Raw genomic sequence first — 56,176 nt, 5'->3', positions numbered from 1 at the left:
ACACGTGCAATTAATACCGACGGTTTGCTAGGGATTACTTTATCAAATGGAATGAGATATACCCCGTCAACGAATAGCTCATCAAATTTTCCAATAGTGCTACCGATAGTAGGGCAAAGTTTTGCAGATATCAGTATGTTTGTGCCAACTAATACCAATTCAGTTGCGCTCAGTACCGTTATCGGTTGGCCGTATAATTATTGGGGCGATGATGATGGTGATGGTGATATTTCTGCGACAGGCAGTTTAAATTTATCTATTTTTGATAAAAACGACCAACCTGTTTCACGTTATACTGTACTGGATATTTGTAATGCACCCTACCGAATTGTATTAAGTAATACATTCAGTACATTGAGTTCACGTTATGGTGTTCCTAATAGCCGTTTCTATGGTGCTGGAAGTGTAACATATTATGTTAAACCTAATTTACCGCCAGCGATTTGTTTTGTTAAGCCAAATGTGGTTCATGAGAGAAGAGAGTACAATGGTCCAGATTGGTTGTGGGACAGTAATAAAGGTTTTCGGATTCAGTCAACATCCCCATCATCTTATAACTTAAATTTTCCTACAACGGGTGCTCATGGTTTTTACTTTGATTTGGATATTGGTGGTGTGGGTCCGCTGTCATGGGCGCCTGTTTCACGAGAGGGTATAACCGCGAATATGTACTATTTAAACAATACCACTCTACGCGTTACATTAACCGGTCCAGTAATCCCGCCATCTCAATGGCATTCTAAGAATCCTAATCGTATAGCTAAGCCGACTCTACCCCAGACCTTCGAGTTAATTGGTCGTGACAGTCGAGGTAACGAAGTTGTTAAGTATGGTTTTGTGTTAAATAAGTGGTTTGTTAATAACGGTGATGGGGTTAATAAACTGGATGAATTAAGTGCGTTGTGTAAAAAAATAGGAGGTTATAAAGTTGTGACGGTAAGGGATTTAACTAATGCAAATTTTGATGGCTTAGGTGCTACCCCATCATCATCAGGTAATCATTTTCAGCGACGAATTGGTGCAGGGCTCTTGTCAGAGTGGGGCACTGTGTACCTATACTCTGGAGCCAATTTCTACAACGATTGGTATGTGACTCGTAATAAGTCAGGTAGCAATTCGATTGTAGTGCATTTAGGCACAGGTCTTGCAAAAGTGGCGCGATTATATGATACAAAAGCTGGTATGCTTTGTGTTGTACCTTAACTATTTTTTACATCCTAATTTTTAAGGGAATTGGAATAGAAAAAAGGTTATTAATCGATAGCAGACTTGAAGTCACAACCAATGCGATAAAAAGGATTTTGTGGCTTATCGACGCTTGAATCACCCGCTTAGGCGGGTTTATTTTTGAGGTGTTTTATCGCAAAAAAGTTGAGGAGCGGTTTTTTTGAATTATCATTTTTATTAAAAATCCCCCTCAATCTGAAATATCTAATTTATCTATTAGAGTGAAAGCTGAAATCTATATAACCTAGTTAACTTTCTACGTTAAAATAACTAACTTTATTTTTTATCGCAAATTAAAGGACAAACCTAATGACAACCGAATTGACAACGCTTGATAAGATTAAACGCCAAATTGCCGAAAATCCGATTATTCTTTATATGAAAGGTTCGCCAAAATTGCCAAGTTGTGGTTTTTCAGCTCAAGCTGTGCAGGTGTTATCGCAATGTGGTGTGCCGTTTGCGTATGTTGATATTTTACAAAATCCAGATATTCGTGCTGAATTGCCAAAATTTGCTAACTGGCCGACCTTTCCACAACTTTGGGTTGAAGGTGAGTTGATTGGTGGTTGTGATATTATGTTAGAGATGTTTCAAACAGGTGAATTACAAACCTTGATCAAAGAGACGGCAGAAAATCATAAAAACGATTAATAATGTTGAGAAAGAGAGCGCTAAGCTCTCTTTTTTTATATTTTGACTATTCTTCTGTTTTCGGCTCGACTAAAGGCCAGCCACCTAATCGTTTAAAACGGTTAACGATTTCACAAAATAAAATAGCAGTCTTTTCGGTATCATAAAGAGCTGAATGTGCTTGTTTATGATCGAACGGGATATTTGCCGTTTCGCAGGCTTTAGCCAGAACTGTTTGCCCAAAGACTAAACCACAAAGTGATGCCGTATCAAAAGTCGCAAAAGGGTGGAAAGGGTTGCGTTTAATACCCACTCTTTCAGCGGCAGTCATCAAAAAACTGTGATCAAAATGCGCATTATGTGCCACTATTACAGCACGGGTACAGTCATTGGCTTTGATTCCGGTGCGAACTAATTTAAAGATTGCCTCAATTGCCTCTTTCTCATCAACCGCGCCTCGTAACGGATTATTGGGATCAATGCCGTTAAAAGCTAGCGCTGTTGGCTCTAAAATAGCATCGGCAAAGGGATTGACATTAAATTGCAATGTTTTATCAGGCTCGAGCCAGCCGTCATCTGTCATTTTAAGCGTAATGGCTGCGATTTCTAAAATAGCATTGAGTTTTGGATCAAATCCGGAGGTTTCTATATCGATAACCACGGGATAAAATCCTCGAAAGCGTTCACAAAGTTTTGGCACAATAGTTAGTCTTATCTATCTAAAATGAGAGGTATTATGCCAGTTTTTACTTTTTTCGCCTAGTTTTACCTACTTAAATCAATTAAGTTTTTAACTTAGTATGACCAGTTAATCCTCTTGAGTTTTATTCTTTATAGGCGTTATTAGCATCTTACTTATCCTATTTTGCTTTGCTATCAAATTTTACTACTGTGCGTTAAATCTATATTAAGCATGTTGTCCCGAAATCTAAACTAGTCAAGTGAGTGATTAAATTTGAGACTTAATCTTGAATAAGCAGGATGGTAAAAAACTTAAAATAATTGTTTAATTAATCATAATATCGGGTGAGATATTACGAGAAAGCGACTATAATTAGCGCCAAACAAAAGGGCGAAAAGTTTATTTGGTCATCTTAAGCATTTTGTTAAGACTGTTTTAGTTTAATTCTAAGGTTTGCGAGGGCATTGTGCATAATTTCGAACTTCAACACATCATTGATACACATCTGCAAGTGACACGATATCGTGACTATGCGCCAAATGGTTTGCAAGTTCAAGGTCGTCCGGAGATTAACAAAATTGTGACAGGGGTAACGGCTTGTCAGTTATTGTTAGATAAAGCGGTTGAGCTAAATGCTGATGCGATTCTTGTTCATCATGGCTATTTTTGGAAAAATGAGCCAGAGACAATTACTGGCATAAAGTATCATCGAATGAAGACGTTACTTAGCCATGATATCAATTTATATAGTTATCATCTTCCCTTAGATGGTCATCCAGTATTGGGTAATAATGTGTTGCTTGGGCAAATGTTTGATATTACGGTTGATGCGCGTGATGATATTACCGATTTGCTTTTTAAAGGCACGTTAGCGAATCCATTAACCGCAATTGAATTTAAACAGCTACTTGAACAGAAGCTACATAATGGTCGCCATTCAGTTTTATTTTGTGGTGATAATGCCCCAGCAGTGATTAAGCGAGTTGCATGGTGTAGTGGTGGTGGTCAGGATTATATTGAAACGGCTGCTCAGCAAGGCTTTGATGCTTTTTTTACTGGAGAAGTATCAGAACGAACCATTCACATTGCCCGTGAATACGGTATCAATTTTTATGCTTGCGGACATCATGCCACAGAGCGATATGGTATAAAAACATTAGGAGAATGGTTATCGACTAACCATGGCTTAGAAACTATTTTTATCGATATTGATAATCCTGCATAACAAAAGTTGAATTTAAATAAGAAATATCGCATACTTATTCGCAGTTTTTTTAATCTTTAAGTTGTTTTATAAACACAGAATATGAGAGGTCGCTTTATGTTTACAGGAAGTCTGGTCGCACTTGTTACTCCAATGGATACGAAAGGAAATGTGGACCATGTAAGCCTAAAAAAAATGGTCGAATATCATATTGAAAATGGCACATCTGCTATTGTATCAGTAGGAACTACTGGCGAATCAGCAACGCTTGATCATCATGAGCACATTGATGTTATTAAACGCACTATTGATTATGCAGATGGTCGAATTGATATTATTGCTGGCACAGGTTCAAATGCCACCAAAGAAGCGATCGAATTAACTCGTCAAGTTGAAAATATCGGTGTAGTAGGTTGCTTAACGGTAGCGCCTTACTACAATAAACCAACGCAAGAAGGTTTATACCAACACTTCAAAGCTATTGCAGAAAGTTCTCCATTACCTCAAATTATTTATAATGTTCCTGGTCGTACTTGTAGTGACATTAAACCAGAAACTGTCGGTCGATTAGCTAAAATTAAAAACATTGTTGCGTTAAAAGATGCAACGGGTGATCTGTCTCGCGTTTACAAAACTCGTAAATTAGTTGGCGAAGATTTTAAGCTATTAAGTGGTGATGATGCGACTTTCTTAGACTTTATCATTTTAGGTGGTGATGGTGTTATCTCGGTAACCGCTAACGTAGCAGCGAAACAAGTTGCAACCGTTTGTGAATTGGCATTTAATAACCAAATCCAACAAGCACGCACGTTAAACGATACTTTAATGGGGCTTCATACTCATCTATTTATTGAACCAAACCCAACGCCAGCAAAATGGGCGTGTACTCGTTTAGGTTTAATGGCAAACGGTACTATACGTTTACCATTAGTGCCATTGAGTGATGCTTCTATTCCTGTAGTTGAACAAGCATTAAAAGATGCTAAATTAATTTAAAATTGACTATAACCTTACTTAAAAGCAGAAATCTATGTTGAATAAAACTGAATTGAAAAGCAATGCCTTTAAAAAACTAGCTGTTTTATCGGTTATTACATCGATGTTTATGGTTGGATGTAGTAGCGATCAAAGTTATAAACGAGAGGTTGATGGCAATGAAGATTACCTCAATTCGCCCGCTTTAAAAGCGTTAATTATTCCTGAAGGTGTTTCTGTACCAGTTGAATCTGGTGATTTTTATGTGGACAACAACAAAATTGATGGTGCCGTTGGTAAACAACTTGATATTCGTCCACCAACATTAGCTATTGCAACTATCCCAGAATCTTTTGTACATCATGAACAAAACACTGTTACCTTTAACGTGCCAGTTAGTTATGGTGTATGGAATAATATTCCAAATACATTAAATAAACAAAATATACTGGTTAGTTCAAGCGATAGTAAAACCATTAAAACAAATAATGCAATTATTTCTCGCCAAGATGAACAACAACCGGTTGAGGCTTCTTTTGTCTTTACCCGCCATAATTTAGGCGCAACAGAAACTATCACTATCGTATTAAGTTCATTAACACGTAGTGGTGAAAATCTTATGTCACAGCCGATCGAAGTTCAGCGTTATGTAGTTGGATTATTTAATCAAATAATGGATGATGTCGCACCTGAATCGCTACGAACTGTGCCGGTTAAAACAGATGAAAAAGAGTCAGATACAAATAAAGAGCTGAAAGAAGATCTTAAAGACAGTGTCAGAGATAGCATCAGAAATGATCGCTAATTTAACGATTAGATAATCTTTCATCTAAATGAGTTAAAACCGCGTAAAGCCGATTTTAACCCAATAGCGGAGTAACTTACCTTTGCTATATAAATGAATGTTTATAAATACAGTTTATAACTACAATTTATAACTACGGTTTATAGCGAACACTTATAACAGCAAGGTACTTGATTTGAAATTAAGGGGCGAATAGCTCCTTAATTATTTATTGGCAATTTGATATAAGGTTATAAACATGAAAAAGTTGGCTGAGCTTTATCGTGGTAAAGCAAAAACGGTTTACACCACTGACAACCCAGATCTATTAATCCTTGAATTTCGTAATGATACCTCGGCATTTGATGGACTGCGCATTGAGCAGTTAGATCGAAAGGGGATGGTCAATAATAAATTTAACTATTTTATTATGACCAAGTTACGTGAAGCAGGTATTCCAACTCAAGTTGAAGCCCTATTATCAGATAATGAAGTTTTAGTTAAAAAACTTGATATGGTGCCAGTTGAATGTGTCGTTCGTAATCGAGCTGCTGGTTCATTAGTAAAACGTTTAGGCGTTGAAGAAGGCAAAATCCTTAATCCTCCAACATTTGAACTTTTCTTAAAAAATGATGCCCTGCATGACCCTATGGTCAATGAGTCACACTGTAAAGCATTTGGCTGGGCAACGGATGAGCAGTTAGCAACGATGAAAGAACTTAGCTTTAAAATTAATAACGTGCTAACAGAGCTTTTTGATAAAGCCGGATTGATTTTAGTTGATTATAAATTAGAGTTTGGTCTATTTCATGGCGAAATCACATTAGGCGATGAGTTTTCACCAGATGGTTGCCGTTTATGGGAAAAACAGACCTTGAAAAAAATGGATAAAGATCGCTTTCGCCAAGGTTTAGGTGGTGTGATTGAGGCCTACGAAGAGGTGGCCAAACGTATTGGTGTTCCACTTTAATGTTTGCCCAATTTGATATCTCCTTTTTTTTATTATTAGGTTTAGCTGCACTGTGTTATATCACGCATAATAACACAGTGACCTTTGCAGTATTGCTACTGTTGTTATTCAAATTAACACCGCTAGCAACCTATTTTCCGTTCTTAAATCAATATGGATTAACCATTGGCATTGTCATTTTAACGGCGGCTATGATGGTTCCTTTAGCGGATGGCTCGTTAAAAATTACCGATATTGTAAAATCATTCACCACCTGGCAATCGTTACTGGCTATTTTAGTTGGCATATTAGTCTCATGGTTAGGCACGCGTGGCATATCCTTAATTGGTGCTCATCCAACTATAATTAATGGCTTAATTATTGGTACACTTATTGGTGTTGCCTTTTTCAAAGGGATACCGGTTGGTCCATTGATTGCAGCAGGAATTTTATCCTTATTGATTGGAAAAAGTTAATCAATGATTAATAGCACCAGAAAGCTATGGGTGTTAAACGGTTCGCATCCCCAATTATTTAATCAAGTCAGCGCTATTATTCAACAGCACCCGGGCGATTGGCTTACAGTTACCACAAAAACAGATTTGCCCGTAGCGATTAACCATCATATTCATCCCAATCAAACCAAATCATTACTTGGCAAAGAGTTTAAACATGCTATTTTCGATGCCACCGAAGGTTTTAATTTAGATGCTTTTGCGATGCTAGCCGGCACTTTAATCAAAGGTAGTGTGCTAATTTTATTACTGCCAGATGATTTGACCAATTGGGTGGACCAAGATAGTTTGCGTTGGAATGAATCTACAAAGCCGATTCGTGTGCCCAATTTTGTTCAACATTTACAACAAACCTTATCAAAATTTGCTACAAAAAAGCCACCAGAGTTTACGCAGCAAGATGATGGGCAAAAGGATTTAACCGAGCAACAGTTAGTGCTAAACCAACTCCTAAAAAGCAATAGTCGTTTAAATATCTTAATGGCTAAACGAGGGCGCGGTAAATCAGCATTAGCTGGGCAATTTACTCATTATCATGAATGCTGGGTAACAGCACCGAATAAAAGTGCGCTAACGACTTTTTTTCAGTTTGCTAAACCAGGAACACCGTTTTATGCACCAGATCAACTAATTGAAATGGTCGATCATCCATTTCCTGAGTGGTTGATCATTGATGAAGCGGCGATGATCCCATTGCCAATGTTGGAGCAACTGCTAAAGCTGTCACCATCGACTAAAATCCTATTGATCACAACGGTAGAAGGTTACGAAGGAACAGGGCAGGGGTTTTTATTAAAATTACTGGACAGGCAAATTTGCCAGCGATTTTATCTTAATTCGCCTATTCGTTGGCAAGATAACGATCAACTCGAACAACTTTGCGATAACTTATTGCTTAATGGCGTGATAAAATCGCAAACCAATGAGCAGGCTACGGTCTATTCGCTTAACGAAAGAACAGATATCGACCTACTTAAGTCTATCTACAATTTATTAAAAACGGCTCATTATCAAACAACCTTAGTTGATTTAAGACGACTATTTGATGCAAAAAACTTAGCTGTTTGGCAGGCCAAAAAAGGTGATCAACTTATTGCTGGCGCAATTACGATTGATGAAGGTAATTTGACTGATGACTTAATCGATGCCGTTTGGAAAGGCACACGCCGACCAAAAGGCAATCTTGTCGCGCAATCATTGGTTGCACATGCTGGTGATAAACTAGCGGCAAAACTAAAATCGGTCAGAATTAACCGTATTGCGGTTATAGAGCCTTATCGACGTCAACATATCGCCCTGAAGTTGGTTGAACATATCTATCAACAAGCAATGAAAAATCACAACGATTTTGTCTCTGTCAGTTTTGCTTACAGCGCCGTTAATTATCAATTTTGGCATAATTGTGGCTTTACCTTAGTCCATATTGCCAGCCATAAACAAGCCAATTCTGGTAGTTATTCAATGATGGCAATCAAACCCATCACTCAGCAAGGTTATGAACTAAGCCAACGTTTAGCGGAAAATTTAAGGCGTAATAGCTATTGGCTTAATGCCATTATCGATTTACCTTTCAGTCAACTTATCACCATTGATGATCAGCAGGCGTTAACTCATCAAGATCTTCAGGACCTGCAAGGATTTTGTAATTATCATCGACCGTTTGAAGCAACTTATCCGGCACTGTGTCGTCTAAAACAGGCAACAAATGGTAAAATACCTTCACTATTATTACAAAATAGTGAATCGATAAATAAACTACCAAGTCGAAATGAGATGATCCAAGCTATCAAACAAGAAGTAAAAACATGGCTTGAAAAATTATCAAACTGACCAAATAAAGATCAGCTAATTTACGATCAAAAAATGAAAAGTCAGTTGCCGTCAGATGAAAACTACGTTTAAAATGACGCCGATTTTAAATAAAAGGATCCTATTGTGTTAGAAAATAAATCACAACATTCCAATTCTAAATCAGGTATAGAATACTTTTTCCAAGGCTGGTCTTTAGCATTTAGCCCTGGTTTAAAACGCTTTGTATTTTTACCGTTGCTGGCTAATATCGTTATTATGTCAGCGCTATTTTATTGGTTTTTTGTTTCAATCACTGGCATGGTGGATTGGGGCTTATCGTTTATGCCAAGTTGGTTGCACTGGTTGGGCTACATCATTAGTGCTATTGTCATTTTAACTTTAACAATTTTATTTTGTTATTTTTTCAGTACGATAACCAACGTTATAGCTGCGCCTTTCAATGGTCTGCTGGCCGAACAGGTAGAAGCACAGCTCACTGGTGTACCTGCGCCTGATACCTCTTGGTTGAGTTTAATAAAAGACTTACCTCGCATCTTAAAGCGCGAGCTACAAAAATTTGGCTATTATTTATTATGGGCGATTCCGATATTGCTAACCTACTTGATTCCCATCATCGGGCAATCGGTTACTCCGATAGTGTGGTTTTTATTTACCGCTTGGCAGATTAACATCCAATATGCAGATTACGCCTTTGATAACCACAAAATCTCTTTTGAGCGTATGCGCCAATTATTAAGACAAGATCGCGCTGACAATCTGCTATTTGGTATGTTAATCAGCTTTTTTACCATGGTGCCATTATTGAATTTAATTATTATGCCAATTGCGGTTTGTGGCGCGACAGCGATGTGGGTTGATCGCTATCGTCACCAAGCTATTTTTGCAAGTAAAAGTCAGGACTTTCGATAATTTATTTTTGCTTAGGACGACTTGGCCAATCGTCGTCCTCATCATCAGAATAAGGGATAGGTTTTATCCCTTTCTTTTTTTCTAAATAGTGCTTATAGCTTAGTTTATTCAGTGCTTTAATTGTATTAATAAAGATCCCCACCAAAATAATAAGAATCACCCACCAATAATCTTTAAGCCACTCCATTTAAATCCCCTTGAGTTTTTAGCACAAAGCATGATCTCATATTAAAATCTATAGTAACTTTTCTAAAATATCGATATAGATAGCTTGTAATGTAATGACATCTTGGCAATTTACATTTTCATTCACTTTATGAATAGTTTTATTTAACACACCAAGCTCAATCACCTGACAACCTAACTTAGCAATAAAACGCCCGTCGGATGTCCCGCCACTGGTTGATAATTTGGTATCAATTTGTGTAAAGGCCTTAATTGCACTTGCTGCTGCATCAGTTAGCTCGCCTTGTGGTGTTAAAAATGGATGGCCGGACAAACGCCAATTTAACGTATAGTTTAAATGATGTTTTTGCAAAATCGCCTCGACTTTTGCTTTAATCATCTCATCGGTTAACTCACTACTATAACGAAAATTAAATTGCACTGACAAATCACCAGGAACCACATTTTCAGCGCCGGTACCACCATTAATATTGGCTATTTGCATTGTCGTTTGTGGGAAATATTCATTACCATTATCCCAAACTGTCGTTACCAATTCATTCAAAGCGGGCGCAAATTTATGCACCGGATTATCAGCAAGATGAGGATAAGCAACATGTCCCTGAATACCATGTACCACTAAATTGGCTGTCAAAGAGCCACGACGCCCATTCTTAATCTGATCACCAAGAACACTATCACTTGAAGGCTCACCAACAATACAGTAATCGATCTGTTCTTGACGTTTAATCAGCCAATCAACCACTTTTACCGTGCCATCGGTTGCATCTGCTTCTTCATCGGAAGTCAGCAAAAACGCAACCCGACCAGTATGGTCAGGATATTTTTTAACAAACGTCTCAGCGGCACAAACCATAGCCGCTACGCCACTTTTCATATCGGCAGCGCCACGACCGTACAAAATACCGTTTTCATCAATAGTTGGCTCAAAAGGCGGGTAACACCACTTACTCTCATCACCGGCTGGCACCACATCAGTATGACCGGCAAACATCAAAGTTTTACCACTACCATGGTAGGCCCAAAGGTTTTTCGTCTTACCAATATTTACCTCTTCAATCACAAAGCCTAACGGCTTTAGACGATCGATAATCATCTGCTGGCAGTTCTTATCATCGGGGCTTATTGATCTTTCAGCAATCAATGCTTTGGTTAGTGCAATAACAGGTTCAGTCATGGTGATCTCGATCTTATGATTTAGGTTTAACAAATTGCGAATAGCTCTCGTCAGAAAATCCCAACAAAGCCCGCTTACCATCAACAAGTAGTGGACGCTTTAAAATAGAAGGATTAGCTAACATAATCTTGATAGCGGCATCTTGATTATCAACTTGATTACGTACTGTTTCGTCAAGCTTACGCCAAGTCGTACCACGAGTATTTAACAAACTCTGCCAATCAACAAGTTTTAATAACTGACTTAACAACTCAGCCGACAAGCCATCGGTTTTATAATTATGAAATTGGTAATTGACTTGATGATCATTGAGCCACGTAAATGCTTTTTTCATGGTATCACAATTCTTAATTCCATAAATAATATACATAACTATTTGCCCTAAAATGAAAAGATAAATCGATTATAACAGCTAAAAAACAGCAAACAAAGGGAAAGTGGGTTTTATAAAAATGATGATTTTTTGATAAAAAAGTTGAGGAGCGGGGTTTTTGAGGTTCCAAATTTCGATTAAAAATTATCAAATTATCAAAATTACGCATCACTCAGGTAAATTTTTTCAGAATCTTAATTATAGTTTTTTTAAGGTTTGTAAATGAGATGATTTTAATTAAAACAAGAGTTGGTCGATCCTTTCAAGATCTTTACTTGCGATCTTCTTTACGAATATTAACGATCCAAAACAAAAAAAGAATTGCATCGTATTTTTCCAGTAACTATACTCTTTTACCGTTTTAGCGGGATGGCTAAAATTCAAACAAAACCGTAAATAAATCAAAAATATACTTGACAGGATTGTCGCAGATGTTCTATAATTTTCAACAGGCAACAGGCAACAGGCAACTTGGTCAACCTCTAATTTAAATTCGCCAAAGTTAAGTTTCCAGCGTTTATTTTTCACCAAAGTTTATTTTTTCACGCAATTATGCGGAATTTTGCAAATTTTCTCGCGATCTTTTTTTCGATCCTACTATAGATCCTTATTGCGATCTTCTTTTCGATCTAATTTATTCTGGCAGATCTTTTTAGGTATGGCTGTTTTAATTCCTTTTTCCAGCCATGCATTAACCTCTAAAACCTCGAATGTGATTCAAGGTAATGCGCCGTATTTGACTTTCGATGGTGGTCGTACTCGTGCGATTAATACTAACGATCTGCTCGGGATAACGTTATCTGATGGTACGCAATATACGCCATCAACCAATCCTTCATCGGCAACCCCAATCGTCTTGCCGGTTGTGGATCAAAGTTTTGCTGATATAGACATGTTTGTTCCAACTGATACCGATTCAGTCGCTTTAAGTTCTCTTATCGGTCCTCCTAATAATTATTGGGGGGATGATGATGGTGATAGTGACGTTACTGTTACAGGTTCTTTAAGTTTATCTATCGTCGATAATAACAATCAAGCTGTATCACGTAATTCCGTATTAAAGATTTGTAATACTCCTTATAGGGTGACGTTATCCAGTACTAACGGCACATTATCTACTCGTTACGGTTTTCCTAATCGTAGTGATTTCAGTGAAAGTAGTGTGACTTATTATGTTAATCCTAAGGCTAAACCTGTGGTTTGTTTTGCCAGACCTAATTTAAAAAATGCTAAGCTTGGTGATGATATTTTTTTCCCATATCATGATTATGCTGGCCCGTCTTCGATGTGGGACCCTGCTAATGGTTTTATCCCTCAGTCAATTGACCCTTCACGTTATGGTTCAAACTTTCCTACTACTGGCGCTAATGGACTGTACTTTGACTTAGATATTAGAGGTGTTAGTCAACCTTTGTCTTGGTCTTCATTATCTCAGGGGGGAATCACAGTTACAATGTCTAATTCAACTGCTGCAAGCGTACGTGTTACTTTAACGGGTCCTTTTGCTACCGAATCCCAGCATAATTCAGCCAATCCTGGTCGTCTTCCAACACTTACTTTGCCTCAGACCTTCGAGTTGGTCGGTCGTGATGGTCAAGGTAATCCTGTTATTAAATATGGTTTTACATTGAAACAGTGGTTCGTCAACCGTGGTACTAAGTGGGACTATTATTCTCCTGCCTTATCTTGGTGTAATAGTATTGGTTATCGAATGCCTCTCATAAAGGATTTAACCAATGCAACTTGTCGTGGTAAACATTCAGGCGATTGGTGTGAAGGTTTCGTCGGCGCCACACCTTCCTCACCTGGTAATTATTTCCAACGTAGAATTGGCTCTGGCTTTTTCAATGAGTGGGGTCCTCTTAGCGACTTTGGCGTTGGCTTCACCCTTGACTCTTGGTACTGGACTAGTGACGTGAATGGTAGTTGGCAGCTTGTCGTGTCAACCTTCCACGGTGGTGTGGATAGGCGCGACGACATCCCCCATGCCTCGCTCTGCTCATATCCTTAGTATTTATTTCTTCCTCCTTAAGCCTTAAAGCTTGGGGGATAAAGGAGTAGTTAAATTATTAAGAAATATTTGACTTGAAGAGTCAAGGTGGTTGTCAAATAAAAAGCGATTTTGTGGTTTAGCCCCTCCGGACATCATCATCCCTCAACCGGGGGGGATTTTTAAAGTGTTTAACTGTAAAAAAGTTGAGGAACGGGGTTTTTGAAATTCAAGATTCCACTTAAAAATTATTAAATTATCAAAATCACTAATTTTGAATACTTAAATATAATTTTTTATGGATTATTAATAATAATTTTTAAATGTTTATAAAGATGATGTTCATTAATGAAAAAAGTAAATAAATTAGAAATATACTTAACAGGATTGTTGTGCATGTTCGATAATTTTCAGAAGACAACTTGGTCAACCTCTAATTTAAATTCGTCGAAGTTGTGCTCTCAGTGTTTATTTTTTACAAAAGTTTATTTTTTCACGCAATTATGGGGAATTTTGCAAATTTTCGTGCGATCTTTTTCTCGATCCTTTTTGCGATCTAATTTACTCCGTCAGATTGTTTTTTGCGTGGCGATTTTTTTTCCTCTTTTCAGCCATGCATTAACCTCTAAAACCTCGAATTATATTCAGGGTAGTGCACCTTATTTGACTTTCGATGGTGGTCGCACGCGAGCGGTTGATACTGATAGTCTGCTTAGTATTACTTTATCAAATGGTGTGCAATACACGCCTTCAACTAATACTTCATCTCCTGAAAATCCAATCGTGTTGCCTGTTGCTGGTCAAAGTTTTTCTGATATAGGCATGTTCGTTCCTACTGATACTAATTCAGTCGATTTAAGTGCTCTTATCGGTCCTCCTTATAATTACTGGAGGGATTATGATGGCGATTCAGACGTTACAGCTACAGGTTCTTTACGTGTATCTATCTCCTCTATAAGGTTAAGGACAGGTTCTAGATATTATTCACGTAGTACTGTGCTAGAGATTTGTACAGCACCTTATAAGGTTAGCTTATATAGTACTGGTGGTACTTTATCGACACGTTATGGGGTTCCTAGTAGTAGTACTTTCAATGCAAGTTATGTGACTTATTATGTTACTCCTAATCCTAATAATGAGCCAAAGGTTTGTTTTGCTGATCCAGCGGAGGATGTGTTTACACATGATGGTATTCGTACTTCGATGTGGGACCCTGCGTATGGTTTTCTTCCTCAGTCAACTGACTCATATGATAAGAACTTTCCGACTACAGGTGCCAACAACATGTCCTTTAATTTACGCCTTGCTGGTAATAATCAAGCATTGTCTTGGTCTCCTGTCTCGCGAGGTGGTATCACGGCGACTATGACCAATTCTACAGCGAAAGGCGTACGGGTTACCTTAACTGGCCCTGTTGCAACTGAATCCCAATGGAATTCCAGCAATCCTGGTCCTATTACTAAGCCTACTTTGCCTCAGACATTCGAGTTAGTTGGTCGAGATAGTAGTGGTAAAGCTATCGTTAAATATGGTTTTACATTAAAACAATGGTTTGTCAACCGAGGTAAAGGCTATTACTCCTATCCTAGTATGGAGTCCTGGTGTAATAGTATTGGTTATCGTATGCCTACGATTAAAGATTTAACTAATGCAAAACGTTATGAAGCGACTGGTGCTGAACCTTCATCATCTTATGGTGTTTATTATCAGCATAGCATTGGTGCTGGCTTTATTGCGGAGTGGGGTAATCTAGGCCTATATAAAGATGCTAACTTTAGTACTAACAACTCTTATCCTAACAGGCTCTGGACCAATGTTATAGCTCCTGGCAACGATAATCGGTTTGTTGTTTATCTTGATGATGGCCATATACATTGGGCTTATATTGGCTCTGATATCACTTTGAAAGGGCTTTGTACTTTACCTTAGTATCATCTATCGTGCGATAAAAAGCGATTTTGTGGTTTAGCCTCCCCCGTACATCATCATCCCTCAACAGGGGGGGGATTTTTTGAGCAATAGTAGTTTCAGCGTTTAAAATTCCACCTTGCAATGTTGCCATATGAATAATTTGGCTCTAAATGATGATGTGTTTTAATTATTTTTATATCAGAAAAGTTGAGGAGCGGGGTTTTTGAGGTTCTAAATTTCGATTAAAAATTATTAAATTATCGAAATTACTCATCATTCAGGTAAATTTTTTTAGGATCTTAATTATAGTTTTTTAAAGGTTTGTAAGGAAGATGATTTTAATTAAAACAATAGATAGTCGATCCTTTCAAGATCTTTCTTGCGATCTTCTTTACGAAAATTAACGATCCAAAATAAAAAAAGTATTGCATCGTGTTTTTCCAGTAACTATACTCTTTTAGCGTTTTAGCTGGATGGCTAAAATTCAAACAAAACAGTAAATAAATCAAAAATATACTTGACAGGATTGTCGCAGATGTTCTATAATTCTCAACAGGCAACAGGCAACAGGCAACTTGGCCAACCTCTAATTTAAATTCGTCAAAGTTAAGCTCCCAGCGTTTATTTTTCACCAAAGTTTATTTTTTCACGCAATTATGCGAAATTTTGCAAATTTTCGCGCGATCTTTTTTTCGATCCTACTATAGATCCTTCTTGCGATCCTCTTTTCGATCTAATTTATTCCGGCAGATTTTTTTAGGCGTAGCTGTTTTACTTTCTTTTACCAGCCATGCATTAACCTCTAAAACCTCGAATGTGATTCACGGTAATGCGCCGTATTTAACTTTTGATGGTGGTCGTACTCGCGTTGTTGATACAAATGGGCTGCTTGGTATTACTCTATCTGATGGTACACAATACACGCCTTTAAATAATACCTCATCTACAACGCCAATCGTCTTGCCTGATGAAGAGCAAAGTTTTGCTGATATAGACATGTTTGTTCCAACTGATACTGATTCAGTCGCTTTAAGTTCTCTTATCGGTCCTCCTAATAATTATTGGGGGGATGATGATGGTGATAATGACGTTACTGTTACTGGTTCTTTAAGTTTATCTATCGTCGATAATAACAATCAAGCTGTATCACGTAATTCCGTATTAACGATTTGTAATTCTCCTTATAGGGTTACGTTATCAAGTACTAACGGCACATTATCCACACGTTATGGCGTTCCTAATAGTAGTGATTTCAGTGCCAATGTTGTGACGTATTTCGTTAATCCTAAGGCTACGTCGATGGTTTGTTTCACCAGACCTAATTTAAAAAATGCTAAGCTTGGTGATGATATTTTGTTCCCATATCATGATTATGCTGGTCCGTCTTTTATGTGGGACCCTGCTAATGGTTTTATCCCTCAGTCAACTGACCCTTCACGTTATGGTTCAAACTTTCCTACTACTGGCGCTAATGGACTGTACTTTGACTTAGATATTAGAGGTGTTAGTCAACCTTTGTCTTGGTCTTCATTATCTCAGGGGGGAATCACAGTTACAATGTCTAATTCAACTGCTGCAAGCGTACGTGTTACTTTAACGGGTCCTTTCGCTACCGAATTCCAGCATAATTCAGACAATCCTGGTCTTATTTCCAAACCTATTTTGCCTCAGACCTTTGAGTTGGTCGGTCGTGATGGTCAAGGTAATCCTGTTATTAAATATGGTTTTACATTGAAGCAGTGGTTCGTCAACCGTGGTACTAAGTGGGACGATTATTCTCCTGCCTTATCTTGGTGTAATAGTATTGGTTATCGAATGCCTCTCATAAAGGATTTAACCAATGCAACTTGTCGTGGTAAACATTCAGGCGATTGGTGTGAAGGTTTCGTCGGCGCCACACCTTCCTCACCTGGTAATTATTTCCAACGTAGAATTGGCTCTGGCTTTTTCAATGAGTGGGGTCCTCTTAGCGACTTTGGCGTTGGCTTCACCCATGACTCTTGGTACTGGACTAGTGACGTGAATGGTAGTAGTTTGCGGCATGTCGTGCAAACCTTCCACGGTGGTGTGGATAGGCGCACCGACAGCCCCCATGCCTCGCTCTGCTCATATCCTTAGTATTTATTTCTTCTTCCTTAAGCCTTAAAACTTGGGGGTATAAAGGAGTAGTTAAATTATTAAGAAATATTTGAATTGAAGAGTCAAGGTAGTTTTCAGATAAAAATTGATTTTGTGGTTTAGCCCCTCCGGATATCATCATCCCTCAACCGGGGGGGATTTTTAAAGTGTTTAACTATAAAAAAGTTGAGGAACGGGGTTTTTGAAATTCAAGATTCCACTTAAAAATTATTAAATTATCAAAATCACTAATTTTGAATACTTAAATATAATTTTTTATGGATTATTAATACTAATTTTTAAATGTTTGTAAAGATGATGTTATTTAATGAAAAAAGTAAATAAATTAAAAATATCCTTAATAGGATTGTTGTGCATGTTCGATAATTTTCAGAAGACAACTTGGTCAACCTCTAATTTAAATTCGTCGAAGTTAAGTTCCCAGCGTTTATTCTTCACCAAAGTTTATTTTTTCACGCAATTATGCGGAATTTTGCAAATTTTCTCGCGATCTTTTTTTCGATCCTACTTTAGATCCTTCTTGCGATCCTCTTTTCGATCTAATTTATTCCGGCAGATTTTTTTAGGTATGGCTGTTTTACTTTCTTTTACCAGCCATGCATTAACCTCTAAAACCTCAAATGTGATTCACGGTAATGCGCCGTATTTGACTTTCGATGGTGGTCGCACGCGAGCGGTTGATACTGATAGTCTGCTTAGTATTACTTTATCAAATGGTGTGCAATACACGCCTTCAACTAATACTTCATCTCCTGAAAATCCAATCGTGTTGCCTGTTGCTGGTCAAAGTTTTTCTGATATAGGCATGTTCTTTCCTACTGATACTAAATCCCCCAATTTAGTCGATTTAAGTGCTCTTATCGGTCCTCCTTATAATTATTTGGGGGATGATGATGGAGATACTGAAGCTACTGCTACAGGTTATTTAATTTTATATATCAGAGATTCAGGGCGCCGTTATAGTAGAAGATATTCACGTAGTACTGTGCCAGAGATTTGTAGAGCACCTTATGAGATTGAATTATACAACACTAATAATACATTATCGACACGTTATGGGGTTCCTCGTAGTAGTACTTTCAATGCAAAGCGTGTGTTTTATTATGTTACTCCTAACCCTAATAATACTAAGCCAAAGGTTTGTTTTGCTGAACCAGAAAATATGAAGGGTTTTTTATATTATCCTCCTTATACTTCGACGTGGGACGCTAACTATGGTTTTCTTGCTCATTCAACTGAATCATATGATAAGAACTTTCCGACTACAGGTGCTAACAACATGTCCTTTAATTTACGCCTTGCTGGTAATAAACAAGCATTGTCTTGGTCTCCTGTCTCGCGAGGTGGTATCACGGCGACTATGAGCAATTCTACAGCGACAGGCGTACGGGTTACCTTAACTGGCCCTGTTGCAACTGAATCCCAATGGAATTCCAGCAATCCTGGTCCTATTACTAAGCCTACTTTGCCTCAGACATTCGAGTTAGTTGGTCGAGATAGTAGTGGTAAAGCTATCGTTAAATATGGTTTTACGTTAAAACAATGGTTTGTCAACCGAGGTAAAGACTATTACTCCTATCCTAGTATGGAGTCCTGGTGTAATAGTATTGGTTATCGTATGCCTACGGTTAAAGATTTAACTAATGCAAAACATGATGAAATTACGGGTGCTCAACCTTCATCATCTGGTAATCATTATCAGCATAGTATTGTTGGTGCCAGCTTTATTGCGGAGTGGGGTCAGCTACCCGAATATGAACAAGCCAACTTTATTGACGCCAGATATTACTGGACCAGTGATGTAAAAGATTTGAACAGTTGGTTCGTCGTTCATCCTTATAGTGGCGGTATAGATTGGGGTGTGCTTTCTTTTGAAAATTCGAGTTTTGTTGAAATTGTTGTTGAATTGGGAGGGCTTTGCACTTTACCTTAGTATCATCCATCGTGCGATAAAAAGCGATTTTGTGGTTTAGCCTCCCCCGTACATCATCATCCCTCAATCGGGGGGGATTTTTTGAGCAGTAGTAATTTCAGCGTTTAAAATTCCACTTTGCAATGTTGCCATATGAATAATTTGGCTCTAAATGATGATGTGTTTTAATTATTTTTATATCAGAAAAGTTGAGGAGCGGGGTTTTTGGGGTTCTAAATTTCGATTAAAAATTATTAAATTATCAAGATTATTCATCACTCAGGTAAATTTTTTCAGGATCTTAATTATAGTTTTTTAAAGGTTTGTAAATGATATGGTTTCAATTAAAACAAGAGTTAGTCGATCCTTTCAAGAGCTTTCTTGCGATCTTCTTTACGAATATTAACGATCCAAAACAAAAAAAGAATTGCATCGTGTTTTTCCAGTAACTATACTCTTTTAGCGTTTTAGCAGGATGGCTAAAATTCAAGCAAAACAGTAAATAAATCAAAAATATACTTGACAGGATTGTCGCAGATGTTCTATAATTTTCAACAGGCAACAGGCAACAGGCAACTTGGCCAACCTCTAATTTAAATTCGTCAAAGTTAAGTTCCCAGCGTTTATTCTTCACCAAAGTTTATTTTTTCACGCAATTATGCGGAATTTTGCAAATTTTCTCGCGATCTTTTTTTCGATCCTACTATAGATCCTTCTTGCGATCCTCTTTTCGATCTAATTTATTCCGGCAGATTTTTTTAGGTGTGGCTATTTTACTTTCTTTTTCCAGCCATGCATTAACCTCTAAAACCTCAAATGTGATTCACGGTAATGTGCCGTATTTGACTTTCGATGGTGGTCGTACTCGTGTGAATGATTCTAACGGTTTGCTCGGTATTATGTTATCAGATGGTACACAATATACGCTTTCAACCAATTCTTCATCTCCTGAAAAACCAATCGTGTTACCGGTTGCGGGTCAGAGTTTTGCTGATATAGGTATGTTTGTTCCTACTAATACTGATTCAGTCGATTTAAGTACACTTATCGGTCCTCATCATAATTATTGGGGGGATGATGATGGTGATTCTGACGTTACTGCTACAGGTTCTGTAAGTTTGTCTATTGTCGATAAAAGCAGTCAATCGGTATCACGTAGCACTGTACCAGAGATTTGTAAGGCACCTTATAGGGTTACGTTATCAAGTACTAACGGCACATTATCCACACGTTATGGCGTTCCTAATCGTAGTGATTTCAGTGCCAATGTTGTGACGTATTTCGTTAATCCTAAGGCTACGCCGATAGTTTGTTTTGCTCGGCCTAATTTATATATGGGTACAGATGATTATGCTGGTCCATCTTCGATGTGGGACCCTGCTAACGGTTTTCTCACTCAGTCAAATGACCCATCCTCTTACGGTCAAAACTTTCCTACTACTGGTGCTAATGGATTGTATTTTGATTTACTTATTAGTGGTAGTAGTCAGGCGTTGTCTTGGTCTCCCTTATCTCAGGGTGGCATCACAGTTACAATGACTAATTCCACTGCTACAAGTGTTCGTGTTACTTTAACGGGTCCTTTCGCTACCGAATCCCAGCATCATTCAGACAATCCTGGTCGTCTTCTAACACTTAGTTTGCCTCAGACCTTCGAGTTGGTTGGTCGTGATGGTCAAGGTAATCCAGTTGTTAAATATGGTTTTACTTTGAAGCAGTGGTTCGTCAACCGTGGTAATGATACTTACAAACATTCTAATGCTTTGTCTTGGTGTAATAGTATTGGTTATCGAATGCCTCGAGTAAAGGATTTAACAAATTCGTCTCGATTTAGTAGTTTGGGCGCTACACCTTCCTCACATAGTGACCATTATATGCGTCATATAGGTTCTGGCTTTTTCACGGAGTGGGGCAGAATGGAGGATTATTCAGGCGTTGGTTTCATAAGATCTTCTTACAGGACTAGTGACAGCATTGGTCGTCATCGCCGCTATGACGTGCACTCATACGGCGGTATTGTGAATTGGCACGAAAGCATGCCTTTATCCGTGGTTTGTGCCTATCCTTAGTATTTATTTCTTCGTCTTTAATGCTTAGGGTCGAGGGGTATAAAGGAGTAGTTAAGTCATTAAGAAATAGTTGACTTGAAGAGTGAAGGTAGTTTTCAGATAAAAATTGATTTTGTAGTTTAGCCCCTCCGGATATCATCATCCCTCAACCGGGGGGATTTTTAAAGTGTTTAACTGTAAAAAAGTTGAGGAACGGGGTTTTTGAAATTCAAGATTCCACTTGAAAATTATTAAATTATCAAAATCACTAATTTTGAATACTTAAATATAATTTTTTTATGGATTATTAATAATAATTTTTAAATGTTTACAAAGATGATGTTCATTAATAAAAAAGTAAATAAATTAAAAATATACTTAAGAGGATTGTTGTGCATGTTCGATAATTTTCAAAAGACAACTTGGTCAACCTCTAATTTAAATTCGTCGAAGTTAAGCTTTCAGTGTTTATTTTTTACCAAAGTTTATTTTTTCACACAATTATGGGGAATTTTGAAAATTTTCGCGCGATCTTTTTCTCGATCCTTTTTACGATCTAATTTACTCCGTCAGATTGTTTTTTGCGTGGCGATTTTTCTTCCTCTTTTCAGCCATGCATTAACCTCTAAAACCTCGAATTATATTCAGGGTAGTGCACCTTATTTGACTTTCGATGGTGGTCGTACTCGTGTGATAGATGTTAACGGTCTGCTTGGTATTACACTTTCTGATGGAACTCGGTACACGCCTTCTACCAATTCATCATCTACGACCCCAGTCTCCTTGCCGGTTGCGGGTCAGAGTTTTGCTGATATAGGTATGTTTGTTCCTACTAATACTGATTCAGTCGCTTTAAGCGCACTTATCGGTCCTCCTAATAATTATTGGGGGGATGATGATGGTGATTCCGACGTTACTGCTACAGGTTCTTTAAGTTTATCTATCGTCGATAAAAACAATGAATCTGTATCACGTAGTACCGTTCCAACAATTTGTAATTCACCTTATAAGGTTACGTTATCCAGTACTGACGGTACATTATCTACTCGTTACGGATTTCCTAATCGTAGTGATTTCCGTGCCAGTAATGTAACTTATTACGTTAAACCTAAGGCTGCGCCGGTGGTTTGTTTTGCTAAGCCTATTTTGCATAAAGGCTCGGGTCGATATGCTGGTCCGTTTTCGATGTGGGACCCAGCTAAGGGTTTTCTCACTCAGTCAACTGCCCCCTCTCATTATGGTTCAAACTTTCCTACTACTGGTGCTAATGGATTGTACTTTGATTTAGATATTGGTGGTCGTAGTCAGCCATTGTCTTGGTCTCCTGTTTCTCATGGAGGTATCACTGCTACTATGTCTAAGTCTACTGCTACAAGCGTACGCGTTACTTTAACTGGTCCTTACGCTACCGAATCCCAGCATAATTCAGACAATCCTGGTCGTATTTCCACTCCATCGTTGCCTCAGACTTTCGAGTTGGTCGGTCGAGACAATAATGGTAATCCTGTCGTCACATATGGTTTTACTTTGAAGCAGTGGTTCGTCCACAGTGGTACTTGGTATGGCTCTTATTCTTCTGCCTTATCTTGGTGTAATAGTATTGGTTATCGAATGCCTCGCGTAAGGGATTTAACCAATGCAGTTCTTACAGGCTCTCATCCTATCTCTGGCGCCACCCCTACCTCACCTGGTAATCATTATATGCGTCATATAGGTTCTGGTTTTTTCACGGAGTGGGGCACTATATACCAGTATTCACGCGCTGGCTTCACCTACAATTGGTACGGGACTAGTGACCCGAGTGGTAGTGGTAGTAGCCAGTTTATCGTGTTCACAAGCGACGGTTACGTGAGTTGGGGCTACTACGACGTCTTCGGACTTTGCTCCCATCCTTAGTTTTTATTTTTTCTTCCTTAAGCCTCAAAGCTTGGGGTATAAAGGTGTAGTTAAATCATTAAGAAATATTTGACTTGAAGAGTCAAGGTGGTTGTCAAATAAAAAGCGATTTTGTGGTTTAGCCCCTCCGGACATCATCATCCCTCAACCGGGGGGGATTTTTTTAGGGCATGGGTTGAAGTTCTAAATACCGATTAAAAATTATTAAATGATTAATCACTCAGATAAATTTTTTAAGGATCATTAATTAAGGTCTTTAAATGTTTGTAAAGATAAAATTTTAAATCAAAACAGTAGTTAGCTAATTATTGTTTAGATCCTTCTAGGATCTTCTTAACGAATGTTAACGATCCAAAATAAAAAAAGTATTGCATCGTATTTTTCCAGTAACTATACTCTTCGAAAATTTTGGCTGGATGGCTAAAATTCAAGCAAAACATTAAATAAATCAAAAATATACTTGACAGGATTGTCGCATATGTTCTATAATTTTCAACAGGCAACAGGCAACAGGCCAACTTGGTCAACCTCTAATTTAAATTCGCCAAATTCAAACTCCCAGCCTCTTTTTTTTCATTCCAGCTTATTAGTCGACGAAAATTTAAGATCGCATAGTCGATCGTTGTGGCGATCGTCATTTGGATCATCTCGTCGATCATCTCTCGGATCTAAATTACTCCGACAGATCTTTTTACCGCTCGTCCTTTTGCTAATACCTTTTTATTCTAGCCATGCATTAACGGCTAAAACCTCGAATATGATTCGCGGTAATGCGCCTTATTTAACTTTCGATGGTGGTAAGACACGTGTTCTTAATATTGAAGCTTTGCTCGGTATTACGCTATCTAACGGAAAACAGTACACGACTACAACGAATACTTCATCATCTTCAAACCCCATTGAGTTACCGGTTGCAGGTCAAAGTTTTGCTGATATAGATATGATCGTTCCAACGAATGTCGATTTAATCACTTTAAAAACGCTTATTGGTCCTCCCAATAATTATTGGGGGGATGATGATGGTGATGATGAGATTAAGGTTAATGGTTTTTTAGAGTTATCTCTCGTTGATTATAGAAATAGAACAGTATCACGTAATACAGTGTTAAGGCCTTGTAACGCGCCTTATGAGGTTATATTAACTAATACAAATGGTACATTAACAACGCGTTATGGTATTCCAAATAGTAGTGATTTCAATCCTAGTCGGGTCACTTATTTTGTCAAACCTAAGGGGCAGGAAATTTGTTTTGCCACTCCAAGTCTATCTTTCGAAGGCAATGGAGGTGTAAAAGCGGGTCCACCTGAAATTTTTGATCCATCTCTTGGTTTTTTGCCTCAGTCAACTGACTCATATGGTAAGAACTTTCCGACTACAGGTGCTAACAACATGTACTTTGATTTAAGCATTGCTGGTAATAAACAAGCATTGTCTTGGTCTCCTGTCTCGCGAGGTGGTATCACGGCGACTATGAGCAATTCTACAGCGACAGGCGTACGGGTTACCTTAACTGGCCCTGTTGCAACTGAATCCCAATGGAATTCCAGCAATCCTGGTCCTATTACTAAGCCTACTTTGCCTCAGACATTCGAGTTAGTTGGTCGAGATAGTAGTGGTAAAGCTATCGTTAAATATGGTTTTACGTTAAAACAATGGTTTGTCAACCGAGGTAAAACTTATTACAGCTATCCTAGCATGGAATCCTGGTGTAATAGTATTGGTTATCGCCTGCCTAAAGTTAAGGATTTAACTAATGCAAAACGTTATGAAATTACTGGTGGTACACCTTCATCATCAGGTGATTATTATATGCGTACAATTGGTGCAAGCTTGCTTGCGGAGTGGGGTAATATAGGCAAATATGATCGAACCAACTTTGACGCTGTCCAATGGTACTGGACCAGTGATGTAAAAGGTTTGAGCCGGTTCGTCGTTTTTCCTAAAGATGGTCATGTACATTGGGCTGAACCCTCGTATGATAAATCGGTAGGGCTTTGCACTTTGCCTTAGCATGGTCGTACAATAAAAGCAATTTTGTGGGCATAGCCCACATAACCCCCCACCTTGGTGGGGGTATTTTTGCGTTTTTTATTGCAATAAAGTTGAGGAGCGGGGTTTTGGCATTTAAAACCCCACCTAAAAATCAATAAATGAACAAAATTTAAATAAAATTAAATTTTCTCGGGATTAAAAACCATAATTTTAAAGATTTGTAAAGCTCGCTTTTATCAATTAAAACATAACCTAGATAGTAATTATTTAGCTCTTTTTCTGATCATATTTACAAAAGTTAACGATCTAAAGTGAAATAATTATTGCGTCATATTCTTCCAATCACTATACTTCTAGATCACTTTAGCTGAATAGCTAAAGTTTAATCAACAAACAAAAAATAGTAAATAAATCATAAAATTACTTGACAGGATGGTCGAATATGTTCTATAATTTTCAACAGGCAACAGGCAACTTGGCCAACCTATAATTTAAATTCGCCAAATTTAAACTCTCAGCCTCTTTTTTTACACTTCAGTTTATTAATTGACAAAAATTTAAGATCACGCAGTCGATCGTCGTTCCGATCGTCATTTGGATCATTTTGTCGATCTAAATTATTTCGAGAGATCTTTTTACCGCTAGGCCTTTTACTCATACCTTTTTACTCCAGCCATGCATTAACTTCACAGACGACAAAAAATCAGATTCATGGTAGTGCGCCTTATTTAACTTATGACGGTGGCCTTACACGTGCGGTTGATACTGATGGTCTGCTCAGTATTACTTTATCAAATGGTGTGCAATACACGCCTTCAACTAATACTTCATCTTCTTCAGCACCAATCGTTTTACCTGTTGCTGGTCAAAGTCTTGCTCGCGTTAACATGTTTGTTCCAGTTAATACAAATTCAGTCACATTAACTAGGCTTGTTGATACTTATAAATATTGGGGGGATAATGATGGCGATACAGATGTTACAGCTACAGGAGGTACTTTAAGTTTATCTGTCACCGATAAATACAGCCGAGTTGTACCACGTCATACAGTATTAGGGCATTGTGGTGCCCCTTATAGTCTTAAATTAACCAGTACGGATGGTACACTATCCACACGTTATGGGGTTCCTCATAGTCGTAGTTTCAATGCAAGTAGTGTGACTTATTATGTTACTCCTAACCCTAAGACTGAACCAGAGGTTTGTTTTGCTAAACCCGTTTTGATTGCAGGTGAAGGAAAGTATGCTGGTCCATCTTCTATTTGGAACCCTTATAAGGGTTTTTTCACCCAGGATACTAGGCCTGATCATTATGGTAAAAACTTTCCGACTACGGGTGCTAATAACATGTACTTTGATTTAGAAATTGCTGGTAATAGTCAGAAATTGGCTTGGTCTTCTGTCACTCAGGGAGGTATCACCGCTACTATGAGCAATCCCACACCGACAAGCGTACGGGTTACCTTAACCGGTCCAGTTGCGAAGGCATCCCAATGGAATTCTAACAATCCTGGTCTTATTGCTAAGCCTACTTTCCCTCAGACTTTCGAGTTAATTGGTCATTATGTCCATAATGGTGAGAGGGCTGTCAAGTATGGATTTCAGATAAAACAATGGTTTGTCAACCGAGGTAAAGGTTTTTATACCTATTCTAATATGGAGTCTTGGTGTAATAAAATTGGTTACCGTATGCCTACGGTTAAAGATTTAACTAATGCAAAACGTTTTGAAGTGACTGGTGCTGAACCTTCCTCACCTGATGATCATTATCAGCGTAGAATTGGTGCTAGCTTTATTGCGGAGTGGGGTAATCTAAACAAATATGAAAAAGCCGACTTTGGTATTACCAGGTTCTGGACCAATGTTATAGCTCCTGACAACGATAATCGGTTTGTTGTTTACCCTGATGATGGTCGTATACATTGGTTTTATACTGGCTATGAAAGCATTTTGGAAGGGCTTTGTACTTTACCTTAGCATCATTACTTGGGTGAAAAAATAATTATATTCACTAAAGAATCGAAAATTCAACGTAGTCGAGCGATAACAAGCAATTTTATAGTGTCTAACAACTAAATTATCCGCCCCAACTAGGGCGGATTTTTTTAGGCGTAGGGATTCTTTTGCCTTGCTATATCGCTAGAATTTCATACTGGCGCTAATGATAGCGTGGAATTTAGCTGCTGGTATTGATTCGTAAGCTGTGGTGTAGTTTCTGTTTAAGATATTGTTGAGGTCTAACCCAATATGGTACTGGCGATTAGCGCCAAATGAGGTTGTGGTTGATAAGTTTAATGTTGACCATCCGCTGTAGTGATAAACAGATGAATCACCGCGTTTTGTTGCGTTGGTGGCAAATCGCATAAATAGGTCTGAATCAATATCAAATTTATCAAAATAAGCTGTATGTTTTATCCCTGCACTTCCTGTAAAGCGTGGGTTGCCGGTGTCACGAGTGCTGTAGGTATCTGTCTCGATTTTACGGCTTAGGTAATTCCCTTTTAGATAAGGATTCACCGGAAGGTCTAGGTATTCAACACTTAATTCTAAGCCATGGGTTTTGGCTTTGTTGGCATTGCCATAATAAGTAATAGAACGTCCGGATGCGCCACTACAAATCGATGAGCCATTACAGTTCATTTGGGTGATATAATCTTTTGCATCCGAGAAGTAGATAGCCCCATCAACTAATAATTTGTTATTGTTATAACGTAAACCAATTTCGTAGTTGTTGGATTTTTCAGCTTTTAGATGCGAGTTTCCATAAATCGTTTGCGAAGCAGCCGAGGTGACGGCATAAAGATGTGCAAGGGTTGGATAAACATAACCTTGTGCAAACGAGGCTCTTAGTTGGGTGTTTTTAAAACCTGAGTAGGTTAATCCTGACGATACAACAAAGTTGTTATCATGAGTTTTCTTTTTTCGATCGATACTGTGGCTGGTTGTTGCCGATCCCATAACCGGGATTTTATTTATGGTGGTATTGCCGTTTTTTAGTTTTGATTCGACCCAATATTTACGAGCACCAAGATTCCAAGAGATATCATCGGTTATTGCCCAATCATTTTGCCCAAATAGTGCGATACTCGATTGTTGCCATTTGTTAGTTAGGTATTTATGTTGGGTATAACTAGCTGGTGGTGCAGGCATTTTTGATATCACGACATTATGTGAGTCTTGGTCAACATTATCTTGTTGATACTGTACACCAGCAATTAATGTCATATCTTTATGTGGTTGCATGTCTGATTGGAATGTCATGCCATAGGTTTTTTGTTCGTCATTGGTGGCCGTGTTGGTCGTTACTTTCATTATCGGTCTAGGTGATACTACGACATGGTTTCTAAATTGACGATTGAGTTTTTGGGCGTAAGCATCATAATGCAGTTTTTTTAAGAAACCTGCATCGACGTCATAATCATAAAAGAATCCCACTTTTTCACGTTTTAGTAGTGGAATGTTTACCCAAAATTCTTTTATTTCTGGTGAGTTATCATCGGTATAAGTTTTAGTATTCAGTTTATAACGATCTAATGATATACCAAATTTGTGTTTATCAAGGTTGAGTCCAAACCATGAGCTTATGCTGTTATTATCAAAGTCGGTATCATGCAGTTTGCCTTGATACGCTTTGCGATCATTATTTTCAGAGTAGGTTCCACTGATTCGGTAATCAAATATTTCATCAATCGTGCCGTTTACCGTGCCCATTTCGGTAAAGCCATTGGTCGATTGGTTATAGATTAATTTGGCATCTCCGGTTAGTGGTTTTCCATCTTTACTTCCTTTACGGGTTATAAAGTTAACGACGCCACCAATCGCTTGCGAGCCATATAATACTGAGTGAGGCCCTTTAATCACTTCGATGCGTTCAACTGATTCCATGTCGATTAATACACCCGCACTTGAACCGTGTCCGGAACGGTGATAAGTCACTTCTTGACCATCAATTAACATTAAAATACGCGAAGGAGCTTCACCACGAATCATGATTTGTTTGCGTCCTGCTAGTGCGTTATCGGTAATTTCAACGCCTGGAATATCACGCAGTGCTTCAACCACAGAATCGCCATTGAGTTTTTCAATCTCGTCACGGTTGACTGCATTAACAGATACTGAGCTATCCCATACTGTCTTTTCATTCCGATCAGCGGTAACGATAATGGTATCTTGTGGATTGCCTTTTTTTTCTTCTGCATAACTATCAGCACAAAAACAGATAGTTAATATTGCAATATAATGTAATTTTGGGGTCATAAAACTTCTCTTTGTCTCTTTTGTATAACGTTGTATTGATATAAAACGCAAATGATAATCATTATTATTATAGATGTAAATAATTAAATTAATTCGAATTGTATTAACTTTGAGGATCAGTGTGGATTTTTTAACTTTGTCACATTTTTAATAACAAAATCACGCAAATTGCCGATTTTTTATTTGTGATTATCGATAACAAATTTTACAATAACCACTCAATATATAAGTTAGGTTATGCAAAATGTCTATTGCTGTTGTAGAAGTTAATCGTAAATCAATTTTACACAATGTTGAATTTTTTAAACAAAAATCTCCAAACTGTACTTTAATGGCAGTGGTTAAAGCGAATGCTTATGGCCATGGCATGGAAGGGGTTGCTCAGTTGTTGGATGGTAAAGTTGATTGTTTTGGTGTTGCACGAGTTTCAGAAGCAATAGTTTTGCGTCAAGTTGGTATTCGTGGTCCTATCGTGCTTTTGGAAGGTTTTTTTCCGCATGATGACATTAACGATTTGCTTGATTTTAATTTGCAACCAGTTATCCATTCAAGTTGGCAAATCGATGTTTTAAATACGATCCCTTTTGCAAATGAGATCACAGTTTGGTTTAAGATTGACACTGGTATGCACCGTTTAGGTTTTCATTTTGATGAAGCAATAAACGAGTTTAATCGTTTAGCTAGCTGTAAAGCTGTTCGCCAGCCGATCAATATTATTAGCCATTTTAGTAGTGCAGATGAGTTAGGTTCTTCACAAACCAATACCCAAATAGCACGTTTTAATGAATTTGCTCGTTCGGTTAATGGCTGTCAACAATCGATTGCAGCATCAGGTGGTTTGCTTGCTTGGCCTGATTCTCATCTTGATATGATTCGAGTTGGTATTGCGTTATATGGGGTTTCGCCATTTTCTGATGCAGTCGCTGATTTACAACCCGCTATGACGCTCAAATCTGAATTAATCGCAGTACGTAAGCACGAAAAAGGACAATCAGTTGGTTATGGTCAAACTTGGACAAGTGAAAGTGACACTGTACTAGGGGTTGTGGCGATGGGATATGGTGATGGTTATCCGCGCGATATTCCAGAAAATACACCCGTGAGTATTAATGGTCGCTTGGTACCGATTGTTGGTCGTGTTTCTATGGATATGATTGTGGTCAATTTAGGACAACACTGCCAGGATAAACCCGGCGACGAAGTCATTTTTTGGGGCAAGGAGTTGCCGGTTGAACAAATCGCTAAGCACACGGGAATGAGTGCTTATGAGTTATTAACGCGCTTAACTTCACGCGCAAAAATTCGTTATAAAGACTAGGTTATGATTAAAAAATTTATTTTGTATACGTTACTGACGGTAGTTTTACTCGTCGGTGGTTCATTAGCTATTGGTTATTATTATTTACAACAATTTTCTAAGCAACATATGAATGTCACGGCTGATAATCAGATGTTTGTGTTGAAAAAAGGCACCTCTTTGCATCAATTAGTTGAGCAAGTTAAGGAGAGTGATTTAATGCAACAAGCGTATTTGTTGCCTTATTTGTATAAACTCAATCCCTCTTTAAGTTCGATTAAAGCTGGAACTTATCAATTACATCCTCATATGACTGTTGATGAGTTTTTAAAGTTGTTGGTGTCGGGTAAAGAGAGCAGTTTTTTTGTGCAATTTGTTGAAGGTAAGCGTGCTAAGGATTGGTTAAATGTGCTTAGTAATACGCCTTATATCAAGCAAACATTGACCGGTAAGTCACATGATGAGATTGCGAAGATATTGGGCATTGATGATGGAAAATTGGAAGGTTGGTTATCACCAGATACATATCAATATACCGCAGATAGTTTAGATATTAATATTCTTAAGCGCGCCCATTTGACTATGAAAAACAATCTACAAAAAGTGTGGGATAATCGCGATAAAGATCTGCCTTATAAAACACCTTATGAGTTGCTGATTATTGCCTCGATTATTGAAAAAGAAACAGGCATAAGCTCTGAACGTGCTAATGTTGCTTCGGTTTTTGTTAATCGTTTAAAAGCAAATATGAAGTTGCAAACCGATCCAACCATTATTTATGGGTTAGGGGATAATTATACGGGTACGATTAGGCGTGTTGATTTGACTGATACCAATAATCCTTATAATACTTATGTGATTGAGGGGCTACCACCAACACCAATTGCTATGCCAAGTTTAGCATCACTTGAAGCAGCCGCACATCCAGCTAAAACGAATTATCTATTCTTTGTTGCTAATGGTACTGGTGGCCATACATTTAGTAGCAATTATAGTAATCATCAACAAGCGGTTAATGAATACCGCAGAATGAACAATTAATTTTTCAATTTTACAGCCACGGTTGTGGCTGTCTCCCTTTTCGATTATTCGTCTGTTGACCGAGTGGTGGTTAATTCATCAAGTTGTTTAATTAGCGCTAATAAATCATCTACCTCTATTTCTTGCTGTTTGAATGCCTCTTCAAAATATGGGTGAAGAGCAAATTTAGGTATTTCGCTTTTAGCATCGATTAACGCCTGTATGCGCGGAATAAAGATCCACTGTAACCATTCATGCGGTTGCATGGTGTCGAGTGCAAATGGCTGCTCACTTAAAAAAGCTTCTGCCTCAGGGGGTGAGGGTTGCCATAAGTTAAGGTTTTGCAGTTCATCTTTAATTAGGTTCAGTTGTATTGAAATTGTTTTCATATTAATCAGTGTTTGATAATAATTCCAATCAAAATAAGGACCAGGATCGGTTTTGCGATCTGGGGCTATGTCACTATGTCCAGTTATATTTTCGATTGGGTAGGTTTGTTGTAATAGTATGGTAACGTTGGCAAGTTGCTGGTATTGTGTCTCGGTAAAGTTGTCGGTATCACATCCTTCTATTTCTATGCCAATTGAGAAGTCGTTGCAGTTTTCTTTACCTTCAAATACTGATTTACCTGCGTGCCAAGCACGTTTATTAAATGGCACAAATTGAATAATTTCGCCATCGCGTCTTATAAATAGGTGACTTGATACTTGTAGTTTATAGATATCGGCAAAATAAGGGTGCTGATTTGGATCGAGCTTACCAGTAAAAAGTTGTTCAACATAAGGCCCGCCATATTGGTTCGGTGGCAGGCTGATATTATGAATAACTAATAATGTGATGGGGTCAGTGCGATCATTATAATACGGCGATTTGACCTGTTTGATATTGCTTATCCAACCATCAACTATTTTTAACACTTTTAAGGTCATTATGGCTCCAATAGTGTGTATTGCGATCTTGTTCACAACTTTGATTAATACAATGTTAATTGTGGTAATCAATTTGTATTTTAACTTCCAAATCTTTTTTCTGATTATTATTTCATTTTTTCAGTTTGCTATAAAGTCACTCTATCTATCATTTGATTAATCTTTAGAGGAATTTATGCATAAACAATCTGGATTTACTTTATTTGAGTTAATGATCGCTATCGTGGTAGTCGCCATTTTAACAGCTATCGGTCTGCCAGCCTATCAAAGTTATGTCAAAAAGGCCGCTTTAACCGATATGCTTCAATCAATGACAGCCTATAAAACCGCGATTGAAATTTGTGCTATTGAGCAAGGCGCATTAAATAAATGTAGTGGTGGAGCAAATGGTGTGCCCACTACCAGATCGACTAACTATGTCACATCGATCAATGTTACTAATGGCGTGATTACCATTGTGGGTAAGAGCGCGTTATCTAGTTTAACCACAACCTTAACACCAAAGTTGAACTCATCGTTAGGCAATTTAGATTGGTCACGCACTTGTGTCACCAATCCTCTTGATGACAGTTTAAAAACGGCTTGTGAAGATATTTTTAAATTTCAATAAATTATGATGCAAGAAGATCAACTGGTTGAAAGTCTCGATAAGCTATTATTATCCGCACTGGATAAGCGAGCATCTGATATTCATTTCGAGCCTTATCAACATTACTATCGAATACGCATGAGAATTGATGGTGTTTTGCAAAATAGGCTAATGCCACCACTTAGCCTTGCTAAGCAGATCACCGCTCGATTAAAAATTATGGCTAATTTAAATATTGCTGAGCACCGCTTACCGCAAGATGGTCAATTGGTAATTAATAACTATGCAATGCGAATTGCTACCTTGCCGGTGATCAACGGTGAAAAGATTGTCTTGCGGGTGATGGATAATCATGAATCTGAGCTAACCATTAATGATTTAGGATTAACCGAACAAGATCTTCTCACACTTAAACAGATTTTAGATTATCCGCAAGGGTTGATTTTGGTTACTGGCCCAACTAGTAGTGGTAAAACGATGACTTTATATAGTGCGTTAAAGCATCTAAATAAAGCTGAATGTAATATTTGTAGTGTTGAAGATCCGATCGAAATACCTTTAGAAGGTATTAATCAAACCGCGATTAATCATAAAGCCGGTCTAACTTTTTCGGTGATATTACGCGCTTTATTGCGCCAAGATCCAGACGTGATGATGATTGGCGAAATTCGTGACCATGAAACTGCTGAAATTGCCATTCAAGCCGCTCAAACAGGCCATTTAGTATTATCCACTTTGCATACTAATTCGAGTGTTGAAGCAATAGTTCGGTTAAATCAAATGGGCATCAAAAATTATCTTTTATCGTCCAGTTTGAAATTGGTTATCGCTCAACGCTTGGTGCGAAAGCTTTGCCAACATTGCAAAGTCGTTGCTAGTGAACTAACCCCAATTGATAATCAACCTTCACCACACTTTATCGCCATGGGGTGTGACAAGTGTGTAGGTGGTTATTTAGGACGAGTAGGTGTATATGAACTGTTAATGGTGACCCCAGAAGTGCAACAACAGATTATAACTAATCAACCAATCTCACCCCAAAATAGAGCCACATTACTACAAGCTGGCTTTAAGTTAGTACAACAAGGTATCACTACTTTGGCTGAATTAAATCGGGTTTTAGGTGAAGTCGTCATTGGGTGATAGTGTATGAAGCGGATCTATTTTTGGTATGACATTAATTTTCATCAAAATAAGATTATTGCCACATCAAAGCAAGATGTGAAAAGACAGCTTTTATTGCAAGGTCAAATCGCGATTAAAATTCGTGCCGATAGTATTATTACTAAAAAAAGTTTTCATCCGAGCGATCTGCTAATTATCACAAAACAGTTAGCTACTATGTTAAAGGCTGGATTATCGATTGTAGATAGTTTGAGATTACTTCTTGACGATCAGCACAAACCACAATGGCAATATTTATTGTCAGACATTAGTCAGCAAATCGCCAAAGGTGAATCATTATCCACTGTTTTAAAGCAATATCATTCGGTATTTCCTGCGCTTTATTGTGAAATTATTGCTATTGGTGAATTAACCGGACAACTCGATCACAGTTTTGAGCAATTAACCGTGCATCTTGAAAAATCATTGCAATTGCAAAAACAGATTAGAAAGGTAATGCGTTATCCGCTTTTTTTATTGTCAGTGTCAGTAGTGGTTATTATTGTGATGATGTTTATTGTATTACCCAAATTGGCCGATATTTATCAGAGTTTTGATGCTCAATTACCTTATTTTACCCAGCTAGTGATTGATATTGCTAATAAGGTTCAGCAAAATGGTGTACTCATATTATTAGTGCCATCGCTGGGTTACTTTTTATTCCAGCGTTTTTTTAAAGTCCGCTATCAACTCACGATTGATCGGCAAAAATTAGCATTGCCGTTATTGGGGCAAGTGATTCAATCACAGTGCTTAATGCAGATTTTCCACACATTAGCAATCACTCAGCAAGCAGGTATTCCATTACTAACAGGACTTAGTGCTTCGGCAAATACTACAGGAAATAGTTATTATCGTGACATTATCAATAAAATAATTAACGGTATTGAACAAGGTAATGCCTTTAGTCAAATGCTATCGTCCTATTTTCCTAAACTTTGTGTACAGCTAGTTCATGCTGGCGAAGAGTCAGGATCATTAGATGTTATGCTTAATAACTTGTCCCTCTATTATCAACAACAAAATCAAACCTTAACCGATAATTTAGTCAAAGCATTTGAGCCGATTTTGATGCTATTTTTAGCATTGATAATTGGAGGATTAGTGATTTCGATGTATTTACCCGTATTTCAAATGGGAGATGTGATTCATTAATGGCTGTTTTGGTTTTTTGTGTTGGGCTTGCGGTCGGAAGTTTTTTGCAAGTTGCTTATTGGCGATATTCTCCTTCACAATCTTTGTTTGATTATTTAGTCGCTATCACTTTTCCTCGTTCTTCGTGCCCAAATTGTCAACACTCACTTTCTGCTTGGCAGTTAATTCCAGTGCTATCATGGTTAATATTAAAAAGGCGATGTTATTTTTGTCAGCAAAAGATCGCTTTTTGCTATCCAATTTTTGAGTTGGCTGTAGCGGGATTATTTTTACTAATATATTTGAACAAAGATCTCAATTTTCAAAGTATGTTATTAATGCTACTTGCGAGTTATTTTTTGCTTTTAGCACTGATTGATTTTCGCTATTTTTTACTGCCTGATTTTTTTACACAACCGTTGATGTGGGCTGGGTTGATGATGGCTTATTTTGATCTAAATTCGTTAACCATCAGTGACGCCTTAACGGGGGTTTTTTGTGGTTATTTAATGCTTAAATTACCTGCTGTCTGTTATTTTTGCCTAACAAAACGAGCCGGTTTAGGTGGTGGGGATATTAAGCTTGTCGCGGCTTTGGGTGCTTGGCTACCTTATCAATTAATTCCATTATTGTTAATTATGGCATCATTGTCAGGCATAGTCTTTTTTATTTTTGCAAAATATAAGCAAACTAAATACAAGCAAAATATGCATGACATGATCGCCTTTGGTCCTTTTCTGCTGTTATCTGGTTATTTAATCATTTTCAGTTTGTGATCGTTATTGTTTTTTAATGACTATCTCTTTCAATATCCACATAAAATTCTTGCACTACTTTGCTTATAACTAAAAAAGATAACGATAAAAGAATTAGTTATTTTTACTTTATTCAAATTAAGATTATAGTGCGAATAAAGTCTTTTCAGATTTATCGCTAAATGTAAGGAATAATCAATGACGAGTACTACCGCTAAAAGCATTGCTGCATTAAAAGATGAAATGATTGCATGGCGCCATCATATTCATTCTCACCCTGAAACTGCATTCGAAGAGAAGCAAACAACCCAGTTTATTATCGAAAAGCTAAAATCGTTTGGAATAACCGAACTGTATACCGACTTTGCGCCAACTGGTGTGGTGGGGGTTATTCATGGTAAGAATAAAGGTCGTACTATTGCTTTACGTGCAGATATTGATGCGTTGGATATCGTTGAAGAAAACAAAATTAGCTACTGTTCGACAATTCCCGGTAAAATGCATGCTTGTGGGCATGATGGTCATACTGCAACATTGTTAGGCGCAGCAAAATATTTAAGTGCTAATCGTGATTTTTCTGGTACGGTGGTGGTGGTCTTCCAACCCGCTGAAGAAAACGAAGGCGGTGGTCGAGTGATGGTGGAAAATGGTCTATTTGAAAAATTTCCTATCGAAGCTGTTTATGGTATGCATAATCAACCTAATTTTGCGTTGAACCATTTTTTAATTAATCATGGTCCAGTCATGGCATCTTATGATGTTTTTGAAATTAAAATAACTGGTGTTGGTTCACATGCTGCTGCACCACATTTAGGTAGAGATACCATTTTAACCGCTACCAATATTGTCAATAGTTTGCAAACAATTGTCAGCCGTAATTTAAATCCAACTGATTCGTTGGTTATTAGTGTGACACAGATTCATAGTGGCGATACTTGGAATGTGCTTCCACAACATGCGGTGATTCGTGGAACAGTTAGGGCATTGAGTGCTGAAGATCAAGATTTAGCAGAAGAAAGAATCAAACATATTTCAACTGGAACCGCTTTAACGTTTTGTACAAAAGCCGAAGTTGATTATCAACGCCGTTACCCAGCAACTATCAATCATGCTAAACAGGCGGATATAGCAATTAAAGTTGCCCAAAAACTTGTGGGTAACGATAAGATTGTGATTGATTCACCACCAACAATGGGGTCAGAAGATTTTGCTTTTATGTTGCAAAAAGTGCCGGGCGTTTATATCAAAATTGGTGCGGGAGATGGCGCGAATCTTCATAACCCGTCGTATAATTTTAATGATGAGATCTTAACAACTGGTGCAGAATATTTTGTTGAAATTGTTCATCAAGAGTTAGGTAATTAATACATCAAAAAGCAGGAATAATTATAAAACTATTCCTGCTTGATCGTATTAAATTATAACTTTAATTCACTATCAGGTTGACCTTTGACTCTGAATTTTGTTTCACTATCAAAACCATTTGCTAACACTATTTGAGCATAAACTTCATCATTTTGCCCAACTTTTAATGCCGCTAAGATTTGACCACCTTCACGCCAGTTTCCTTCAAGTTCATATTCAAGTTTATCACCGATTTCCGGTAATGCTTTACTATGACCTTTTAATAGATAAAGCCCGCGATTATTTGCACCGCGGAATTGCGCTCTAGCTACCATCTCTTGCCCACAATAACAACCTTTATCAAAGCTTATTGCTTTAAAATGTTGTAAATTACAAGCTTGAGGAAGCAGGCTTTCAATATTAGGTGCATCAATAATAGCGTGACCAGCTTCTAATTCAAGTTGTAACCAGTGATTAGATGGTTGTAAATTAGTAGGTAATGGTTCAGACGATACTTTTATCACCCGCAACTTAGGCGATGTGAGTTTAATATAAGTTACACCACCAATAGTAATACAATTGTGATCGCCCAATGCTGAAATCACAGAAGGATCTATTGCATCATCTTCCAATCCGACTAGATTTAAATCCAGAACGGGCTCTATAGTTACTTTAGAAAAAACTGCCGTTTTTTTCAATTCACTAATTTGTCTTTCGGCAACACTTTTACGTAAGATATAGAATATATCTTCACCTCGTTGGAATAATATAAAATTACTCCACATACGTCCTTTTGCATCACAATGTGCTGCAAATGATGCTGAGTTTCCGTTAATACGACTAAGGTCAGCTGTTACTTGTCCCTGTAAAAATGTACGGTTATCCATACCTGATACTTTGACTAATTGCCAATCAGATAGGGAGGTTTGTTTGTAATAAGAATTGGCCATTAAAAACACCTTTTAATTATAATGAGCCCTAATATACATATATAAAAGAGCGTAAACAAAAGCGAAAACGCCTTTAATAATTCAAAATTAATCAATTAGTCGATCGATTAATTTCTCACTATTATTGCATTAAAATAGATAAAATAAACTTTTACAAGTTATTTCTTTCAAAAATGAGTACTAGTACCCAAAATTGAGAATAAGTTAACTTATATTGTTGACTTTATTGATTTTCTGTATTAGTTCATGCAAAATGGGGAAAAAATGACAAATTAGTTATAAATGGAGGCAACAACCATGGCAAAACTGTCAGGCGCAGAAATGGTCATTCAATCCTTGATTGATCAGGGAGTTAAGCAAATTTTTGGTTATCCAGGAGGCAGTGTTCTAGATATTTATGATGCCATTCATACCCTAGGTGGAATTGAGCATATTTTAGTCCGTCATGAACAAGCTGCTGTCCATATGGCTGATGGTTATGCCAGATCAACTGGTGATGTCGGTGTCGTTTTGGTTACCTCTGGTCCTGGCGCAACGAATACTATTACCGGTATTGCTACTGCTTATATGGATTCTGTGCCTTTAGTTATCTTATCAGGTCAAGTCGCCAGTAATTTAATTGGTAATGATGCTTTCCAAGAGTGTGATATGGTTGGGATCTCTCGCCCGATTGTTAAACATAGCTTTTTAATAAAAGATAGCAAAGATATTCCAGAAACGATAAAAAAAGCATTTTATATTGCCTCAACAGGCCGACCAGGTCCAGTTGTGATTGATTTGCCAAAAGATATTGTTAATCCGGCAAATAAATATAACTATAGCTATCCACAATCAGTCTCAATGCGCTCTTACAATCCAACCATTCAAGGGCATAAAGGACAAATCAAAAAAGCATTAACTACATTATTATCAGCTAAAAAACCTGTTCTATATATTGGTGGCGGTGTAATTAGTGCCAATGCTAGCGACGCGGTTAAATCTTTAGCTGATAAATTAAATCTTCCTGTTGCCTCAACATTAATGGGAATTAGTGCTTTTCCAGGAACTGATAAAAAATATTTAGGTATGATTGGTATGCATGGTGTCTATGAAGCGAATATGGCCATGCATAACGCCGATGTGATTTTTGCTGTCGGTGCTCGCTTTGATGATAGAACGACTAATAATGTTGAAAAATATTGTCCCAAAGCAAAAATTATTCATATTGATATTGATCCAACGTCAATATCTAAAACAGTATCCGCTGCAATTCCGGTAGTTGGCGATGCTAAAAAAGTACTTGAGACAATGTTAACTCAACTCAATGAAATTAATGTTGATCGTGATTTAGATGCGCTAATCGATTGGTGGAAGCAAATTGACCATTGGCGTGCGCGCAAATGTTTAGCATACAGCCACAAAGGTAAAAGCATTAAACCACAAGAAGCCATTGAAGTTTTATATAAATTAACCAAAGGTGACGCATATATTGCTACCGATGTAGGTCAACATCAAATGTTTACGGCGCTTTATTACCCATTTGACAAACCGCGTCACTTTATTACTTCTGGTGGACTGGGTACTATGGGATTTGGTTTGCCAGCGGCATTAGGTGTTAAACTTGCGTTTCCTAAAAAGCATGTAGTTTGTGTGACTGGTGATGGAAGTATTCAGATGAATATTCAAGAGCTGTCAACCGCATTGCAATATGGTTTGCCAGTGATTGTATTAAATCTTAACAATCGCTTTTTAGGGATGGTTAAACAGTGGCAAGATATGATTTATGCAGGTCGTCACTCTTCATCTTATATGGAGTCACTCCCCGATTTTGCAAAAATTGCCGAAGCTTATGGTCATGTAGGTATGAGGATTGATAAAAGTGAAGATCTGGAACCGAAACTGAAAGAAGCGCTTTCGATAAAAAATCGTTTAGTCTTTATTGATGTCATGACGGATGCTACGGAACATGTTTATCCAATGCAAATTCGTGGTGGAGCAATGAATGAAATGTGGCTAAGTAAAACGGAGAGAACCTAATGCGTTATATACTATCAATTTTAACAGAAAACGAACCGGGTGCTTTGTCACGAATCATTGGTTTATTTTCACAACGTGGATTCAACATTGAATCGATTACTACTGCACAAACCGAAGATCCAACCATGAGTCGTATGACGATTCAAACAACGGGGGATGAGCATGTAATTGAGCAGATCCAAAAACAACTGCATAAGCTGGTCAATGTTTATCGGGTGAATGATTTAACCGAAGGTCCTCACGTTGAGCGTGAAATCATGCTGGTTAAAGTGGCGGCGAAAGGTTCTGATGCGCGTGATGAAGTAAAACGCTGTGCTGATATTTTTCGAGGCTCGATAGTCGATGTAACTGCTACTCATTATATTGTACAGTTATCAGGAACGAGCGAAAAGTTAGACTCGTTTTTAGCCTCAATTCGTGAAACGTGTAATATTGTTGAAATTGTGCGTTCTGGAATTATCGGTCTATCCCGGAGTGAAAAAACAGTCAATCATTAATTTTATAATTAAAAGTTAAATTTTTACTTTATTATAAAATAAGACTTATAAGGAATAAGTTTTAATGCCATTTATTGTTTTTTTGACGATAATTCAATTAATTATTTCATTTATTTATTCTATTATTTCTTATCCAATAAAAAAATTTAGAATAAATAAATATAAAAATAAGCTAATAGCCGGTAGTTTTACTGACCTCAAACCTTTTAGAATGTTAACTAAACAGGAAAGAGATGGTTTAGAAACCTATTTATCGATGAACCAATCTTCTGGGAAAAAAAAGTCATCATTAGTTTCTCGAGAAGTGATGTTAATATCCGGTAGTTGTGTCAAACAAACTAAATTTTCGCATACCGAAAACACTTGTTCCTATAAAATCCAAAATATTGATGTTGTATTTCCTTTCAATATGGATCGTTACCTTACTGATTATAACGAAGTTGAAATTGCGCTTACGCAAAATTTCGCTATTGCTGTTAAGGTCAATGATCACCAAATAGGTTCAGCATTATATGCGGCCTATTTGGTTGATGAAAAAAATGATAAACAGAGTTCGGTATATTGGCAGAGCGGCATTTCAAAATACTCCAAAGACGAAAACTTCGATGAAAATGCTATTTATACAGTAAGGCCAAACGCTAAACTCAGTAAAAAATTGGGTTACGAAATTTTATCAGTTCGAAAAGAAACATCTCAAGAATCAGCTTCCCGTAACAAATTAAATAAAGGAATCCTCACGGTATTTTTTTGTTCTTTTGTCGTAAGCTATTTTAATCGTTTTTGGGACACAAAAGAATTAAACGATCTGTTTTGGTTTGCAGTGAATTTGCTGGTTGCTATTTACTTTTATTTTCGTAAACCAAAAAATAAAGCTAAAGTACAATTTATTAATCAAATAAAAGGAAAAATAGATAAAAAAATTGTTAAATCTAATGAGATTATAATTGGCCATGGTTTGAAATTAAAGTATCCCAAAAATTGGCAATCATTTATCCCTGAAAATAGCGCTTTTGATGTTGATTTAGATGTTGATGTTGAGAGTAAAAAAATTGTCCGTTATGGCTACGATATGTCGGTTAATAAAGAGGTTGAACAATTTGGGCCACCAAAATTTTGGGGACGTAATCTATGGCTTTTTTTAGCTGGCATGTTCTACCTTTATGCTATCAATAATCAAGCAAAGGTGAGTGACAATTTCTTATTTGCTTATCATCAATACAATCACGATTCTAAAATTTGGTTTTTTGATGATCCATCAAAATTAGTTACTAGCGACATCAAGTCGGGTGATGTAGTGAAATTAAATTTTTTAGATGTGTCATGTGAAGTACCTGTTAAAAATAAAGCCGATAGATGTATTGAAGCATTAATTCAAAGTGCCGATACCTCTTTTCATTTAGCCAGTTCCTCAAGCTATTTTCTTCTACATGGTTTAAAAGAAAATACAACTTCTCAATCGGGTGAGAGTGAAGATCTACAATCTATCGTTCATGCTGATCATGTCACGGTGTCGGGATTCGTTTCGAATGTTGATTATGACGCTAATCATACCATTTCAACATTAACCATAAATACGCAAGAGTTATACCAAAAAGATATAAGTGAAAATCTATTACCAATTTGTGTAAACCTGCTGTTATTTTTGCTTTTCGCTTCAGCCACCGTTTTTAACGGTATTATGTTGTTATTGAAACCCATTGTGAATCGAATTCGTAACTTTAAAATTAAAAATATCTATACTTATCGTCTACTTTAAGTTGATTTTTACCATTATTGAGATTTTTTAATAAAAAAATTGGCAGATTAAAGACGAGAAAATTTAAATCTAACGGCACATTAAGCACTTTTTTTATCAATAGTCAATTATTTCCAAATTAATTTCTAAAAATGTGGCATAGAACATTGGCTTCGGACTTATGTCCTAGTTAACTGAAAAATTTCCTTATTATAATTAATTCAAATCACTAATTATTCAGGAAATATTATGACCGCACATATTAATGCTAATCCCAACGACTTTGCACAAACCGTTATCATGCCAGGTGATCCTTTACGGGCGAAATTTATTGCAGAAAATTACTTAACCGACGCCAAAGAGGTTTGTAATGTACGTAATATGCTTGGATATACTGGTTTATATCAAGGAAAAGCCGTGTCAGTAATGGGGCACGGAATGGGAATTCCATCAATAACCCTTTATGCACATGAACTAATTAATGACTTTAATGTTAAACGGATTATTCGAGTAGGTTCTTTAGGTGCCACACAGCAAAGCGTTAAAATGCGTGATGTGATTTTAGCTGTAGCAGCAGGAACCGATTCGATGACAAATCAAAAAAGAGCAAATGGTTATAACATTGCTACATCAGCGACATTTTCCTTATTACATCGAGCTTATGAAATGGCTAATAACATGAATTTACCGGTTAAAGTAGGGAATGTATTTAGCGGTGATCTTTATTATGATCCTGACGAAACATTAATAAGTACACTCGAAAAATCAGGGGTGTTAGGTATCGATATGGAAGTGGCTGGTCTATATGGAATTGCTCAACAATTCAATGTCGAATCGTTAGCGATTTTAACCGTTTCAGACCACTGCTTAACTGGTGAAGAAACAACTGCGGAAGAGAGGCAAATGACATTTAATAATATGATCAAACTTGCTTTAAACGTGGCTGTTAACTCTTAATTTATTGCGTTTCTCGGATGGAAATATGAAAAATAAATTATCGCTCACACTTATTAGTTTTTTAGCTAATTTTATTATGGCTGGCTTTGCCAGTCAGTTTGGTATGCTAATAGAACCCATAGCACAGAGTTTTAATGCAGATGTAAACAGTGTCGCATTCATTTTTTCTTTATTAAATGGTGGGGCGTTAATAGGCACTATTTTGGCATTCTTTTTAATCGATATTATTGGGATTAAACGCATCACCTTGCTTAGTTATTCGATTATAATTGCCAGTTCGCTTATTTTATATATCACAAACTCGCTTTTGATACTTCAAGTTTGTATGACTTTAATTGGTTTGTGCGGTGGTATAGGGCTCTGCATTGCGGGGACAATTGTGGTATCAACTTGGCAAGATAAGATCCAAAGTACAATGTTAGTCGTACAAGATGCGACATTTAACATTGCTGGTGTCATCTTCCCACTGATTACTACCTACGCTTTAACTCATGACTTATCTTGGGCAAGTAGCTATTTAATGGTTGGGCTGGTAACAGTCTTAATGTTATTTATCATTATATTGACTAATTTCGATTTAATTAGTCATCCAACAATCAAACAGTCTCAGCCATCAGAGTGGAATTTTGGGATATTATCTGCTGGTATTGGATTATTTTTGGCAATGTTAGCATTATATACCTTCTTAACGTGGGCCCCGTTATTTGTTAGCCAAAAATTTTCTATATCGTTTGAATTGGCTGGCAATATTATTACCCAATATTGGGCAGCAGCTTTAATTGGGGCATTAGTTTCAACGGTGATCGTGACGCGAGTTAAAATTGAACACTTTTTTATCTCAATTATTTTATTAGCTTTTATTATGACATTGATGATCGTCAACACCGAATACAGTGATAACGATAGCCTTGATCGCATTGGCTACTTAACTTATGGATATGGATTCGTCTGCTCTGCTTTATATAATGCCTTTGTCGCTTATGGTGTAACCTTTGTAAAAAATGCATCAAGCAAAAATGTTTCATTTATTTTAATCAGTGGCAGTGCAGGGGCGATGTTTAGCCCAGCTATTAGCTCAATACTGCATAACTATTTAGACATTCAAGTTATTATGAATACCATACCAATATATTATGCCGTTATTATCGTTATGTTGGCTATATCAATGTTCTTAAAGAAAAGAGCTCTAAAAAAGTAATCAATGAAATTAACTTAGGATATCGCTTTTATTACAATGGTTGACTATAATGATGCCTCTTCAGAATGAGATAACGCGATAGATAATTAACTATCAATATGTTATCGATTCTGATGGGGTATATATTTTGTGGTTAAAAACTTCGGTGATATGCAATTAAAATCTTTAAATAAAGGTCGATTTAGCCGTTATTGGCAGGAAAACAATAAATTACTCGAATCAATTATAGAACAATGCATTGTAGAAAAGAAAATTGTCGATGAAAAAACCACGCTTTTTCATCAAGGATGTAAAGTCGATAATTTAGTTGTTGTTTATAATGGTACGATTTCGATACGCTATCAGGCTAATAATGGTCGTCGATTCCATCTTGGTACAGTAGATTGTGATGAGCATATATTTGGTGAAATGGAGTTTTTTACCGACTATTTATGTCAATTTGATATCATTGCCGAAGAAGCCCTAACTGTCGCTATCGTCAGCATTGATAAATTATATCAATCATTACTCAAATATCCTAAATTAGCACTGTTTTTTGCTAGTGCTATTGCTTTTGATTATCAAGAAACATTAGATATCTTCTTAAAAAGAACTTTATATTCAATTTGTTATAACATTGCTTATGATATATATCAGCATCATCTAAATATTCATCCCGTTAATAATTTTCAAAAAAACTACTTAGAAGCAGAACGTTTTGGCACTACCGATCGTGTCTATCGTCGGGCCGTTAATGAATTAATTCATTTAGATATTATTCATAAAGTTGCTGGTAAATTGGAAATTAAGGATATTGATAATTTAAAAGATTTTATCGAATTCAAAGGAAAATTCGCTAAATAGAGTAGGAATAGATTAAAAATAAAGTCGCTTTTAAAAACGCTGTTTGTCAATAAAAGAATTATTGGATTAAGGAATTACTATGGATTGGTTTACGCTTGTAAAAATTGGCATTTTAATTTTTGGAATGGTTAGCTTTATTCTTTTTAAAGGCGAGCGCAGTATAAATATGGATAATTTAAACGACCACTTAAGCCTACGTGAACCAATAAGAGATCTAACGGATGAAGAGCTAGACCTATTACAACCGTTTTTAACCAGTAAAATGGCGGTTTATCCCTATAAATTTCAATCCTCACTAGTTGATAACAAAGTATCACAACTTCAAGGGATTTGTTGTCGTCATAGTCTTAACAAAAATACTGATGAAATTGACTATTATTATGAAATAGACGATATAGAGCTGTTCTTTCCATATAATATGGATAAGCATATTGATCAATTTAATATTATAGAAATTGTATTTACCAAACGGTATGGGATTGTCGTTAACATTAATGATCACGATATTAAGACAGCACAAGAAAACTATGATCCAAACGAGGAATATGAATTTAAAGATTTTGGGCATTTAAAAGAGCATGCTGACAAATTTTATGAAAAACGCAACGATAATATAGATGCTTTTGATATTGAGTCACTCACTATTTATGATGGTGAGCGCGATTACACGCAAATTGATCAAAAAAATGATTTGAAAAACCTCGATGAGGTAAATTCAGACGATTTAATTAATAAAAAACTTTACCAACGAGAATAAACACCATTGGAAGCCACAATTCGAAGCAAATTTAGAAATTATTTACCATTTGCTATTAGCAATTTTTTATTGATATTGTCATGTCATTAACCACGATGATTAACGGTGTTAAAAGAGTTAATAAAAAAAGTTAATCAACACCGAATTAAAGAAATTAAAAAATATTATGAAAATAGATTAGGTACTATCATTAATCTTGAATAAACCGTTTTAATATAAAGTTTAAATAAAAAGATCTTAAAATTATGTTAACTATTTTAGCCACTTTAGCCACTATTTTTTTCGTATTCGTGATGGTTTGTTCAATCATCTTGATACGACAAGTAAAGAAAGATTTAAATAAAAAAAGGCCCACTAAAAAAGAAACCTTTATCCGTGAAAATGCAACTCGACAACTAACTGAAGAAGAAGCTACTTTTCTTCAGCCTTATCTTGATGATAAAGAAAAAATTACGCCGCCTTATCAATGGGAAAGCTCACTAATTAATTCTGATGTTACGACAATTAAAGGTTATATTGAAAAAGAATTTACTGATGAAATCAGTTATGAATATTATTACAAGATAGGTAATATTCAGTTATTTTTTCCTTATAATATGGATATCGGTATTATGGGCTTTGAAGCTCGATATCAAGGGGAATTTATCACCAAGACTAAAATTCTCAATACGGTTGAAATTGTCTTTACTAATAGTTATGCAATCGTTGTTAAAATAAACAGTTATGATTTATTGCAAGCTAGTTTAAAACTGCCATCTCGTAAACAGGAACAACTCAATGATTTTTGGCAGACGGGAAAAATTAAACCTATTCGTATGAATAGTATAGAAAGATCTAATGAGACCTTAACACAACTAGTAACAGAGACATCTGAAAAAAAAACGCCTTTTGAAATTCTTAGCAAACGAGAAAAAAATCAATTTGAAACCGCGCTTCAAGATCGAAGCAATTCTGGCAAATTAATGACAGTTTTTTTTGTTTTAGGCGTAATATTTTTATTAGCTTTAGAACATTTTCAGTCGATTGCCTTGGTTATTTTTTCAATCATCTGTTTTATTTTTTCCCTAATAGCATCGCGTATAAAACGAGAATTGCCGACCGAATATGTTAATCATATCAAAGCTGAAATAAGGCTTAACAAGCCTAGCTATTGCCGATTTTTTATCGATTCGAACATTGATGTTTACTATCCTGCATACTGGAAAATGTTTCTCCCCAATAACACCGATATACCGATTGATATGCATGTCGAACTTAAAACTAAACAATTGCTTAGTTGTGGTGAATATTTATCGATTAGCGAAGAAGTAAAAAATTATGGTGCCCCCAAATTTGTTCATCATAATATTATATTAGCCATTACGGGATTTATATTGGCTATCTTAATTTTCTTTTTTACTCATGCGGGTGAAAAATTTGATTTTACGTATCAGCAATTAACCGCGCCAGATACTACTTGGATTATTGATGATAAAGTAAGTTTGAAGCAATCCGCCATCCACTCTTTGGATCGAGTTAATTTGGATCTATCTCGTATTTTATGTGATATTCAAAATACGCAAGATATCAAATCTCAACACCTTCAATGTGATAAAATAAAGGGTATTTCATCAGGTAATAGTAGCAAAATTACGGATCAAGTTAGCAAAGAAAACTATCATAATGGAGAAATTTCGAAACTAACACTTTCAACTGATTATGGAAATGATATCTATAAAAATCAGTTATTTTCATCGCCAATTTTGATCAACAATTTTGTCTTTCTGTTTGTTATCTTCATCGCCTTAATTAATACTATTATTTATATATGGAAAAAAGCCGCCAACCAATTTAGGCTCGAAAAAATTATTAGTCATTATCAAGATAAAATTCTTGAATATAACGATTAACTGTTCGGGGTTAATAGCAGTAATTAAATAATAGACACCAAGTTAGTAAACAAACTAAGTAATTAAACTCAATTATTCAATTGTGAGAGAAACCATATTCTGTTATACTAATTTCCCGTCTGATTCATCATATATTGCATGGGTTTTATCATTTAAACTAATGTGATATTGTTCAATTAAATTAATAATGGTCTGGTATTAATGGTCACGAATTATATTTTTGTTACAGGCGGTGTCGTTTCTTCTTTAGGTAAAGGCATTGCCGCAGCCTCATTAGCTGCAATTTTAGAAGCCCGCAATTTAAAAGTCACCATGCTAAAACTCGATCCCTACATCAACGTCGATCCGGGAACAATGAGCCCAATTCAACATGGTGAAGTTTTTGTGACTGAAGACGGTGCCGAAACCGATCTCGATTTGGGTCATTATGAGCGTTTTATTCGCACCAAAATGAGCCGAAAAAACAATTTTACAACTGGACGTATTTATTCTGACGTTTTACGAAAAGAGCGTCGTGGAGACTATTTAGGCGCGACAGTCCAAGTTATCCCTCATATTACCAATGCGATTAAAGATCGTGTTATTGATGGTGCCAAAGGTTATGATGTCGCTATCGTTGAAGTGGGTGGCACAGTGGGGGATATCGAATCACTACCATTCTTAGAAGCAATTCGCCAATTAGCGGTTGATGTTGGTCGTGAACATACCTTATTTATGCACTTAACATTAGTGCCTTATCTTGCATCATCAGGTGAAGTTAAAACCAAACCGACCCAACACTCAGTTAAAGAGTTATTATCAATTGGTATTCAACCTGACATACTAATTTGCCGTTCAGATCGCGCAATTCCGGCTAACGAAAGAGCTAAAATTGCACTATTTTGTAATGTGCCTGAACGAGCAGTGATTTCACTTAAAGATGTTGATTCGATTTATAAAATTCCAGCATTATTGAAATCACAAAATTTAGATACCTACGTGTGCAATCGTTTCCATCTTGAATGTAAGGAAGCCGATCTTTCTGAATGGGAACAAGTCATCTATGAAGAAGCGAATCCAGTAGGTGAAGTCACAATTGGCATGGTAGGTAAATACATCGAATTACCTGATGCATATAAATCAGTAAATGAAGCGTTAAAACACGGTGGATTAAAAAACCGTTTAACTGTTCATATTCGTTATATTGATTCAGAAGACCTCGAATCACGCGGTACCGATTTACTTGCAGGCTTAGATGCGATTTTAATACCGGGTGGATTTGGTTATCGTGGCGTTGAAGGTAAAATTATTGCTGCGCGCTATGCACGTGAAAACAAAATACCTTATTTAGGAATTTGCCTCGGAATGCAAGTTGCTATGATAGAGTATGCACGTAATGTAGCGGGTATTAAAGATGCCAACTCTACAGAGTTTGTAAAAGATTGTGCAAGTCCTGTTATTGGATTAATCACTGAATGGAGTGATGAGTCTGGTAATGTGGTTCAACGTAATGAAAATAGCGACTTAGGTGGCACCATGCGTTTAGGTTCGCAAATCTGTCATTTAGAGCCAAATTCATTAGTCGCTCAAATGTATAAAAAAGAGTCGATAACCGAACGTCACCGTCACCGTTACGAAGTCAATAACAACTTATTACCAGAAGTTGTCAAGGCTGGCTTAAAAGTGACAGGGTTATCAACTGATAAAAAATTAGTGGAAATTATTGAAATTCCAGACCATCCTTGGTTTGTTGCATGTCAGTTCCATCCAGAATTTACATCAACTCCACGTGATGGACATCCATTATTTAGTAGTTTTGTTAAAGCTGCCAAAGATTATCAAGATCAGCAGCAAAAATAATTTATGTTTACATTAGGTATATATCTGTCATATAGAGGAAAATAACATGGCAAAAATCGTTAAAGTACATGGTCGTGAAGTCATCGACTCTCGTGGTAACCCAACTGTTGAAGCTGAAGTTCATTTAGAAGGTGGTTTCGTTGGTCTTGCAATCGTTCCATCTGGTGCATCAACAGGTTCACGTGAAGCGTTAGAACTTCGCGATGGTGACAAATCTCGCTTTTTAGGTAAAGGCGTACTTAAAGCTGTTGAAAACGTAAATGGACCAATCGCTAAAGCAGTTATTGGTAAAGATGCGTTAGATCAAGCTGCAATCGACCAAATCATGCTTGATTTAGACGGTACTGATTTCAAATCTAACTTAGGTGCTAACTCAATCCTAGCAGTATCTTTAGCAACAGCTAAAGCTGCAGCAGCAGCGAAAGGTGTACCACTTTATCAACACATCGCTGACCTAAATGGTACTCCAGGTCAATACTCTATGCCATTACCAATGATGAACATCATCAACGGTGGTGAACACGCTGATAACAACATCGACCTTCAAGAATTCATGATTCAACCAGTTGGTGCTAAAACAGTTCGTGAAGCAATCCGTATGGGTTCTGAAGTATTCCACAACTTAGCAAAAGTACTTCACGCTAAAGGCATGAATACTGCTGTTGGTGACGAAGGTGGTTTTGCGCCTAACTTAGGTTCAAACGCTGAAGCATTAGCATGTATCAAAGAAGCTGTAGAAAAAGCAGGTTATGTACTAGGTAAAGACATCACTTTAGCGATGGACTGTGCTGCATCTGAATTCTACAACAAAGAAACTGGTAAATACGTATTAAAAGGTGAAGGAAACAAAGAATTCACTGCTGAAGAATTTACTCACTATTTAGAAGGTTTAACTAATGAGTATCCAATCGTATCAATCGAAGATGGTTTAGATGAAAGCGATTGGGAAGGTTGGGCATACCAAACTAAAGCATTAGGTCACAAAATCCAATTAGTTGGTGACGATCTATTTGTAACTAACACCAAAATCTTCAAACAAGGTATTGAAAAAGGCATCGCTAACTCAATCCTAGTTAAAGTTAACCAAATCGGTACATTAACTGAATCTATCGCAGCAGTTAAAATGGCGAAAGATGCTGGTTATACAGCAGTAATTTCACACCGTAGTGGTGAAACTGAAGATTCAACAATTGCTGATTTAGCTGTTGGTTTAGCTGCTGGTCAAATCAAAACTGGTTCTATGAGCCGTTCTGACCGTGTTGCTAAATACAACCAATTAATCCGTATTGAAGAAGCGCTTGGTTCAAAAGCACCATTCAACGGTTTAAAAGAAGTTAAAGGTCAATAATTCGTTTTTTTAAACGATCATAAAAACGGTGACACAGTTCACCGTTTTTTTATTCATCACACCGCAAGGGTTGCGTTGACTAAGGTTGTGTTGTACTCTTATCAGCTTACTTAAAACATTTAAATTTAACGTTAATATTAAATTGATATTTAATAATTTAGCCACATATAATTTTCTTACAAACTTACGAACACATTTTTCTGCTTATGAATAATATTACGAATATGTCCCAGCCTAAAAGTAAATGGCAACTTTTTAACTGGCTTTGTACAGGTAAACTACCGCTTAATGAACTATGGCTTAAACCGACTTATCGTTATAAATTTTTTTTCAGGACCCTATTTTTAAGCCCAATAACGCTTAAATTACTAGATAAATTAAGACAATACCCATTACTTGGATACTATCTATCATGCCAAACCAATTTACCCTGTAAATTACAACGACCTTATTTAGCATCTTGTTTAAGTCAACAAGAGCGCTATGAAGCCTTAGCCTATCATTATGACTTTTTAGCAAATCATCCTGATAGCATGACTAAAGCTTTTTACAATCCAGATTCATCATTTGAACTAGCAAGTGTTGTGGCTAAGAACGAAGCTAACATAAAAATCGCCATCCAAGCACGTAACAAGTTTGCTCGTGAAGGTGAGCTAAGCTTATATTTTTATGACAATGATGGCATTGATTTAGCCACGTTAACCTTCACCATTAACCAATACCAACAAAAACCAACACTGTTTATAGCAGGATTACAAGGAACGGGGCATCAAGACGCTCGCACCAGAGTTCAGCAAGCAACAAAACAGTGTTATGGACTATTTCCTAAACGTGTTGTGGTGGAAGCCGCATTAATTATTGCTCGTTATTTCCAGCTTGAACAAATTATTGCTGTGGGCAATAAAACCCATGTTTACAACAACTGGCGCTACAACAGCCGACAAGAAAGAATCTTATCTGATTATGATGATTTTTGGTTAACTATTGACGGTAAACAAGACGAAAGATCGTTATTTATTTTACCCACCCAAATCAACCGAAAAGCCATTGAAGATATTGCCAGTAAAAAACGTTCTGAGTATCGCAATCGTTATGCATTATTAGATGAACTGCAAAATAAAATTGAAACTCAATTAGCAGCATTAACATAATAGTATGGATTAACGACAAAAAAAATCGCTTGTTTAAATTAGCAAGCGATATAAAAAATTCGACTTTTAAAAATGAAAATAAAGGAATAAAACATGTATTTTGGTATTCTTATTGCTTTAGTGCCGTTATGTCTAGGTTATTTGATTAAATTCAAAGAGCAAAAATGGATCACCAAAATAAACCTAATCTTAAGTTGGATGGTCTATTTTATTTTATTTATCATGGGAACCGAGTTGGCTCATTTAGATAATCTAGCTTCTAACATAAAAGTTATCCTATTTTACACCGCGATCATTTTTGTTTGTACCTTTGGTGGCAATTTCATCTTTTTAGCGCTAATTGACCTATTTTTACCGTGGCGCACCACCCATAGTAAACAAAATTATGAATCACGATTCAAAATGATCTTAGAATCACTGCGAGTGTGCATTGCGCTAATCGCCGGCTTTATTGCCGGACTCTTTCCACTCTTTATTTGGCAATATAGTGAAGACATCACCAAAGTGGTACTCGTCTTTTTACTGCTACTTATTGGTATACAATTACGAAGTAACAACATCTCACTAAAACAGATCCTACTCAACAAAGTCGGTATAGTTACCACTATTATTGTGGTACTAAGTACCTTCTTAGGCGGGATTATTGCAGCACTCATACTGTCACAACCTGTACGAGTAGGGCTGGCAATGTCATCAGGCTTTGGCTGGTATTCACTATCAGGAATACTCATGACCGAAGCTCATGGCCCAATTATAGGCAGTGCCGCTTTCCTAAATGACATCCTACGCGAATTATGCGCCATTATCCTAATCCCAACCCTAATCAAACGATACAAATTCACAGCGTTAGGTTTATGTGGTGCTACATCGATGGACTTTACGCTACCTATGCTACAAAAAGGCGCGGGAATCAGCATCGTACCACCCGCAATCGTCCAAGGCTTTCTATTAACCTTAATCATGCCGATTTTTATGACCTTGTTTAATTATGGTTAAAAATCGATATTAGAGTAAAAAAGTTGAGGAGCGGGGTTTTCTAAGCCCTAAAAAATAGTATTTTTATAACCCTTTTTTTAATCAAAAAATAAAATAATTAAAAATCATAATTTTAAAAAAATATTGAAAAAAAAGGGTTTTTAAAACTCCAAATGCCCTTTGCCTTTTTGCAATCAACGATTATAGTATGTCTTGTTCTAGGTTTATGCCGTGTAGGCAGTTAATAAAATATAATTTTCGAATCAATCAACACTAGTCACTTTATTCAGTGCAGATAATATCCCGTTTCTTAAAAAGTTGAGGAGCGGGGTTTTTGAGGCTTTAAATTTCACTTAAAAAATTATTCAAATATCAAAATCACTGAATTTCTAATTCAAAGCCCAAAAATAAAATTTTTGAGGATCAATCGCTCTAATTTTAAAGATTTGCAATTGCGATATATTCAATTAAAACAATAGATAACCAATTATAACTTAGATCCTTTTTAGATCTTATTTACAAAAGTTAACGTAAATGAGCGAAAAAAAGTGTTGCATCGTGTTTTTCCAATCACTATACTTTTTACACGGTTTTAGCTAATAGGCTAAAATTTGACAGAAAAGTATAAAATTTTAAATTAATCAAAAAATTACTTGACAGGATAGTCTAAAATGCAATATAATTTTCAACAGCCAACAGCCAACAGCCAACCTGCCAAACCTATCTTTTAAATTCGTCTAAGTTCACTACCCAGCTTAAATTTTTTTCTGAATCTTATTTTTCTACTCAATCAAGTGAAATTCTGCGAATTTTCGCGCGATCCTTTATTCGATCCTTTCCCAAATTATCCTGGCAGATTGTTTTTTTCGTGGCTTTTTTTCTTCCTTTTTCGAGTCACGCATTGACATCACAGACAACTAGGAATGCGATACAGGGTAGTGCACCTTATCTGACTTTCGACGGTGGTCGTACTCGTGCGGTTGATGCTAACGGTCTGCTTGGGATTACGCTATCTAATGGAACTAAATATACACCTTCAACCAATACTTCATCTTCTTCAGCACCAATCGTCTTGCCGGCTGCGGGTCAGAGTTTTGCTGATATTCGTATGTTTGTTCCTACTAATACTAATTCAGTCGCTTTGAGTTCTCTTATCGGTCCTCCTAATAATTATTGGGGGGATGATGATGGTGATGCTAACGTTACTGCTACAGGTTCTTTAAGTTTATCTATCGTCGATAAAAACAATGAATCTGTATCACGTAGTACCGTTCCAACAATTTGTAAGGCACCTTATAAGGTTACGTTATCCAGTACTAGCGGTACATTATCTACTCGTTACGGTTTTCCTAATCGTAGTACTTTCAATGCCCATAGTGTGATTTATTACGTCAATCCTAAGGCAGCGCCGGTGGTTTGTTTTGCCAGACCTGATTTGTCAGGTCGATATGCTGTGTGGGAGCCTGCTAAGGGTTTTCGCACTCAGTCATCTGACCCGTTAAGTTACGGTAAAAACTTTCCTACTACTGGCGCTAATGGATTGTACTTTGATTTACTCATTAGTGGTAGTAGTCAGCCATTGTCTTGGTCTTCTGTTTCTCAGGGTGGTATCACCGTTACAATGTCTAATCCTACAGCTACAAGCGTACGCGTTACTTTAACGGGTCCTTACGCTACCACATCCCAGCATAGTTCATCCAGTCCTCGTCCTGTTTCTAAACCTACTTTGCCTCAGACCTTCGAGTTGGTCGGTCGAGATAGTCAAGGTAATCCAGTTGTTAAATATGGTTTTACTTTGAAGCAGTGGTTCGTCAACCGTGGTTCTTGGTATGGTGATTTCCTTCCTAGCTCACATTGGTGTGGTATTATTGGTTATCGAATGCCGCGCGTAAAGGATTTAACCAATGCAGTTCGTACAGAATATCTTGCTATCTCTGGTGCCACTCCTCGTTCACCTGGTAATCAGTACATGCGTTATATAGGTTCGGGTTTTTTTACGGAGTGGGGGCGTATGGCCAATTACTTTAACGTTGGCTTCACCGGCTTTTATTACTGGACTCGTGACACGGATAATCCTGCTATTAGTGGTAGAACCCGGTTTGTTGTGAGTTCAAACAACGGGATGGTGGGTTATTACCTCAACACCTTCAACTACTCCGTGCTTTGCGCCTATCCTTAGTTCTTATTTCTTCGTCCTTAATCCTTAGGGCGGGGGTGGGAG

The 56,176-nt window shown here is 36.9% G+C and carries 44 protein-coding genes and 1 pseudogene; 37 read left to right on the top strand and 8 right to left on the bottom strand.

Annotated features, from left to right (window positions below; all coding sequences use genetic code 11):
- Nucleotides 1–1,203, top strand: a 1,203-nt coding sequence (locus A9G08_RS11740; RefSeq protein WP_218058458.1) for a hypothetical protein, incomplete at its 5' end; no start/stop codon positions are given.
- A gap of 345 nt (nt 1,204–1,548) precedes the next feature.
- Nucleotides 1,549–1,878, top strand: a complete 330-nt coding sequence (locus tag A9G08_RS08795) for a Grx4 family monothiol glutaredoxin (RefSeq protein WP_065563338.1) — start codon at nt 1,549–1,551, stop codon at nt 1,876–1,878.
- A gap of 46 nt (nt 1,879–1,924) precedes the next feature.
- Here A9G08_RS08795 and rnt read toward each other — a convergent pair whose 3' ends face one another.
- On the bottom strand, nt 1,925–2,572 hold the full coding sequence (gene rnt / locus A9G08_RS08790; protein WP_065563336.1) for a ribonuclease T: 648 nt from the start codon (nt 2,570–2,572) through the stop codon (nt 1,925–1,927).
- A 433-nt stretch (nt 2,573–3,005) separates the two neighbouring features.
- Here rnt and A9G08_RS08785 point away from each other — a divergent pair, with 433 nt between their 5' ends.
- The 7 genes from A9G08_RS08785 (at nt 3,006) to cysZ (ending at nt 9,687) form a co-directional block, all read left to right on the top strand.
- On the top strand, nt 3,006–3,764 hold the full coding sequence (locus A9G08_RS08785; protein WP_065563335.1) for a Nif3-like dinuclear metal center hexameric protein: 759 nt from the start codon (nt 3,006–3,008) through the stop codon (nt 3,762–3,764).
- Between the two features lie 96 nt (nt 3,765–3,860).
- Nucleotides 3,861–4,739, top strand: coding sequence for a 4-hydroxy-tetrahydrodipicolinate synthase (gene dapA / locus A9G08_RS08780; RefSeq protein ID WP_065563334.1), 879 nt, complete (start codon nt 3,861–3,863; stop codon nt 4,737–4,739).
- 34 nt (nt 4,740–4,773) lie between these two features.
- The gene (gene bamC / locus A9G08_RS08775; protein ID WP_065563333.1) at nt 4,774–5,523 is read left to right on the top strand and encodes an outer membrane protein assembly factor BamC; all 750 of its coding nucleotides are present in this window, start codon (nt 4,774–4,776) and stop codon (nt 5,521–5,523) included.
- A gap of 238 nt (nt 5,524–5,761) precedes the next feature.
- Complete coding sequence (gene purC / locus A9G08_RS08770; RefSeq protein WP_065563332.1) at nt 5,762–6,472, top strand: phosphoribosylaminoimidazolesuccinocarboxamide synthase; 711 nt, start codon at nt 5,762–5,764, stop codon at nt 6,470–6,472.
- Nucleotides 6,472–6,927, top strand: coding sequence for a DUF441 domain-containing protein (locus A9G08_RS08765; protein ID WP_065563331.1), 456 nt, complete (start codon nt 6,472–6,474; stop codon nt 6,925–6,927). The genes purC and A9G08_RS08765 overlap by 1 nt, the downstream gene beginning before the upstream one ends.
- Before the next feature lie 3 nt (nt 6,928–6,930).
- The gene (locus A9G08_RS08760; RefSeq protein ID WP_065563330.1) at nt 6,931–8,796 is read left to right on the top strand and encodes a tRNA(Met) cytidine acetyltransferase TmcA domain-containing protein; all 1,866 of its coding nucleotides are present in this window, start codon (nt 6,931–6,933) and stop codon (nt 8,794–8,796) included.
- Nucleotides 8,797–8,901: 105 nt separating this feature from the next.
- Nucleotides 8,902–9,687 carry a sulfate transporter CysZ gene (gene cysZ, locus A9G08_RS08755; protein ID WP_065563329.1) on the top strand — a complete coding sequence of 262 codons (786 nt, stop codon included), beginning with the start codon at nt 8,902–8,904 and terminating at the stop codon, nt 9,685–9,687.
- Nucleotide 9,688: 1 nt separating this feature from the next.
- On the opposite strand, the gene A9G08_RS08750 is transcribed toward cysZ, so the two are convergent.
- From A9G08_RS08750 to A9G08_RS08740, 3 genes are read right to left on the bottom strand one after another with little or no spacing between them, the layout of a single operon-like run.
- Entirely contained in the window at nt 9,689–9,874 is a 186-nt protein-coding gene (locus A9G08_RS08750) for a YpfN family protein (protein WP_065563328.1), read from the bottom strand.
- A gap of 48 nt (nt 9,875–9,922) precedes the next feature.
- Entirely contained in the window at nt 9,923–11,050 is a 1,128-nt protein-coding gene (dapE, locus tag A9G08_RS08745; protein WP_065563327.1) for a succinyl-diaminopimelate desuccinylase, read from the bottom strand.
- Nucleotides 11,051–11,063: 13 nt separating this feature from the next.
- The gene (locus tag A9G08_RS08740) at nt 11,064–11,420 is read right to left on the bottom strand and encodes an ArsC family reductase (protein ID WP_065563326.1); all 357 of its coding nucleotides are present in this window, start codon (nt 11,418–11,420) and stop codon (nt 11,064–11,066) included.
- 661 nt (nt 11,421–12,081) lie between these two features.
- Here A9G08_RS08740 and A9G08_RS08735 point away from each other — a divergent pair.
- The 8 genes from A9G08_RS08735 (at nt 12,082) to A9G08_RS08700 (ending at nt 27,288) form a co-directional block, all read left to right on the top strand.
- Nucleotides 12,082–13,434: a hypothetical protein gene (locus A9G08_RS08735; RefSeq protein WP_065563325.1), complete on the top strand. Its 1,353-nt coding sequence runs from the start codon at nt 12,082–12,084 to the stop codon at nt 13,432–13,434.
- Between the two features lie 564 nt (nt 13,435–13,998).
- Nucleotides 13,999–15,342: a hypothetical protein gene (locus A9G08_RS08730; protein ID WP_065563324.1), complete on the top strand. Its 1,344-nt coding sequence runs from the start codon at nt 13,999–14,001 to the stop codon at nt 15,340–15,342.
- 696 nt (nt 15,343–16,038) lie between these two features.
- Complete coding sequence (locus tag A9G08_RS08725; protein ID WP_065563323.1) at nt 16,039–17,442, top strand: hypothetical protein; 1,404 nt, start codon at nt 16,039–16,041, stop codon at nt 17,440–17,442.
- Between the two features lie 589 nt (nt 17,443–18,031).
- Nucleotides 18,032–19,396, top strand: a complete 1,365-nt coding sequence (locus A9G08_RS08720; protein WP_065563322.1) for a hypothetical protein — start codon at nt 18,032–18,034, stop codon at nt 19,394–19,396.
- A gap of 743 nt (nt 19,397–20,139) precedes the next feature.
- Complete coding sequence (locus tag A9G08_RS08715; protein ID WP_065563321.1) at nt 20,140–21,444, top strand: hypothetical protein; 1,305 nt, start codon at nt 20,140–20,142, stop codon at nt 21,442–21,444.
- A 564-nt stretch (nt 21,445–22,008) separates the two neighbouring features.
- Nucleotides 22,009–23,319 (top strand): hypothetical protein, encoded by a 1,311-nt coding sequence (locus A9G08_RS08710; RefSeq protein WP_141673961.1) that lies wholly within the window; start codon nt 22,009–22,011, stop codon nt 23,317–23,319.
- Between the two features lie 478 nt (nt 23,320–23,797).
- Nucleotides 23,798–25,330, top strand: a complete 1,533-nt coding sequence (locus A9G08_RS08705; RefSeq protein WP_065563319.1) for a hypothetical protein — start codon at nt 23,798–23,800, stop codon at nt 25,328–25,330.
- 782 nt (nt 25,331–26,112) lie between these two features.
- Nucleotides 26,113–27,288 carry a hypothetical protein gene (locus A9G08_RS08700; RefSeq protein ID WP_065563318.1) on the top strand — a complete coding sequence of 392 codons (1,176 nt, stop codon included), beginning with the start codon at nt 26,113–26,115 and terminating at the stop codon, nt 27,286–27,288.
- A gap of 162 nt (nt 27,289–27,450) precedes the next feature.
- Here the strand turns inward: A9G08_RS08700 and A9G08_RS08695 are convergent, their stop codons facing one another.
- Complete coding sequence (locus A9G08_RS08695; protein WP_065563317.1) at nt 27,451–29,568, bottom strand: TonB-dependent receptor plug domain-containing protein; 2,118 nt, start codon at nt 29,566–29,568, stop codon at nt 27,451–27,453.
- A gap of 244 nt (nt 29,569–29,812) precedes the next feature.
- Between A9G08_RS08695 and alr the strand changes: the two genes are divergently transcribed.
- Nucleotides 29,813–30,886 (top strand): alanine racemase, encoded by a 1,074-nt coding sequence (gene alr / locus A9G08_RS08690; RefSeq protein ID WP_065563316.1) that lies wholly within the window; start codon nt 29,813–29,815, stop codon nt 30,884–30,886.
- 6 nt (nt 30,887–30,892) lie between these two features.
- Nucleotides 30,893–31,906 carry an endolytic transglycosylase MltG gene (gene mltG / locus A9G08_RS08685; protein ID WP_416379945.1) on the top strand — a complete coding sequence of 338 codons (1,014 nt, stop codon included), beginning with the start codon at nt 30,893–30,895 and terminating at the stop codon, nt 31,904–31,906.
- Nucleotides 31,907–31,950: 44 nt separating this feature from the next.
- Here mltG and A9G08_RS11905 read toward each other — a convergent pair whose 3' ends face one another.
- Together A9G08_RS11905 and ampD are read right to left on the bottom strand one after the other, a co-directional pair.
- Nucleotides 31,951–32,274: a YqcC family protein gene (locus tag A9G08_RS11905; RefSeq protein ID WP_370632609.1), complete on the bottom strand. Its 324-nt coding sequence runs from the start codon at nt 32,272–32,274 to the stop codon at nt 31,951–31,953.
- Nucleotides 32,269–32,814, bottom strand: a pseudogene (gene ampD / locus A9G08_RS11900) (1,6-anhydro-N-acetylmuramyl-L-alanine amidase AmpD); the annotation flags it as partial. The gene A9G08_RS11905 and the pseudogene ampD, both read right to left, overlap by 6 nt.
- 175 nt (nt 32,815–32,989) lie before the next feature.
- Here ampD and ppdD point away from each other — a divergent pair.
- From ppdD to A9G08_RS08655, 5 genes are all read left to right on the top strand, one after another.
- A complete protein-coding gene (gene ppdD, locus A9G08_RS08675; protein ID WP_065563313.1) occupies nt 32,990–33,424 on the top strand; it encodes a prepilin peptidase-dependent pilin in 435 nt (144 codons plus the stop codon).
- A gap of 3 nt (nt 33,425–33,427) precedes the next feature.
- The gene (locus tag A9G08_RS08670; RefSeq protein ID WP_065563312.1) at nt 33,428–34,546 is read left to right on the top strand and encodes an ATPase, T2SS/T4P/T4SS family; all 1,119 of its coding nucleotides are present in this window, start codon (nt 33,428–33,430) and stop codon (nt 34,544–34,546) included.
- A 6-nt stretch (nt 34,547–34,552) separates the two neighbouring features.
- Nucleotides 34,553–35,722 (top strand): type II secretion system F family protein, encoded by a 1,170-nt coding sequence (locus A9G08_RS08665; RefSeq protein ID WP_065563311.1) that lies wholly within the window; start codon nt 34,553–34,555, stop codon nt 35,720–35,722.
- Entirely contained in the window at nt 35,722–36,477 is a 756-nt protein-coding gene (locus A9G08_RS08660; protein WP_065563310.1) for a prepilin peptidase, read from the top strand. The genes A9G08_RS08665 and A9G08_RS08660 overlap by 1 nt, the downstream gene beginning before the upstream one ends.
- A gap of 177 nt (nt 36,478–36,654) precedes the next feature.
- Nucleotides 36,655–37,821 (top strand): M20 aminoacylase family protein, encoded by a 1,167-nt coding sequence (locus tag A9G08_RS08655; protein ID WP_065563309.1) that lies wholly within the window; start codon nt 36,655–36,657, stop codon nt 37,819–37,821.
- Between the two features lie 53 nt (nt 37,822–37,874).
- Here the strand turns inward: A9G08_RS08655 and ygfZ are convergent, their stop codons facing one another.
- Nucleotides 37,875–38,750: a tRNA-modifying protein YgfZ gene (ygfZ, locus tag A9G08_RS08650; RefSeq protein ID WP_081299549.1), complete on the bottom strand. Its 876-nt coding sequence runs from the start codon at nt 38,748–38,750 to the stop codon at nt 37,875–37,877.
- A 297-nt stretch (nt 38,751–39,047) separates the two neighbouring features.
- Here ygfZ and ilvI point away from each other — a divergent pair, with 297 nt between their 5' ends.
- The 13 genes from ilvI to A9G08_RS08585 all read left to right on the top strand — a co-directional run bounded on the left by ilvI (nt 39,048) and on the right by A9G08_RS08585 (nt 56,134).
- Complete coding sequence (ilvI, locus tag A9G08_RS08645; RefSeq protein WP_065563308.1) at nt 39,048–40,766, top strand: acetolactate synthase 3 large subunit; 1,719 nt, start codon at nt 39,048–39,050, stop codon at nt 40,764–40,766.
- The gene (gene ilvN / locus A9G08_RS08640; protein ID WP_065563307.1) at nt 40,766–41,263 is read left to right on the top strand and encodes an acetolactate synthase small subunit; all 498 of its coding nucleotides are present in this window, start codon (nt 40,766–40,768) and stop codon (nt 41,261–41,263) included. The genes ilvI and ilvN overlap by 1 nt, the downstream gene beginning before the upstream one ends.
- Before the next feature lie 64 nt (nt 41,264–41,327).
- Nucleotides 41,328–43,019, top strand: a complete 1,692-nt coding sequence (locus A9G08_RS08635) for an IgaA/UmoB family intracellular growth attenuator (RefSeq protein WP_065563306.1) — start codon at nt 41,328–41,330, stop codon at nt 43,017–43,019.
- A 228-nt stretch (nt 43,020–43,247) separates the two neighbouring features.
- Nucleotides 43,248–43,955, top strand: coding sequence for a purine-nucleoside phosphorylase (gene deoD, locus A9G08_RS08630; RefSeq protein ID WP_065563305.1), 708 nt, complete (start codon nt 43,248–43,250; stop codon nt 43,953–43,955).
- A 25-nt stretch (nt 43,956–43,980) separates the two neighbouring features.
- Nucleotides 43,981–45,153 (top strand): MFS transporter TsgA, encoded by a 1,173-nt coding sequence (gene tsgA / locus A9G08_RS08625; protein ID WP_065563304.1) that lies wholly within the window; start codon nt 43,981–43,983, stop codon nt 45,151–45,153.
- 150 nt (nt 45,154–45,303) lie between these two features.
- Nucleotides 45,304–45,996: a Crp/Fnr family transcriptional regulator gene (locus A9G08_RS08620; RefSeq protein ID WP_065563337.1), complete on the top strand. Its 693-nt coding sequence runs from the start codon at nt 45,304–45,306 to the stop codon at nt 45,994–45,996.
- Nucleotides 45,997–46,075: 79 nt separating this feature from the next.
- Entirely contained in the window at nt 46,076–46,753 is a 678-nt protein-coding gene (locus A9G08_RS08615) for an IgaA/UmoB family intracellular growth attenuator (RefSeq protein WP_065563303.1), read from the top strand.
- A 245-nt stretch (nt 46,754–46,998) separates the two neighbouring features.
- Nucleotides 46,999–48,642, top strand: coding sequence for an IgaA/UmoB family intracellular growth attenuator (locus tag A9G08_RS08610; protein ID WP_065563302.1), 1,644 nt, complete (start codon nt 46,999–47,001; stop codon nt 48,640–48,642).
- Nucleotides 48,643–48,843: 201 nt separating this feature from the next.
- Nucleotides 48,844–50,481 (top strand): glutamine hydrolyzing CTP synthase, encoded by a 1,638-nt coding sequence (gene pyrG / locus A9G08_RS08605; RefSeq protein ID WP_065563301.1) that lies wholly within the window; start codon nt 48,844–48,846, stop codon nt 50,479–50,481.
- 46 nt (nt 50,482–50,527) lie between these two features.
- Nucleotides 50,528–51,829, top strand: a complete 1,302-nt coding sequence (gene eno / locus A9G08_RS08600; protein ID WP_065563300.1) for a phosphopyruvate hydratase — start codon at nt 50,528–50,530, stop codon at nt 51,827–51,829.
- Nucleotides 51,830–52,053: 224 nt separating this feature from the next.
- On the top strand, nt 52,054–52,980 hold the full coding sequence (locus A9G08_RS08595; RefSeq protein WP_218058455.1) for a VirK/YbjX family protein: 927 nt from the start codon (nt 52,054–52,056) through the stop codon (nt 52,978–52,980).
- 93 nt (nt 52,981–53,073) lie between these two features.
- Complete coding sequence (locus tag A9G08_RS08590; protein WP_065563298.1) at nt 53,074–53,976, top strand: lysine exporter LysO family protein; 903 nt, start codon at nt 53,074–53,076, stop codon at nt 53,974–53,976.
- A gap of 880 nt (nt 53,977–54,856) precedes the next feature.
- On the top strand, nt 54,857–56,134 hold the full coding sequence (locus A9G08_RS08585; protein ID WP_065563297.1) for a hypothetical protein: 1,278 nt from the start codon (nt 54,857–54,859) through the stop codon (nt 56,132–56,134).
- Nucleotides 56,135–56,176: the final 42 nt, after the last annotated feature.

This window comes from Gilliamella sp. wkB195, from assembly GCF_001690445.1.
Taxonomy (GTDB): Bacteria; Pseudomonadota; Gammaproteobacteria; order Enterobacterales; family Orbaceae; genus Gilliamella; species Gilliamella apicola_E.
Note: the sequence above shows the minus strand (reverse complement) of the source record. Positions and strands in the feature narration are given on the sequence as shown.

Excerpts from the sequence above, each read along its gene's own strand:
- dapA (WP_065563334.1), top strand. The coding sequence starts at position 3,861 with ATGTTTACAGGAAGTCTGGTCGCACTTGTTACTCCAATGGATACGAAA.
- bamC (WP_065563333.1), top strand. The coding sequence starts at position 4,774 with ATGTTGAATAAAACTGAATTGAAAAGCAATGCCTTTAAAAAACTAGCT.
- purC (WP_065563332.1), top strand. The coding sequence starts at position 5,762 with ATGAAAAAGTTGGCTGAGCTTTATCGTGGTAAAGCAAAAACGGTTTAC.
- A9G08_RS08765 (WP_065563331.1), top strand. The coding sequence starts at position 6,472 with ATGTTTGCCCAATTTGATATCTCCTTTTTTTTATTATTAGGTTTAGCT.
- A9G08_RS08760 (WP_065563330.1), top strand. The coding sequence starts at position 6,931 with ATGATTAATAGCACCAGAAAGCTATGGGTGTTAAACGGTTCGCATCCC.
- A9G08_RS08750 (WP_065563328.1), bottom strand. The coding sequence starts at position 9,874 with ATGGAGTGGCTTAAAGATTATTGGTGGGTGATTCTTATTATTTTGGTG.
- dapE (WP_065563327.1), bottom strand. The coding sequence starts at position 11,050 with ATGACTGAACCTGTTATTGCACTAACCAAAGCATTGATTGCTGAAAGA.
- A9G08_RS08740 (WP_065563326.1), bottom strand. The coding sequence starts at position 11,420 with ATGTATATTATTTATGGAATTAAGAATTGTGATACCATGAAAAAAGCA.
- A9G08_RS08735 (WP_065563325.1), top strand. The coding sequence starts at position 12,082 with ATGGCTGTTTTAATTCCTTTTTCCAGCCATGCATTAACCTCTAAAACC.
- A9G08_RS08720 (WP_065563322.1), top strand. The coding sequence starts at position 18,032 with ATGGCTGTTTTACTTTCTTTTACCAGCCATGCATTAACCTCTAAAACC.
- A9G08_RS08705 (WP_065563319.1), top strand. The coding sequence starts at position 23,798 with ATGTTCTATAATTTTCAACAGGCAACAGGCAACAGGCCAACTTGGTCA.
- A9G08_RS08695 (WP_065563317.1), bottom strand. The coding sequence starts at position 29,568 with ATGACCCCAAAATTACATTATATTGCAATATTAACTATCTGTTTTTGT.
- alr (WP_065563316.1), top strand. The coding sequence starts at position 29,813 with ATGTCTATTGCTGTTGTAGAAGTTAATCGTAAATCAATTTTACACAAT.
- A9G08_RS11905 (WP_370632609.1), bottom strand. The coding sequence starts at position 32,274 with ATGAAAACAATTTCAATACAACTGAACCTAATTAAAGATGAACTGCAA.
- ppdD (WP_065563313.1), top strand. The coding sequence starts at position 32,990 with ATGCATAAACAATCTGGATTTACTTTATTTGAGTTAATGATCGCTATC.
- A9G08_RS08670 (WP_065563312.1), top strand. The coding sequence starts at position 33,428 with ATGATGCAAGAAGATCAACTGGTTGAAAGTCTCGATAAGCTATTATTA.
- A9G08_RS08665 (WP_065563311.1), top strand. The coding sequence starts at position 34,553 with ATGAAGCGGATCTATTTTTGGTATGACATTAATTTTCATCAAAATAAG.
- A9G08_RS08660 (WP_065563310.1), top strand. The coding sequence starts at position 35,722 with ATGGCTGTTTTGGTTTTTTGTGTTGGGCTTGCGGTCGGAAGTTTTTTG.
- A9G08_RS08655 (WP_065563309.1), top strand. The coding sequence starts at position 36,655 with ATGACGAGTACTACCGCTAAAAGCATTGCTGCATTAAAAGATGAAATG.
- ygfZ (WP_081299549.1), bottom strand. The coding sequence starts at position 38,750 with ATGGCCAATTCTTATTACAAACAAACCTCCCTATCTGATTGGCAATTA.
- ilvI (WP_065563308.1), top strand. The coding sequence starts at position 39,048 with ATGGCAAAACTGTCAGGCGCAGAAATGGTCATTCAATCCTTGATTGAT.
- ilvN (WP_065563307.1), top strand. The coding sequence starts at position 40,766 with ATGCGTTATATACTATCAATTTTAACAGAAAACGAACCGGGTGCTTTG.
- A9G08_RS08635 (WP_065563306.1), top strand. The coding sequence starts at position 41,328 with ATGCCATTTATTGTTTTTTTGACGATAATTCAATTAATTATTTCATTT.
- deoD (WP_065563305.1), top strand. The coding sequence starts at position 43,248 with ATGACCGCACATATTAATGCTAATCCCAACGACTTTGCACAAACCGTT.
- tsgA (WP_065563304.1), top strand. The coding sequence starts at position 43,981 with ATGAAAAATAAATTATCGCTCACACTTATTAGTTTTTTAGCTAATTTT.
- A9G08_RS08620 (WP_065563337.1), top strand. The coding sequence starts at position 45,304 with ATGCAATTAAAATCTTTAAATAAAGGTCGATTTAGCCGTTATTGGCAG.
- A9G08_RS08615 (WP_065563303.1), top strand. The coding sequence starts at position 46,076 with ATGGATTGGTTTACGCTTGTAAAAATTGGCATTTTAATTTTTGGAATG.
- A9G08_RS08610 (WP_065563302.1), top strand. The coding sequence starts at position 46,999 with ATGTTAACTATTTTAGCCACTTTAGCCACTATTTTTTTCGTATTCGTG.
- pyrG (WP_065563301.1), top strand. The coding sequence starts at position 48,844 with ATGGTCACGAATTATATTTTTGTTACAGGCGGTGTCGTTTCTTCTTTA.
- eno (WP_065563300.1), top strand. The coding sequence starts at position 50,528 with ATGGCAAAAATCGTTAAAGTACATGGTCGTGAAGTCATCGACTCTCGT.
- A9G08_RS08595 (WP_218058455.1), top strand. The coding sequence starts at position 52,054 with ATGTCCCAGCCTAAAAGTAAATGGCAACTTTTTAACTGGCTTTGTACA.
- A9G08_RS08590 (WP_065563298.1), top strand. The coding sequence starts at position 53,074 with ATGTATTTTGGTATTCTTATTGCTTTAGTGCCGTTATGTCTAGGTTAT.